The 49,706-nt window shown below is 56.5% G+C and carries 33 protein-coding genes; 9 read left to right on the forward strand and 24 right to left on the reverse strand.

All coding sequences use genetic code 11. The features are described 5' to 3' along the window. Positions 1–654: 654 nt before the first annotated feature. The 3 genes from WCO56_07300 to WCO56_07310 form a co-directional block, all read right to left on the reverse strand. A complete protein-coding gene (locus WCO56_07300; GenBank protein MEI7729361.1) occupies positions 655–1,197 on the reverse strand; it encodes a hypothetical protein in 543 nt (180 codons plus the stop codon). Between the two features lie 156 nt (positions 1,198–1,353). Continuing rightward, positions 1,354–1,983, reverse strand: coding sequence for a hypothetical protein (locus tag WCO56_07305; protein MEI7729362.1), 630 nt, complete (start codon positions 1,981–1,983; stop codon positions 1,354–1,356). Positions 1,984–2,007: 24 nt separating this feature from the next. After that, positions 2,008–2,691: a hypothetical protein gene (locus tag WCO56_07310; protein MEI7729363.1), complete on the reverse strand. Its 684-nt coding sequence runs from the start codon at positions 2,689–2,691 to the stop codon at positions 2,008–2,010. 253 nt (positions 2,692–2,944) lie between these two features. Between WCO56_07310 and WCO56_07315 the strand changes: the two genes are divergently transcribed. From WCO56_07315 to WCO56_07325, 3 genes are read left to right on the forward strand one after another with little or no spacing between them, the layout of a single operon-like run. After that, entirely contained in the window at positions 2,945–3,529 is a 585-nt protein-coding gene (locus WCO56_07315) for a hypothetical protein (GenBank protein ID MEI7729364.1), read from the forward strand. A 36-nt stretch (positions 3,530–3,565) separates the two neighbouring features. Next, a complete protein-coding gene (locus WCO56_07320) occupies positions 3,566–4,891 on the forward strand; it encodes a PEP-utilizing enzyme (protein ID MEI7729365.1) in 1,326 nt (441 codons plus the stop codon). 48 nt (positions 4,892–4,939) lie between these two features. Continuing rightward, positions 4,940–5,800 (forward strand): hypothetical protein, encoded by an 861-nt coding sequence (locus WCO56_07325; GenBank protein MEI7729366.1) that lies wholly within the window; start codon positions 4,940–4,942, stop codon positions 5,798–5,800. A 27-nt stretch (positions 5,801–5,827) separates the two neighbouring features. On the opposite strand, the gene WCO56_07330 is transcribed toward WCO56_07325, so the two are convergent. The 10 genes from WCO56_07330 to WCO56_07375 all read right to left on the reverse strand — a co-directional run bounded on the left by WCO56_07330 (position 5,828) and on the right by WCO56_07375 (position 26,522). Then, positions 5,828–6,370: a hypothetical protein gene (locus WCO56_07330; protein ID MEI7729367.1), complete on the reverse strand. Its 543-nt coding sequence runs from the start codon at positions 6,368–6,370 to the stop codon at positions 5,828–5,830. Positions 6,371–6,375: 5 nt separating this feature from the next. Beyond that, positions 6,376–7,944 (reverse strand): hypothetical protein, encoded by a 1,569-nt coding sequence (locus WCO56_07335; GenBank protein MEI7729368.1) that lies wholly within the window; start codon positions 7,942–7,944, stop codon positions 6,376–6,378. After that, complete coding sequence (locus WCO56_07340; GenBank protein MEI7729369.1) at positions 7,941–9,491, reverse strand: AAA family ATPase; 1,551 nt, start codon at positions 9,489–9,491, stop codon at positions 7,941–7,943. The genes WCO56_07335 and WCO56_07340 overlap by 4 nt, the downstream gene beginning before the upstream one ends. A 103-nt stretch (positions 9,492–9,594) precedes the next feature. After that, entirely contained in the window at positions 9,595–13,032 is a 3,438-nt protein-coding gene (locus tag WCO56_07345; GenBank protein ID MEI7729370.1) for a TM0106 family RecB-like putative nuclease, read from the reverse strand. A gap of 80 nt (positions 13,033–13,112) precedes the next feature. Continuing rightward, positions 13,113–13,298 (reverse strand): hypothetical protein, encoded by a 186-nt coding sequence (locus WCO56_07350; GenBank protein ID MEI7729371.1) that lies wholly within the window; start codon positions 13,296–13,298, stop codon positions 13,113–13,115. Positions 13,299–13,442: 144 nt separating this feature from the next. Further along, positions 13,443–15,824 carry a beta-L-arabinofuranosidase domain-containing protein gene (locus tag WCO56_07355; GenBank protein MEI7729372.1) on the reverse strand — a complete coding sequence of 794 codons (2,382 nt, stop codon included), beginning with the start codon at positions 15,822–15,824 and terminating at the stop codon, positions 13,443–13,445. Between the two features lie 43 nt (positions 15,825–15,867). Continuing rightward, entirely contained in the window at positions 15,868–19,548 is a 3,681-nt protein-coding gene (locus WCO56_07360; GenBank protein MEI7729373.1) for a HEAT repeat domain-containing protein, read from the reverse strand. Between the two features lie 84 nt (positions 19,549–19,632). Then, on the reverse strand, positions 19,633–22,122 hold the full coding sequence (locus tag WCO56_07365; GenBank protein ID MEI7729374.1) for a DUF6288 domain-containing protein: 2,490 nt from the start codon (positions 22,120–22,122) through the stop codon (positions 19,633–19,635). A gap of 64 nt (positions 22,123–22,186) precedes the next feature. After that, a complete protein-coding gene (locus tag WCO56_07370) occupies positions 22,187–25,717 on the reverse strand; it encodes an N-6 DNA methylase (GenBank protein ID MEI7729375.1) in 3,531 nt (1,176 codons plus the stop codon). 85 nt (positions 25,718–25,802) lie between these two features. After that, positions 25,803–26,522, reverse strand: a complete 720-nt coding sequence (locus WCO56_07375; GenBank protein MEI7729376.1) for a class I SAM-dependent methyltransferase — start codon at positions 26,520–26,522, stop codon at positions 25,803–25,805. A gap of 350 nt (positions 26,523–26,872) precedes the next feature. Between WCO56_07375 and WCO56_07380 the strand changes: the two genes are divergently transcribed. Next, complete coding sequence (locus tag WCO56_07380; protein MEI7729377.1) at positions 26,873–32,563, forward strand: immunoglobulin domain-containing protein; 5,691 nt, start codon at positions 26,873–26,875, stop codon at positions 32,561–32,563. 6 nt (positions 32,564–32,569) lie between these two features. Here the strand turns inward: WCO56_07380 and WCO56_07385 are convergent, their stop codons facing one another. From WCO56_07385 to WCO56_07405, 5 genes are all read right to left on the reverse strand, one after another. Beyond that, on the reverse strand, positions 32,570–33,586 hold the full coding sequence (locus tag WCO56_07385) for a VWA domain-containing protein (GenBank protein MEI7729378.1): 1,017 nt from the start codon (positions 33,584–33,586) through the stop codon (positions 32,570–32,572). Positions 33,587–33,588: 2 nt separating this feature from the next. Further along, complete coding sequence (locus WCO56_07390; protein MEI7729379.1) at positions 33,589–34,551, reverse strand: VWA domain-containing protein; 963 nt, start codon at positions 34,549–34,551, stop codon at positions 33,589–33,591. A gap of 160 nt (positions 34,552–34,711) precedes the next feature. Then, a complete protein-coding gene (locus tag WCO56_07395; protein ID MEI7729380.1) occupies positions 34,712–35,275 on the reverse strand; it encodes a DUF4381 family protein in 564 nt (187 codons plus the stop codon). Between the two features lie 26 nt (positions 35,276–35,301). After that, positions 35,302–35,709 carry a DUF721 domain-containing protein gene (locus WCO56_07400; protein ID MEI7729381.1) on the reverse strand — a complete coding sequence of 136 codons (408 nt, stop codon included), beginning with the start codon at positions 35,707–35,709 and terminating at the stop codon, positions 35,302–35,304. A gap of 22 nt (positions 35,710–35,731) precedes the next feature. After that, complete coding sequence (locus WCO56_07405; protein MEI7729382.1) at positions 35,732–37,825, reverse strand: beta-galactosidase; 2,094 nt, start codon at positions 37,823–37,825, stop codon at positions 35,732–35,734. Positions 37,826–38,718: 893 nt separating this feature from the next. Between WCO56_07405 and WCO56_07410 the strand changes: the two genes are divergently transcribed. Then, positions 38,719–39,537 carry a DUF4339 domain-containing protein gene (locus WCO56_07410; GenBank protein ID MEI7729383.1) on the forward strand — a complete coding sequence of 273 codons (819 nt, stop codon included), beginning with the start codon at positions 38,719–38,721 and terminating at the stop codon, positions 39,535–39,537. A gap of 20 nt (positions 39,538–39,557) precedes the next feature. Continuing rightward, on the forward strand, positions 39,558–40,373 hold the full coding sequence (locus WCO56_07415) for an RNA methyltransferase (GenBank protein ID MEI7729384.1): 816 nt from the start codon (positions 39,558–39,560) through the stop codon (positions 40,371–40,373). Between the two features lie 788 nt (positions 40,374–41,161). Here the strand turns inward: WCO56_07415 and WCO56_07420 are convergent. The 5 genes from WCO56_07420 to WCO56_07440 form a co-directional block, all read right to left on the reverse strand. Then, positions 41,162–41,536 (reverse strand): hypothetical protein, encoded by a 375-nt coding sequence (locus tag WCO56_07420; protein MEI7729385.1) that lies wholly within the window; start codon positions 41,534–41,536, stop codon positions 41,162–41,164. A 141-nt stretch (positions 41,537–41,677) separates the two neighbouring features. Beyond that, positions 41,678–42,496: an RHS repeat-associated core domain-containing protein gene (locus WCO56_07425; protein MEI7729386.1), complete on the reverse strand. Its 819-nt coding sequence runs from the start codon at positions 42,494–42,496 to the stop codon at positions 41,678–41,680. A gap of 168 nt (positions 42,497–42,664) precedes the next feature. Next, a complete protein-coding gene (locus tag WCO56_07430) occupies positions 42,665–43,090 on the reverse strand; it encodes a hypothetical protein (GenBank protein MEI7729387.1) in 426 nt (141 codons plus the stop codon). A 46-nt stretch (positions 43,091–43,136) separates the two neighbouring features. After that, on the reverse strand, positions 43,137–44,009 hold the full coding sequence (locus tag WCO56_07435) for an RHS repeat-associated core domain-containing protein (protein ID MEI7729388.1): 873 nt from the start codon (positions 44,007–44,009) through the stop codon (positions 43,137–43,139). 5 nt (positions 44,010–44,014) lie between these two features. Then, positions 44,015–45,889: a transglutaminase family protein gene (locus WCO56_07440; protein MEI7729389.1), complete on the reverse strand. Its 1,875-nt coding sequence runs from the start codon at positions 45,887–45,889 to the stop codon at positions 44,015–44,017. Between the two features lie 56 nt (positions 45,890–45,945). On the opposite strand from WCO56_07440, the gene WCO56_07445 reads away from it, so the two are divergent. The 3 genes from WCO56_07445 to WCO56_07455 all read left to right on the forward strand — a co-directional run bounded on the left by WCO56_07445 (position 45,946) and on the right by WCO56_07455 (position 48,294). Further along, positions 45,946–46,128 carry a hypothetical protein gene (locus tag WCO56_07445; protein MEI7729390.1) on the forward strand — a complete coding sequence of 61 codons (183 nt, stop codon included), beginning with the start codon at positions 45,946–45,948 and terminating at the stop codon, positions 46,126–46,128. 105 nt (positions 46,129–46,233) lie between these two features. Then, positions 46,234–46,521, forward strand: coding sequence for an RNA methyltransferase (locus tag WCO56_07450; GenBank protein ID MEI7729391.1), 288 nt, complete (start codon positions 46,234–46,236; stop codon positions 46,519–46,521). Positions 46,522–46,599: 78 nt separating this feature from the next. Beyond that, positions 46,600–48,294 carry a hypothetical protein gene (locus WCO56_07455; GenBank protein ID MEI7729392.1) on the forward strand — a complete coding sequence of 565 codons (1,695 nt, stop codon included), beginning with the start codon at positions 46,600–46,602 and terminating at the stop codon, positions 48,292–48,294. Between the two features lie 17 nt (positions 48,295–48,311). Here the strand turns inward: WCO56_07455 and WCO56_07460 are convergent, their stop codons facing one another. Beyond that, positions 48,312–48,869 (reverse strand): hemerythrin domain-containing protein, encoded by a 558-nt coding sequence (locus WCO56_07460; protein MEI7729393.1) that lies wholly within the window; start codon positions 48,867–48,869, stop codon positions 48,312–48,314. Positions 48,870–49,706 lie beyond the last annotated feature (837 nt).

Genomic DNA, 49,706 nt, shown 5'->3' on the forward strand with positions numbered 1-49,706 from the left:
CTCCGGGAGGGAAAAAACGAAAGGCAAAAGGCAGAAGGCAAAATGATGAATGAAACAACCCATGAAACCGATTTTGCAGAAATATTGTTGTGGGCAGAAAAATGGGGAGAAACTGCCATCGGGATGGATGCGAAGTGAGTTTTGCACTTTATTTCACCTTTTTTCACTTTTTTTCACTTTTTGTCACCCTGGTTTTGACGCGTGCCAAGTTGGTTGATCGTTGAGAGAACGGAGCAGGGAGTGAACTCTCCCAAAATAAGTTCGCGCATTGAACCCTGGAGCGACTGATATATGCGCCGACTGACGACATTCCGAGCTGACCTGCTCGGGTAGCGTAAGTCCGGGTGTAACTGCTGATGGGCCAAAACCGAAATATGCGCCGACTGACGTCGTCGGCTACTTGGCCGGGGCTGCGGCCTTCCCCAGTTCTGGTTCCAGTCTGACTTTTGGTATTCATGCTATGCATCGTTTTTTGCACCGCTACCTATACACCCGGATTTTATGGCGGCGCTGCCTTTTTGCTCGGGGCACCTATTTATATTGGACAATCAATACACTATTCGCGCCACACGATGACAATACATGACATATTTTTTTGTAAAAAATATTTGACATGGGTTTTGGCAGGATGGAGAGGGCGTTAACCATGGAGTTTTATGCCCGATGCCTTCGTCTGCGTGATTGGACTGGTTGCCGTTCAGGCCTTTCACGGAACATCTCCCGGACCGCGATTTCTTTCTGGACGACCAGTTGCCTGATTATGGCTACAGCTTCGGCGAGTTCTGGATGGAATGGCCTACCTAGCAGGGATTCCGCCTCGGCAAACTGGCCTAGTTCTCGCAAAGCCTCGGCCTTCATAATCCGTTGCTGTTCGTTCTTTTCATCAAACAGAACCGATAAAGCCCGTAGGTTAGTGCGCTCTTCTTCCGTCATGGGCTCGGCATTGGGGTTCAAGCGGCGTTGATCGTTCCCCGCCCACCACGCCCGCATTCTGAGATATTGTTCCTTGTCCCGTTTAAACACACCTTTGGCAAGGAAGGCCAAATAGTCTTGGAGGGAGGGAGTTTCGCAGCCAAGGGAATTCTCAACATCACTTAATTGATACTCACACTCTTCGCCGACTTGTTCCTGCTCATCAACCCAAACGAGTGCCGCGCAATGCGGACATTTGATCAGCCATGGCTGGTCGGGAAGCATGGGCGCCTCCCGTTTTCCGTCACTCCAGAAACGTGCGCCGCACGTGTTTCCGGAAGCGATCGTGTGCCGCTCGATGTATTTCCCGCAAACTGAGCATTTGAGGATGATAGTTGGTCCTGGTGTCATAACGTATTCCTTTCTGGTGCCAGCGTCAGTTTATACGATGGTCTGTGACATTTGTGGACGCATTTGAGGTGCGTCCTGTGCCGACGGAACAGCTTTTAAGGCGGTCCTGAGGCAATCACAGGCGTGACAATAGTCCGGTGCTGGCATTCGGACCAATTCCTCCAACGCGCAACGTTGACGTTGGCGATCCGTGTCCTGCACAAAGGACCTCGGCGGTTCCCCGTCACGGGGAAGGTAAACCTGGATTTTCTGCCCGATGTGGTCAGCAACCATGGCCATGTCTTCCAGCGCCGTCCAGTTGAAGGCGAACCTTGTGAGCACCGTCGCGAGCCGGAAGTTGGTTTTGGCATAAACTTGCCGAAACTGTGCAATAGCGGAGGCGCGGAAGTCCACGACTGGTTTCTGGCCGATGCCATAAAGCTCATCCAACTGCATATCAATATCCCTCGCGTGCAGAACCAGATGACGCAGCGTGCGGAGGTGCAGCTCGCGATATACGTGCTTTTCGGTTTTAATAACTCGCTCAAACTCCTCTGTCGGTGGTTGCGCCAAGAGCTTCTCAGCCAGCAGAATGTGGTCCTTGGCAATAAAACCCATACTGTAGAGGATCCGCCGGACTTCCTCCTTCGGATCGCGAAGTTGTAAAATTTGGTGGTTCATAGTCGGTTGATGCAGGTTCTGATATCAGGGGTTGTGGCGGTTTGGCGAAGGCTGGCTGTTCACTTTCGGTTCTGGGGGACTGGTTTTCTTGGCAGCAGCGACGCCAGTGACTTGGTCGCCAGTCAATTTTCCGGTCGGTTCGTCGCCCAGAAGACAATACTCGCCTAGAATATGGGGCGTCAGCGGCTTGCCAGCCAGGAGTTTAACTGGCAGGTAGTCGTTTATTAGCCGAAGCAACGTGTGGTAGTCTATCTCCCGCAAATCTGGCGTGGTTGTGTCCTCCTGCTGTTGCCACCATTCCCCAGCCTCCCGCCAAGGCGGGCGGTGGCCTCTCTCCCGGTGGCTGCGTGGTCCACGGAAGAAGATCCAGGCGGTGGGGCGAATCCGGCGAACGTCTCCCAACAGCCAGATCAGCACGCCTGGGCCAATAATGGGCGAGCAAGCATCCGTCACGAGCTTCATATCCGGCGGACGATGCTTCAATGTCTCGTGGAGCACCAGCGCCGAATCCAGATTCATCTCGTTGATGCCCAAAAATTTAAGTATTAATAGTTTGGGTTTGGTTTGGAACCGGGCAATCAGTTCGTCGTTGATTTCGGCCAGCTCTGAGGACCGGTCGCAGTCGGTGACCGTGATTACGGTGTTATCCGCACGCTTTTTCTTGCGCGCAGGCTGTATGTCTTCAAACAAGCTATCAATATCATTCATAAATATTGGCCACAATTTAGCACAAGGGGTGTGACAACTTCGGTCATATTCGGGAACCACTTCCGGCCAGCAGAACTTTTTTTGAAAATTAATGATGACAGCGGGTGTCACACCCGGTGTGCTAAGCTTGGCCTATGAGAAATACTCGACACATTGATCCCAGTGGGTTGGTGGACTGCCAATTCCGGCAAAACAGCCTTAAAAAAGGTTGTGCGAGCATGGCAGTCTGGCTGATACTGGAATAAACTCACCCATGAGCACGAAGAAACCAACAGCCCAGAAGGGCTCCACGCCAACCAGTGACCGCCGCGATCTGGCGGTCGAACCGATCTTGGAGATTGTTCAGGAAACGGGAATTCAGTGGGCAATTCCTGGGGTGCTGGCCTATAGTGGGCGACCTGGGTACCCAGACTACAGCGTTTCGACACATGTAGTGGAACGATGGCTGGAGGAATTGGGGCGACAAGGCATTCGATCAGTGATTAACATGCTTTCGGAGGATGAAATGGACGTCTATTATCGCCGCCTGGAAGCACCGCTGGCCCAGTACTATGCTGACGCGGGTTTAGAAGTACGCCAGATCTCCCACTTAGACCAGGGCGTCGTGGTTGCCAAACCGACACTGCAGGCCAGGCTGCTATCAGCCTTTGAAAGTCTGCCCAAACCGGTTCTTATCCATTGCAGTGCGGGAGTTGAGCGATCCAAGGAGGCGGCTGAGGGGATCAGCAACGCGTGCCGAACCGCCACTGGAAAACGGGGCTCAATGCAGCCCCAGCCACGTGGCCGCCGCAGTGCCAAGGCAGTTCGGGAAAAAAACAGGGTAGTCACTGGCCAATGACGGTTTCAGTACTTTGGTTAACAACGTCTTTATTTTATGTCACTCAAATCTCGCTGTCCGTCTGTGTATCGGGATCTCCTTCAAGCTGGTGAAGCCGCCGAGCGCTGGCTAAGGGATTGTGCCGATATTGAATTCACCTTTGACAACGGAGCACTCTACGTAACCTCCGTCAGGAAGGCGCGGCTGTTGCCCTTGGAAAACACTCGGGTGCAACTTCAACTCCTGGTAGAGGGGCTGACCGCACCCGAAGAGTTCCTGGAACGGATCAGGCCAACGGACGTCGCGCAGTTTCTGCGTCCGGAGATCGTTGATAAGGCACGTCTGGAATTACTCGGAAAGGGTTTGCCCGCCGGTGGTGGGGCCGCCTCGGGAAGGATTGCGATTTGGCGATCGGAAGCGGATGACCCCGTGATTCCGGGGTGTCCGCCCCCCTTGATTTTAAGTGATCGGCACGCCCCAAGTCTGCACGCCACCAAAGCCTGCGCTGGCATGTTAACCCGGATGGGGGGAATCAGCTCCCATGCAGCAATGCTTTGCCGGCAGTTGGGAAAACCTTGTATCGTTGGCTTCCAAAAAGGGGAACTGAGCCACGAAGAGCACTTGTTTACCCTGCCGGGACACGCTCCCTTGCACGCGGGAGATTGGCTGACGATTGACGGCATAACCGGTGAGGTTTTTGCCGGGCAGGCCCAGATTGAAACGAGGCCGTGGAAGTCCCACTCCGAACTCCGCAGTTTATGGCTGATCATCGCGTATGCTGTAACTTCGGGACACGTCCCAGCAAACTGCGCGGGGAATGTGTGGCGGATATGGGATTTCATGCGCCATGAATTACCGCTGCCCGGACAACCAAACAGTAACCAGCCGACCAAAAATTCTCCGCGTCGGAGGGCTTTGCCCAACAGGGAAAACCCCGTCAAGGCGCGGACTAACATGGTTCAAATTGAAACTGTGGACCGACAAAACTACAGCGAAATTATTTGTGGTCTCCTTACGGCGATTGAGCGGCGGCTTGGCCTTTCGGCAGGAGGCAAGTCACAATCGCATAGCCGAGTGCTCTGGGAGATCGGGTCCCCCATTTGCCTGCAAGAGCAAAGTCAGTTGGTGGGATTTGAGTTTACGGGCCTTAACCAACATGACCTCAACTTGATCGAAGTCTCCAGTATTCGCTTTGAGCTTGAGTGTGAAGTTCAGTCCCCCGCCGAGGCTTGGACAGCAGAATCCATCCGGGGAGGTGGGAGCCGGATGATTCCAAACTCGAGGATCGTCAAACGGTGCCGGATCATGGTGAACGGGGTGCCTTTGAAGCATGAGGACATTCCGCAGTTCTACACGTGGCTGCGCCGGCGTGAATATTTTTGACAACGTGGCGGTTGACATTGGGCCGCCCCGCCGAGCACTATGAGACACATGAAAAAGAAATCAATTAAACCGAAGGCCATTAACACTAGAGAAATGCTGCGTCGCGTCATTGCGGTCCTGGACCTTATCAAAAGCTTGAACTACCCGTCCATGGATAAACTTGTGGATGAACTGGATAGACGAGAGCTCTCGCATGATCGGCGAACGGTGTTCCGAGACCTTCAGTGCCTTCGGGATTCCCTCAACTGGCCGATCTTTTATGACGCGGAAAAGCGAGGCTATTACGTGGACATGGAAAAAGGCAAAGAGGCAGGTTTTGATCCCCATGTCCTGGACCCCAAAACCCTTGCGGCCATGCTGCCGCAGGAGACAATACGGCCACGCGCATCCACACTTCCCGCCGGTGAATCGCTGGCGGAGATTCAGAAGTGGGCAAAATCCAAGTTGAAGGCCTGGGAGCCACTGACGGCGCAACCCCCAACGCTGCGCATGGGGATCTTTTACCGGGGATGCCAGATTCTGGAGGGATTGCTTGCCCAGTGCGTTTCAATCCTAACCGTTAGCCGCGTAGAAACGGACGATTTGGAGGCGTATGGCCGGTTTGAAGAACAGGTTGCGTTGCTGCGGCAGGCAAACGAGGAAATTTCAACCACCATTAAAGCGCGTCTTCCCGGAAGCCTCAAGGGCATGCTGCTGCTTTCTGCCCCTGACCTGGCTCTGCTTGAAAAACTCGAACACTTTCGCCAACAGCTTTCGAACCCGGCCCGTTCGTCATTCAAGCAACAACTGGAGGACGTACCCAAGCTGCTTGAACAGTTTCTGCCGGCCCTGAAGGACTTCATTGATAGCGATTTTATGAAAACCTGCGCCGTCATTGAACCACAAAAGCAGGCGCTTCGCGGAGACTGACGGCAGAGGCAGTCGGGTTGGGCAATGTCACTGACCGGTGCGTTTCAGGAACGATTTCCAGTCGAAGTCGTTCGCCGGGTTTTCGACCCGTACTTGTTTGCCGTTATCCAGTTCGAGCGTCACCGCCTTAAGCCCTTTGTGGCAATAATACTCATACACCTGCACCCGGCGCTTCCGGTATTCCCCCTTGGGCAGTTCGGCCAGCGACTTCCAGGTGCGCCGGGAGCGCGGATACCCACGAAACCAATCATGCACATGATCCATAAATCCGGGATCGCCCGGCAGCACCTTGATGGCGTCAGCGTTTTCCGTATGCGAATTGAAGCCATTCCGCTTTAAAGCGCGCAGCGCCTTGGCCCGGCTGCGCGGCAACTCGTAACGGGTCTCGAACTTGCTGGCGCTTACTGTCACCTCGAAAACTTGCTTCGCCGTCCTGGCCAGTTTTGCGTCCAGCGACAAATGCGCCCTGTTCCCGTTAAACTCGAGTCGGAGCGCAACCGGACGTGGGACGGGATGGCGTGTCCGAATGCCAGAGGTTTGGGTGCCCGACGGCAGTTTTTTTTGAATCATGGGTTTCATAGCGTTGCAGGTTGGGTTTCGGTAGCGGCTGTTGTGTTCGTTTTTTGGGAATTATCCAGCATGCCCTGAAAGGCCCGCTTGATGGCATTTTCTTCAGGCGTATTCCCATGCTCATCGGTTTTTGAGGCTTCCTCAAAGTGAATCTTCAGGTCCCACACCTTGATGGTGATCGCATGGCCGGAGTTTTCATCCTCATTGTGAGGCCAGGTCTTGAAGGTGCCGATTGGCTTGGCTTCCCCTGTTTTTTCCTCTGTGCCCAAGTCCATCTTCGGATATAGCAGATGTACGTTATTGCAAGATCGGCGGTAGGCATAGGCAATCATCTGATACATGTCGCCTTGGGTGACACCAAGATTGGCCTGATTCCGCTCTGCCTTTCTGGTGCGATGTTTCCATTTCGCGTCCGCAATCACACACTGCTCTTTCACGCACTTATCTTTCTTGTTCTTGAAGAAGAGGTCATGTTTAAGCTGAAACGCATCCTTCGCATCCTTATTACGGATTAGATACGGTTGTGAATTGTCCATTTCCCAGTCGGTATTCGCCAGCGATTCAGTGGCTAAGGCGCGAAGATACGACTCGAACAGCCGGTCCATAGGCAGCAGAAAGCAGAAGCGCCGCCCTGTTTGTCCAGAGGCGTCAGCCTGGGCGACGGCAAGAATCATTCGGCACGCATCCAGAACCTCAAGGTAGCCAGCCTGCATGCGGTTCAGATGAACCCGGTCGCAATCAGCGGCGATTCGCGGCACATCCTCCACTTCGTCCATCTCAAAAATGATGGCATCCAGAAGTTCCTTCACCTCGTCCGCATCCGTACAGGCGCGGGCTACGCGGCAGGCGCGCTTGATGATTTGGTTCAACAGGTTGTCGAAGATGAATGGCTCGTGCTCGTACACCAAGCGATGCCATCGCCCGCGTGCTAGGCAGTCGCGGATGTAGGGGTTGATCAGCAACCGTCCGCGCAGCACCACGCCCTCTTCTTCCTGCAACTGGTACTGCCAGTAGGGCTGGGTGGCCACCAGCTTTCGCGCATGGTTGGCGAATAGCCAAAGATAAGCGTCAAAAAAGGTTTGCAAGGAAGCCGGGGCACTATCTGCCACCCCTGGATTCAGCCCTTCGAAATATCCCGCTCTCGAAGCCCAGTGCAGCAGGTTCCGCGTCATTAGCCCACGCATTCCCTGCACCTGCGGTTCTTGTTTTTCCGGTGTTGAATCCTGCTTATTCTTGATTGTCTCGAATTTAGTTTGGAACACCCGTGGCCAAATGTTAATCGTCCGGCCTTCGTACCAGATGGTCCCAACAAAACGCCCGGCTTCAAAGCGGTCTCCCTTCTTCAGCAGATAAGGCTGCTCTGTTTCACTCTGGATTTCGTCTTCGTCGCTGTCATCGGAATTCCCGTCCGAGTTATTGGTCGCCGCCCAAAATCCTGACTGCGATTGCGGCCGATTCTTCCATGTTTCGAAGAGAAAATCCTCCAGACCAGAACAGTGACGTGAGAACCAATCTACGGCATCACTTCTGCCGAGTGGCAATTCGCGGTAATCAAAAAAGTCAATCGGGTTCAAGATGCGATTTGTGGTTTGTCCTTATTCTCCAACCGGACAGGTCGCTCGATGAATCGATAAGCTTTACCGTCATTATTAGGGATCGTCTGCTCCAAGATTTGGACTCCAGCCGCTTTCAAAACGTCTAGTACTGTTTCCTGATTTCCTCCAAAGTATTCCTCGAGCAACGGAACAATTTTCCGGTCCAGTACGGCCTCAAACGAAGCCTTGTCCTTTACGTTCATTAAGTATGCGTGGCCAATGGCAAAGTCCGTTGATTTCTTTCGGATTGCAATTTTTTTGTTCAAATTGACAAGGATATTCTGAAGGTTGCCGACATTCGGAATCCCATCGCTGAGCACACTTTCTGTTGGATCAAGTCGCACAAACTCAAACCTGCGACGCAGGGCAAGGTCAAGTAGGGCGAGTGACTTATCCGCCGTGTTCATGGTGCCAATGATAATCAGGTTTTTGGGCACGCCGAACATTAATCCTTTCGGATGATTTGGGAGCGACACGATTAACTGCTCCTGGCCACCAAGCCGTTTGTCGTCCTCCAGCAGCGTGATCAACTCCCCAAAAACCCGCGACATATTTGCCCGGTTTATTTCGTCAATGACAAGGACGACTGAAGGGTACGGCTTTCCTTCCTGTTCTTTATAACTATCCAAATTGGCGGTGCTGCAAAAGTTCAAGAACTTGTCAACATCGTCGGCCAATGACTTTTCCTCGGGAGCTTTGGTCTTTTGGGCTTGCTTGAAGGCGGCTGCACAAGCGCGGAGAAAGATGCCGGGCTCCCATTTGAACCGAAGGTTAGCACCGCCGTCTGTGACAGGTCTGAGTCCTCCAATAAAATCCTCATAGCTATAACTTTGGTGGAATGTGATGAAATGGATGCGCGTACCCCGATTAGTAGCAAAGCTTTCCCGACTAGAGTTTCTTGCCTCCTTTTCATCCTCAGAAGCGGTGTCTACAAAATAATTCCAAGTACCATTCTCGTCTGCATCAGGATCGAGTATCTGGGCAGCAACAGAAATGGCAGCATAAGTCTTGCCTGTCCCGGGCGGTCCAAAGAGAATGACATTCGGACAGAGTGTAGATTCTGTTGGGCGCGTAACACTACTTTTTTCTTTTGGATTTTCGATACCGTTGCCTTGTCCAGCGATTGGCGCCTTTTGCACATCTTCATCGAGTACCCAATTCACCTTTTTGGCTTCAGCAATCGTCTTTAAATTACGTAGGCGAAGCGGACAACTCTGGAGGAGCAGCATATAGCGATTGGGTTGAAGGGAGATCAACACTTCGCGCAGCGGTTTGGCTTGAGGTCTTCCGTAGGTCCACTTATGGGGGTATTTTTGTTTTTTTCTCTGTTCAATCGTGTTTTGGATCGTATTTTCGAGAACGTCGTCTTTGTCGTTACCAGTTATTTGCTGAAAGACACACCCGGTATTTTCCAGATCGGTGAGGTTCACACCCTGGATTATGAGTTCATGAACTACTTTGTATAGCAGTTCTTTATCCGAGCTGCAAATTGTTGAGTCGTTGCCTAGTTTTAATGTGTATGTCATAATGTTTAAATGTTTTTCGGATCCTTTTTTCAGCAAGTATCAACACGAGGTCATGCTAGCCTTGGTCTGTCCATGTTTGGAGTGTGAAATAGTTTTCAAGACCTCATTCCAATTTACAAAAAAGGTTCAACTTTTCCATCTGCTCAATATTACTTGCTTCAGTGGTGGCAATCCGTGGGTCGCCAACCACAATCGCAAGCGTCTTCGCCCGTGAAATGGCTACGTTCATCCGGTTCTTATCGAGTAGGAAATCCAAACCACGCGAACCGAACTCCCCGGCACTGGAGCACATCGAGACAATGACCACAGGGGCTTCCTGGCCCTGGAACTTGTCCACGGAACCGACTTGAGCGGCGGGCAATGCCTGTTGGAGTTTGCGCACCTGCAGGTTGTACGGCGCGACGAAGAGAATGTCAACCAAGGCGAGCGGCCTGGTTTGGCCATTCCGGTCAGTCAGCGTTCGTCCCAGCAGTTCCCTGACGATTTCCAGAATCCGCGCCACTTCCTCATTGCTGCCTTGGGTGTTGCCCTCGTGTTCCACGGGGCTGAATACGATGCCGGCTTCCTTGGTCACGTGCTTGCCTCCGGCGGGCGGCAAGGTTAGCCGCTGGTTTTTATTGGCTTCGGCGGCGGTCAGGCGACCTTCATAGGCCATCTTGGAAACGAACTGGCAAATCTCCGGGTGCATGCGGTACGAAACGCCGAGAAAGATGCCAAGGCTTTCGGGGATGGTGGCGTGTTTTTGCAGGTAATAGTTGAGCGGCGACTGGCCGCTCTCGCCGGGATGGGTTCCTTGCACCGGCTGCTCCAACTGCATCTGGTCGCCCATGAGCACGATATTGGCAGCGGAGCGGGAAACGGCCACGAGCTTCGCCAACGAGAGCTGGCCGGCCTCATCCACGAACAGGTAATCCAGCCGACCTTGCATATCGTCACTGGCGAACGGCCAAGCCGTACCGGCAAAGACGCCCGCCGAATAGACCGCTACGGCATCCGACCCGCCCTTGACCACCACCAGCCTTGGGCAATCGGTTTTCAATTCAGCCTTGGCCGACTCGGCAGCCTCTTCATCCCCCTTGCCGGCATAGACGCCGATCAGCGTCCCTTGCGTTTCCCTGCCCGCAGCCCGCAACAGATTTTGAATCGCCTTGTGGCTGTTGGATGTGATGCCGACCTTTTTTCCCGCCTTCAGCAAGCTGGCGATGATCCTGGCAGCCGTAGTCGTCTTGCCTGTACCGGGCGGCCCTTGGATGCAGAGGGTGGAGTTCCGCATGGTTTGAACGACCCTCAGCGCGGCCTCGGCGGCTGGTTCACCGGGCTGCGCCAAGGAATGTCCGGGGGTAACGCCGGGTATCTGCGGCGGTTGGCGGAGCAGAAAACGGTGCAACGCAGCGGGCAGGGTGCCCCGGGTGGCCCAGTTCTGCGCAAGCTCACGAATAGCAGTGTCCAGCGGGCCTGTCTTAATGTCCTCGTGGAGGAAAATCGCGGTGGAGTGCGGCATGTCGCCGTTCAATCGTTTCGTCAATTCCTGCTGGCTGATCTTCAGTTTGACCAGACCGGTTTTGGCATCCATTTCGGCTACCATGGCCGAAGGCAGGTTTATATGATCCAACTTAACTCCGTCCCCAAGCCTGATCTTGGTCTCGCTATCCGGGTCAAACTGGTAGGTATAAATCCACGATCGCTTCTCTTTAACCGGGGCAGCGCCGGAAAGCCAGAGTCCCTCCAAGCTATTCAAGTCGGCTTCCCGTTCTCCAGGGGTCTTGTCTTCCAGCCAATCAAAAAGCCGCCACCAGCCGGGTTTGCTTTCGCGCCGGTGGAACTCGATCAAATCGGCCAACAACGCGGTGATGCCCGCTTCGGGCGAACCGGGGGCGCATCCAGCGAGTTTGGCCTCCAGTTGTTTCCGGAGTTCAGCCAATTCAGCCAGCATTTCCTGTTTCTTCTCGGTGACCTCGGCCTCATCCTTGGTGGGTGTCAGATAGGCTATGCCGTTCTGCTTCTGCACCTGGCGCAACCAATCCACCAGTTGGTGGGTGGACTGGCAGTCGTCCTCGTTGTAGTCGCGAATTTTCTTGAGCAGTTCCGCCTGTCGCCAATCGCGAGGCTGCCTGCTCTCGATCCAGTTGGCATAATACACGACGGATTCCCCGGCGGTTTTGACGTCGCTGGCTCGTTTCTCGCGGTAAAGCAGTTCGATGGATTTGATGGAGTAGCTGGGTTCGCCGACCCGCAAGCCCTGGCGCACGACCTGATAGAGATCCACCAGCACGCGGTTGCGCTGGAGTTCATCTACCTCAAGCTCGCGGGTGGCATGGCGGCAGGCCAGGCGACGGAGAGCGGCGCGCTCGTAATCCGCGTAGTGGTAAATGTGCATCTTCGGGTCCCGGTTCCAGCGCGCACAGACCCAATCTATGAACCCCTCGAAAGCGGCCTTTTCCCCGGCACGATCATGGCCCCACCAGTCGTGGAACTCCAGTTTGCCGCCTTCCCCGATGCGGTCGTGGCAAACCGCCCCGAAGAGGTACTCCAGGCCGTCTTCGTGCAACGGGTAGCCTTCCATATCGAAATACACGTCCAACGGCGAGGGAGGGGGAAGTTGCTCCAATCCACGGCGCGGTGAGTCTGGCTCGGGCTGGATGAGCTTGAAGACTGGCCTTACCAACTCGTCGGCCTTGGCCTTGGCGCGCAGTTCCCGCGTCTGGACCTGCAATTCCGCCTGTTCAACGAGTTTTTTCAGCACGTCCTCGGACATCTTTGGCACCCTTTTCCCCTGGGACCTGGCGAGTGCGGCGACGGTGGTAATACCATTCGCCGCCAGCTTCTTCATCTGGCTGGTGTTGATGCCAGCGACTTGGGCCAGGTGATCCGTTTCGAGCAAAATCCGGTCGGCATGTGACTGCCACCGGCGATGATTGTCGCGGGGTTCGGGAATTGGCGGTTGCCCGCTGGGGTCGAAGACCTCCATCTGCGCCAGAAACGCCTGGCGCAACCGGCGGTAATAATAGAGGAAATCCTCGACCCGGAATGGCTTGTGCTCACCGTTACCAAGCACCACGCTGGTATGCGTTGGCATTTGGCCTTGGATGGCGGCCAGCATTTCCGAGTAACCGCAGAGCTGGACGAGGTAGTACGGTTTGACTGCATGGGCGAGTTTGGTGTCCCAAACTTCATAAAGCGGACGATCCCCCGGCAGCTTCACCAGAAAATCCGTATAACCCTGGAATCCATCCCGGCTTAGAAACGCCTGGTAAATCACCTCGCGACCCGCTTCGATGGCTTGCAAGGTATGGACAGCGGCGGCAGGGCCTTTAGCAATTTCGCAGACATCGCGCCTCTCTTTTTTAAGCTGCTCCAGAAACCGTTGCTCGTGCTGGTTCCCCGTCTTGGCGATCAGTAACTGCTCTTCGGTTGGTTGATCCGGATGCACACGCTCCGGACATTCCAGATGGAGCCGCTCCATCCAACTCGCAAACGGTGATTCCAAGAAGCGAATCAAGTCCGATGGCGAATAAACCATGTACCCGTTAGTTTGGTGCATAATAAAGTGCTTGGTGTGAAGTGTTTGCCGGAGACCCGGCTTTGTCAAACCTTGCTTTCGGTGACTTTTCCGAAGAACCATCAGGGCCGCTCTAATAACCGCATCCGTTGGTCGCCTTTGCCGACGATTTTGCCGCCGCGATCACGGGTATAGTTATCACTTTTGGTGTACTTGCCGAGGATACGCCCTGCGCCGTCTCTGATGAAATCACCATCGAAAAAGCCGATGATTTTGCCGGTCCGATCTCTGATATACTTGTCATTCATATCCACACCTTACCACATCCACTGTGCCAAATGCTGTCACACCAAATCTTGGCGACTTGCAGCGCCGTAAAACCATCCTCTCCCGCAAAGGTGTTATCAATCGAAATGCATGGCTGCATTTCGATTATGCTTTCGTCCCACTCGCTACCGGACTGACCACTCGTACACGCCGGCGGAAAATTCCTTTTGTTGCTGAATCTCAAGCCGCAGGGCAGAGGTGGTCACGGGGGTGAAGTTCACTTCGACCAGAATCCCCTTGTCCACAGGATAGGCGGTCACTCCCTCCACCGGGGCCCACGTGCCGTCCGTTTTTTTGTAGGTTAATCGCCATGAGGCGGGCACGCGGCAGGCACCGCGCCCGGTGTCGTCAAACCACCAGACCGAGGAGGATTTGAGCTGGACTGGTTTCCCGAAATCGTATTGCAGCCACTCGGCGGTGCCCCGGTGCGGCCAGAAATCAAAGTTGTTTAGCGAGCGATCCTTGGCGTCGCGCGGGGTAACGCCGTCGTTGGCTGCTGAGGGATCCATGCCGGGACGGCAGAACGAGACGGTCAGATCCGCCACGCTGGCCAGAGAGGTGATGCCGGCTTTCTCGCGATCCTCAATCAGCCAGACCTGCGATGCACCGCCCCGGTTCAATCGGACATAGTTGGGAACACCCACCAGCCCGCCGCCGGCAACCGTCATGACTCCGCCCAGCAGGTCGCTCCGCCACACGGTCTTGAGTTCCGCGTCCGGCTTGAGAATTGCCGAGCGAACCGGTTTGGCGTGGTCCACATCCTCAAAGCTATAGACAATCGGTCCGCGCTGCACGGCCACGCGTCCTCGATTGGCCACGACCCGTTCATCGCACCGCACCCGTTGCACTTCCAGCGGCAGCGTGAGGGTGACGCGGTCCCCGGCCTTCCAGATGCGATCAATGCGGGCGTAGCCGTCTTTCAGTATGACCGGATGGGCAGTCCCGTTGACCGTTACCGTGAAGTTCGTGCCGTCTTTCGGGGTTGCGGTGTACAGGTCGCTCTCGGTGCGGTCCGGGATGCGGAGCGCCAGCGTGAAGGCCCAGGGCGTCGCCAGGGACATGGTGAAGGTGACCTCGCCATCCCACGGATAACGCGTTGCCTGGCGCAGGCGCAGCGAGGCCGCCTTGCCGACGGCGGGAATCTCGCCGTCGCTATCCACATAATGGTTGACGTACAGAACGGTGCGCCCGGCATTCACCGAATACATCAGGTCCTTGATCGCGATCAGCGTGCGGGGGATGTTGCCGACGCAGCAGGGGCAGCCGTGCCAGGGATAGCGGGCCAGCCGGGAACTCAGCGGGTTCTGGTAATAAAACGTCTCGCCACCCTGTGCCACTGAGCCCAGCACGTTGTTGTACAGCACGCGTTCCTGAACGTCGCAGGCCGGGGCGCTGGCGTGCAGGCGGTGCATCTGCTCGGCCCAGAAGCTGAGCCCGCAACCCGCGCACGCCTCGCAATAGCCGTTGTTGGGAAGCTCGTAATCGCCCGCAAACGCTTCCCCCTGGTGCGATGCCCCTACGCCGCCGGTCAGGTAATGCTTCTTGTGAATGGCGTTGGTCCAGATGCGGTCGGCGGCGGTGCCGAAGGCGGCATTGCCTTGAATCCGGGCGACATCCGCCATGGCGGTGTAGAAATAGGTGGCGCGCACGGCATGGCCGGTTGCCTCAGTCATCGCCACGGCGGGCTTTTCGGATTGGTTATAGGCATTGGGCTCGATCTCGTGCTGGTGCTCCAGAAAGTGCCGGGCCAGCGCGATGTATTTATCCCCCTTGCCTGCACCGTCACTTGCATTTACGGCCTCGCCGAGCCGACACAAGGCGTGCTCCATACCGGGATGTCCGTTCTTCCAGGTGCGTTTGGGTGCCGGACCAAAGGTATCGCACAACAGATTGGCGCACTTGAGCGCCGCGTCGTAGAGCCGGCGATCCTTGCCGCCCGTCATCCGATAGTGCGCAATGCCCATCTCCATCAAATATCCCATGACATAGAATTCATGATCGCTGATGGCGGTGAAGCGCGGGCGCTGCTTGAGCGTGTGGAAGGAGTGGATGTAGCCATCCGGACCCTGCGCGGCCAGGATGATGGGAATCCATTCCTCGACCTTGGCGCGCAGTGCTGCCTGCGCCTTGGCGAGGTCGGCGTCGCCCTCCGGATCCACCTCCAGCGCCAGGCAGATCGCCTCGACGGTGTTGTACACATAGGCGTCACTCCAGGGTGCGCCCCGGTATTTGCCCACCGGTTCGCCGCGCAGCGCCTGGCCGGTGGCGCTCAGGTTTAATAGTTCCTGGCCCTCACCTCCCTGTTCCATCTGCCGGACGCAGTGCGGAATCCATTTCTCGGTTTGCAGTTTGATCTGCTGTTTCCAGAACCCGCCGATTTTCACCTTCTGGAAGCGCACTGTCTCCAGTGGTCCCTCCGGGGCGGGCTCCGCCGCCGCGGCGGAGAGGGTGGTGGCGGCAAGAGAACAACACACGATGGCCGTCGAGATGGCGGATAAAATTCGCATAGTCATATTTATCAAGTATTACATGTTAATAAGTTTTCGCTCTTCACCTCGCCAAGAGATTCACCGCATGCACCGTTCGGGTTCGCTCCTCGATTTCAGCGGGGAGACTGCCTTTGAACCACGCCTTGGCGCGATAGGTGAATTGTCCGGGCTCCGGCATACAACGCACGGGACCACCTTGCAGTGCCTGGGGAAGGCCCACCGGCAACTGCGTGGTTTGTGCGTTCTCGTGACACCCCGCGCACGCCTTGGTTTCGCCGGGGCGGGCATAGATCCAGGTCCTTTGGTTATTGATGACGCGGCGATCGCAATCGAGAACCTGCAAATGGACCAACCGGTCCGCCGGCAGCTCGAGGTAAAAGGACCCATCCGCCGCCAACGGCACCGTGCCCAGCACGCGACCCTGTGTGCCGCCGTGGTTTTTCCACACCGGATCCGGACCGGTATGCGTCGCATGCCGGCTTGGCACGGGCATTCCCTCCACGAGGCGGATCAGCCGGCCACGCCGCCGCACTTCCGGTTCCTGCGTATTAAAGACGCTCGCGCACAGCATGCGTCCGGAAGATTCGGTCGGGGAGTCGGTGGCCAGCGCGGGCGGTGGCCGCCGGGCAATGACGGGGCGGGCCTCGTAATCCGCCGTAGTGGGATCGTTATAGATCAATTGTAAATGCCCTGAACGCGGGTCCAGCCGGTAAATTCCCAGGTCCACCTTTTTCCGATCCGGCGTTTTTAACGTCGTCGCACACAGGATGGTTCCATCGGCTAAAGGCATCGGCGTAGTGTAGGCTCGGGTTTTAAAATCCGGGCAGATGAGCTGCTCGCCATCGCGGGAGCCCACGAGGGCCAGACCGCCCTGGGTCGCGACCACAATTCGGCCATCCGGCATGCCCTGCGGTTGGGTCATGCGTAACACCCGGTGGGTCAGCGGCGCTTCCTGGCCGTCATCGGGTCCCGGTTGACCGTGGTCGAGCGCCCGCCAGAAGGCCCGCCGTTCGGGGCCGTAAATGACGGTATCGCGCGTGCCATCCGGGTGCATGGCATGCAGCACCAGTTCCGTTTTGTTGCGCGAATAAAACACCTCCAGGCGGCTGAAAACAATTCGGCCATCTGGTAGAATCGCCGGTTCGTTATCCCGGCCAATATTCGTGGCAATGGGCTGGAACGATGCGCCATCGGCGGAAAGAATACCCAGGGCTGTGCAGAGATACCCGTGATACTCATCGCGAATTCCCGTATGGCTGGAGGCGCAAAGAATGCGGCCATCCGGCAAAAAGACCGGTCCCACATAATGATACGCTCCATGCGTAAGCTGCCGCAAGCCGGTCCCGTCGATATTCATAATCCAGATATGCCACCAGAGGCTATCCGCTTCCCGTCGCGTGAAGACCACTTGGCGCGCATCCCAGGAAAGTTCCGGCTCGCCAATCCAGCCGTTCGTGAACGGCGTCAGGCGCGTCACCTTGCCATCCGGCTGCGGTGGGCTGAGCAGGTAAAGATTGTCGCCTGGACGATACGATGGTCCTTCATCCGTCACCACATACGTCTGCCGCCAGCGATCTGCCTGCTCCACCGTTTGGGGGGTATTGGGTAGATCGTTGGCTCCTTTGATGAATAGCAGCGCGTTAAAGTTCGTGCCGTAAATTCCCGGTAAATTTCCCGCGCCGGTCACTGCCGATGCCTCCCTATGGACCTCGGTCACCGGCCTGAACGTTTCCTCCGGTCCCGGCCCCCCGTTTGCCCGGAGGGCATCTTGGGCCGCGTTGCGCACCGTGCCATAGGGATGGGTGGCGGCGGCACGGCGCAATAACGCCAGGGTCTCGGGCGTTCCCAAATCAGCCAGCGCCTGCGCGGCGGCCAGCCGCACTTCCAACACCGATTTTTCGTCGTCCATGATTTTGGCCATCAGCGCGGTGTGCGGCGTCGCCTTCAGCAAGCCCAGCGCGCGCAAAAAGGCCTCGCGCCAGCGGGGGCAGGGATCATTGAACTCTTCGTCCTTGAAGGTGCGGCTCCAGCCATAATCCCCCTCGGCTTTGGCTTCGGCTAAAATCCGCGCCAACGGCGCAACGGCCCGGGCATCCCCCAGCCAGCCCAATGCTTTTGCCGCGTTGATGCGCACCCAGCCGTTGGTGTGTTCCAAAAGCGCGGTCAACCGCGGCAGATCAGCGGCATCGGTACACACGCACGGCAGCCACGTAGCCATGCGTTCGGCCGGAAACACCGGCCAGGCCAAATCCGGTCGAGGATTGTCCACCCTCCGGGCCATTCCGAGCTGGGTAAACGCCTGTTCTGCCGCCTCCTGACGAAGCCCGGCCACCATCAGCAAATGACGCGTGAGCCGATGCGCAACCTCCGGCTGATACAGCACAAATGTGTCATGATCTCCCGGCAGGTTGGCCATCAGCCGGGGAGCCAGCGCAGTCAACGTTTCGCGATCCTGCGGATCATCCAACGGCAGGCGGCTCAGCGCATGGATGATCCAGTAAGGCGTCTCCAACATGCGATCATCCGAAGGAAACTTCATGTCATCATCAACCGGGACTTCGGCGGGATTCTTGCCGTTTAACAGCTTGGCAAAACGCGCGTATGCCGCCAACAACGGCCCCACCACCCGACGATCACCCGTGTCCCCCAAAGCCTCTGCTGCCGCCCTGGCCCAGAAAGGATTTCCCAACTGTGTCACCAGATAATCCCGCCCCTTGGCCTCGCCCAACTGGCCCAACGCCCGCAGCCCGGCACGTACCGCCGGACGACTGGCCTGATCGTTGGCGGGCACCGCACCTAAATTTTGCAGCACCAATGCTGTCGCTCCGGCACCGCCCAGCGCACCCAGCGCGCGCAAACCCCGTTCCCGCTGCCAGTCTGTCTCGGGATCTTTGGCTACTGCAGATTGCCCGTTGATCTCAATCTCCCGAAACGTGGTGGGGAACTGCTTGTTCTCAGACCCAAGGCTGGTAATGCGCACAAACCGCGCCGGTCGGGAGGCAAACGGGATATCCCAGGTTACCGGCGTAAGCTTCTGCCCACTCGCGACCGTCATGAATTGGTTGCCATCCAGACTGGTAGCCACGTCGTAGTTGGTCACGCAATAACCCGCGCCATACTGATGCACGGTCACCCGTTCGACCTGTTGGGTGGTTCCCAGATCCAACTGGCACCATTGTGGCACCGGAACATTCTTCGTCTGCCAATAGCCCGGTCCCAACTGGCCGTCGATCAAAACTTCCAGGGGGCCGCGATACGTGCTGGATGCCGTCATCTGCCAGGGCGCAGTCGTGCGCGTCCGGGACTTTTGGAGCAACGCCCGCACCTCATCAGGGATGCCATCCGCCGGAACGCTCCGCCACCAAGTGCGCCATGCTTCCGCCTGTTGTTGCCGCACCGCCGCCGGGGCCAGGGCATCAAACGGGAATTCCAGGCCGGTAAGCGCCGTCAACGCCACCTGCGCACCTTGGCGCGTCAGCCAATCCGAATCGTCGAGATGCTGCAGCAACGGTGCCACGGCACTCCGCTCTCCACACCAGCCAAGCGCCAGCACCGCCTGACGGCGCACTTTGGGAGATGGATCCTCCAGACATGTCACCAAACGGGGCCCGGCTTGGCGGGCGCGCAAAAATCCCAGCGCCTCCGCGGCCCGCACACGCACCGATGAGGAGGCATCGGCCAGCTTTGCCAATTGTTCCTCTATCTGTTGTTCATAAGGGCCGGCCGCAGCCATAGCCGCCATCTTTGGCAGGTTTCCCAATACCAGGAAACCTGCCACCACGATTATAAATTTGTTTTTTTGAGTCACTGCGTGTTCATCTCCAGATTACGGTTTGTTCCCGGATGCGGTCGTGGACGGGCGAATGCTGCGCAACGCGGGTTGAGTAGTCGCGGTTTCGATGGCTTTGATGGCCTCCTGCACGGCTGTGACTCTCCGGTTGTTGAGTTCACCGGCAGGGAATTCCCCCCGCTTGCATTGCTCGTTCAAGGCCACAATCAATTCTTTCAACGCTGGAATCACTGGACGGGCTGCTGTGCCATAACTCACGATTTCCTTCATGATTTCCCCGGTTCGTTTTTCGCTGCCGTGACCGCCCTGGGTTTTTGCAAAAATCACCCCGACGTCGATCCCCTCCTTGAAATGATACTTGGTCAGGGCTTTGAATCCGCCCATGCGGATTTCATTGCCAAACATCGTGTCCGCCGGACACCGCGTTTTCACGGCCTCGAGAATATCCGGTGCTAGTGCCTGCACATCATCCGCCGTCAGTTTGTGTTCAAAAAGGTCCCGCAGCGTGGCGCGCGCCATGCCATCCGCGTTCTTTGAAATTGCGCGTACCGCCGGATAGAGCAGTTCCGGACTGATATCTTTGACGGACGATCGCAACAAGCCCTTGAACAAAGCCGCCGCCAATTCGCCATGCGTGAGCTGAATGGGGTCGGCCCAGGCAATCGGCTGGAGCGGTTCGGCGGTCCGGGCGACCGCCTTGAGCATGTCGGGGATGACTGGTTTGGCGATATCCCCCATGTTCTTCAAAGCATTGGCGGCCTTGACCCGCAGCCAGCGGTCTTCGTGCGTGAGCAGCCGGACCAGGACGGGTAGCGCCTCGGCGCACTTCAGGTAACCAAGCGTCTCGCAAGCACTCTGGCGGACATGCGCGTCGGGGCCTTCCGCCATGGTGATTAACTGGGGGATCATCGTCACCGCCTCGGGCCGTTTGGCCAACTCCTCCGCCGCCCAGCCACGGACGACCGGCGACCAATCGCCGAATGCCGCCACGATTTCCTTCGTGCTTTTCTGCCGGCGCTCCACATCAAAGCGTCCGGAGGCGATGGCCTCAGCGACATCCTTTTTGCTCAGCCAGCTCGACCGCGCCGCGTCCCGACCGGTGATCCAGAGTTTTTTCAGCGGCAGGGAATAGGTGAGCACGTAGCAGGCGTTCGGGCTCAGGCCATAGTAGCCGCTTTTGCCGTAATAGGTATTATCGTCGGTTTTGCCGGGGCCGTATTGTTCACCGCCATCATAGGTGAAGGAACCATCGCAACGCCGCACGAGATCAAGATGCCAGGTGGCTTCCTTGAAAAATGCGGCGGTCGCATCCGGTCCGCCAACATTGGCACCCATCGCCCCCCACAGATAACTGAATCCCTGGCCGGTGTGCCCGTACTCGCGGTTTTCATACGAGGCCGTGACCATCTTCGCAAAGAACTGCGCTTCCTTGGCCCGGTCGCCCTGGACGCCGAACAACACAGCCGTCATGGCGTTCTTGCCGTTATTATCATGATATGGCCATGGCATGTGTTCGCCATAAGGAATCGCGCCTTTGTCCACATAATAGCCGAAGAACTTGGAGGCCCGGTCAATCGCGGGATCAATCTCCGGATCGGACACGCCGCATTTTTTCCCCATGATGATCGCCAGGTTGCCGATCAAGCCAGCGGCATTTACCGGACCATACGGCGGGATGGACCCGTGAAGCTGGCCATCCGAAGTGAGGCTGGCAATGCCGTGCCCAAAGGTGCCATACATGCTCTGCCCCTTCGCGAGCGACACCGTATATTGCCGAATGGCGTGCAACACTTCCTGGTCGCCGGTGAGCAGATAGTACTCGCTGAGGAAGAGGTTGCGGTAACCCCAATCCCAGACCACCATACCGTCTTTCAATTCCAGTTTCAGCGTGGGCGGCCCGATCTTCCGGGCAAGTTCCTGCACGCGCGGCATGCAGTCGCGGTTGCCGGTGGCCATCAAAGCCAGACCGTTGATGGCGCCCCAGATATCCGCTTTCAGCGGCTCCCGCTCCAACGCCTTGCAGGCCTCATCAAAAATACGCTTGGACTTGGGGCAATTGTACGGCGCGGTATCGCTGTAGGTTCCCATGACTCGCAGCTTGAGTTGGACTTCTTCGGTTTTACCCGCCCGCCAGCGTGTCAGTTTCAAGACGCCTTGATTGGCTTCCTGCTCGGCCTCCTGGATGGCAATGGCGATGCTCTTCCGGGCGTCGTTGGTAAACCGTTTGCCACCCGCGCCCAAGATGATGTCATCCACTTTCATCACGCCATCCGCCGGTGACTTGGCACCAACATGCGTAACCAGGATTTGCCGGCTGGCCGTCGTGGTTCGCCCCTGAACGCTCTCAAAAAAATTCGTCGCCTTGGTATAAATCCAGCCGCGCAATCCGGTGGAACCCAGATTATAGGTCAGCGTGCGATCCACGTTATTGCTGCGCGTAAGATCGGGCGGCGGCGGTACCGGTGCCGCCGCGCAAACACGGAGGATGCTCATGGCCAAGACGAACACTCCAAGAATACGCTTCATGTGCTGATTCATGCTTGTGGTTATTTTAGCGCAGCCAAGCTACGACCTTTCACGTAAATACCGGTTACCGTCGCGTCTTATAGGCTTTCTCGTAGCGATCCGACTCAGCCAATGCTTTACGCAGACCGACGAGACGGCGATCCGTAAAGGGCAGGTTCGGGCGGACGCGGCGGAGCATGGGGTCGGTCTGGAATTCCGACTTGATAAATGCGACTTCGTCGGTGGGAAGCTTGAAGGCTTTGGCTACGATTTTGTCAAGCGCGTCCAAAGTCCCGGCGAGGGATTTCTCGTAGTTCGTGTGATCGAAGTCGGCGACCGTCTGCTGCCAGGTTTTGAGCGTGGCGGGCGTCGGGATGGGGATTTCCACCATGACGTTCCGCGAAAGGGAGGCCCCAGTTTGCAAGGCCAGCCCTTCGGCGAAGCAGCGGGCAATGGTTTCATCATTCATGGCAATCCAGTGGAGAAGGTCATCGCCGGGCTGGACGATCCAGAGTCCATCGCGCTCAAACACAGTTGGCTCGCCGATTTTAACAGACTTGCCGGTCTGGAGTTCCTCGGCCCATGCCACTTTTCCCTGGGCGGCTTCGGTGACGATGACTTTAAGGGTGGTGGGCGCGCTTTGGGCGAGCTTTCCCAGCAACACTTCTTCGCGGCGGTGCAGGTTCTCGCAGGCAGCCAGGAACTCCCCACGCAATTGCACGAGCCGGGCCTGTTGCGCGGCCAGTTTATCGGACCACGGCAGGCGCCGAACGGTGGTTGGATAAACGTTGCACCGGGCACGAAACAAAATGGCTTCACGCTGCGAAAAAGCGAAGAAGTACTGGTAAAGCCGGGACAGCACCAAAAAATCGAACGGAAACCCGGCCAAGGCAGCTTTCGGAAAAAATAAGGTTGCCGTATTGAGAATGACACACTTATCCGGCTCAAACGGCGCGAAAGTCAACGCCGTGGAAATTCGGTGAATCGCAAAACCCGCCTTTGGCAAGATGTCTTCAAACCGCCATAGGCTCGCGTCATCCATTCGGTTTACGTCAATATTTCTATTGACTGGGTCGCCTTCCATTCGGCAGGCAACGATGTTCTCGCCTTTGAACACATCTTTCCCCCCCTTCTCCACTTCGTGGACCGAACCGCGAAACGCTGCTCCCATGCGGATCATATCCGTCTGTTCCCATCGCAGCTCACGTTCATCGGCCGGCTTGGTCAGCGCCCAGTCCTCAATCGTGTTTTTCGCCTTGCCGACCCAGAAAGTTTGCACGATGTCCTCGAAGGTCGGTCCGACGAAACGATCCAGGATGGCTTTTCGTTCCGGCGTAATCTTGGTGAGGATACGGCCATCGGCGGTGAACACATCCGCGTAGGGCATCTCAACGAGGGTGGTTTTATGCAAGTCGAACTCGACGTGTTTCTGGTCAAAGCCGGTGAACTTGGCGCAGCGCTCGTCGGCGACACGCAAGCGAATCTTGTCTTCGGGCGTCGGCGGGCGCTTCTCCGCGATCAGGATGATCGGCACGACGTCGGCACTGAAGATCATCGGCCCGATGAGTTCGAGGTCCACGATTTCACGGAGGGTCCATCGGCCGCCAAGCGAAAAGAGCTTGCGGAGGGCCCGGTTGTCGTCGTTATCGCAGAAAGAAATAGGCACCACGAAACCGACCTTGCCGGGACGGTTGTTGCCATTGGCGGCGCGGCACCAACCTTCCATCGCTTTGTACAGAAACAGCGAATATAGATCTATGTTGGCGGATACTTCCTTGAAAAAGAGGGCGTCCTCCGGGTTGAGGCTGGCTTCCTGGCGCTCGGGCCGGACGTAAGGCGGATTCCCAACGACGGCGGCGTATTCGGGCAGATCAACGAGGGAGAAATCGGTGAGATGTGCGTCGAACAACCCTTCGGCAAGCGCTTGGTGGCGAAGTGAATTGTGGCCGCCGGTGATGGCGGTTTCGGGAAAGCCGCGTTGTTTGATTTCATCGCGAAAGATGAACAAATGCCAGAGCATCTGGATTTGGGCAACCATCGCGGAGAAGGCGTTGAGGTCGTTGCCGCGCACGTTGGCAAGGGCTTCCAATACATCGTCGAAGGAGGCCACACCCTTGGCCGCCGCATCCCCGGCAACCGCTTTAAACGCTTCGATCAAGAATGTGCCGAGGCCGCAGGCGGGATCGAGAACCTTATCGCCTTTCTGGAGGCCCAACTGGCGAACGATGTAGCGGGCGATGTCGGGCGGCGTGTAATGCTCGCCAAGGCGCTTGCGCTGGCTGGTCTCGAGAAACTGGCCGTAAATATTGCTGAGCACGTCTTGCTCGATGGTCGCGAAGTCAAAGTGCGACAGGTAGAACAGGGCGCGCTCGATGGCGACGGAGAGGTGGGGGTCGCTGTTTGCCAGCACCCAGTCGAGTTCGTTTTCACCGAAGATGATGGCGTTCAGCTTGGAACCCTCGAGGTACGTTTCGCGCACGAGGCGTCCATAGCTGGTGCCGAAATAGTGGTGCATCTGCTGGAAGGCCGCGATGCCGCCGTTGCAGAGGTATTTCTTCTCGCGGAAAAAACCATGATCCTCGAAGAAACGGAGCACCATGCAGCGGGAAAGCAGGAGGCTGGCGGTTTCGGCGGCGAGCAGATCAAGGGCCTTATCCTGGTCCCCTTTGGTCCGTTCAAGATATTGCGGCAGCGTGAAACAGCCAAGGCGGGCGATGGGGACATCGCGCTTCACCGCCGTGTAGATCGCGAGCACGTCCTTCCGGTGTTGCTTGAACGCCTCCCGGCTGTTCAGTTCCTGACCGGCCAGACGAAACGGATCAAAGTGGAACTCCCGAACGCCGTACTTTGAGCGAAAATCATCGAGGAGTTGTTGCACCGCCATAGCCGGACCAACCGCGCCTTCGAGCGCGCGACGGCAGGCGGTTTGCAGCAGTTGTGCCGAGGTGCGCATCGCGAGATAAAATTCGTTGCGGGCGCGCTCGAGCGCTTCCTCTTGGGCGAGGGTGAGCAGCTTGCCAAAGGCACTCAGTTTGACCCCGGCAATGGGATGGCCCTTATCCTCGCGGAACGCTTGCAGACGGCGGTTGACCCCGGCATGAGCGGCGGAGATTTCAATACACCGTTCTTTGAACGTCGCCTCAGTCAACCCCGCCCATTGGATAACGATATCGAAGCTGGCGTCGTAGTTTGCGGAGCGCGTGGTGACGGCGCGCAGAATGAAGCAGGAAGGGTCGGTCATCGCAAACCACACGGTATCGAGATCAATGTATTTCGATTTTTCCGCAAAGGTGATGCGCCGACTGGCCTCGTTCAGGAAAATCTCCGGCTCATCCTTCGCTTCCAAGACCAGCCACCGCGACTTGACTTCCCGGCCTTTGGCGTCGAGCACCCCAGTGGGCGCCATTACCGCAACGTCGGGAATTCCGCCCTGTTCTGTGGCGGTATCGGTGAAGACATCCTCGGCGTTGAAACCCAGGAAGTACACGAACAAGTCCCGGATGAAGGGATACATGTTGCGCTCCTGACCACGCTGGCAGGAGATGATGCCACGAATGCATTCCTGAAAATCAATCGTCGGCCTCGTGCGTTTTGTTTCTGTTCGTTTCGGTGCCATCGCTGATGGCAAAGCGTCGCAAAAGGCCAAGCGGCTAGCAAGACTCAAAAACGCGGACAAATGGAGAGCCGGAACATGGCAAAAATTATAAGAAGCAGATGGAGGATGGGTGGCCGAAGGTAGAATCCGTCTTGGCCTCTTTTCTCCCCCACACCATGACATGGCGATCGCTCACCACGCGGACCTGAAAATGGCCGAAGCCGGCAGCGGTGAGTTGTTCGCGAATTTCGTCCGGTGAGAAGGCCGCCAGGAGAGAATTGTAAAAGTCGCGCCGCAAGATTTCCGGTTCCCCGCCACCATATAGCTCCATCAGTTTTCGTGCGTCTTCGGCGCAATCAGGTCGCCTGAGATCCACCACGAAGACCCGCGCGCCAGGGCGGGCGAAATTCCGGACGGTTTGCCACATCACTCGTGGATCGTGCAAATGATGCAGGAGGGAATTGCAAATGATGGTGTCAAATTTTTGGCCGTGCAATTCAGGGGCGGGCAGCAGTCCTTGCACCAGCGAAATTCGATTACGCAGTTCTGGCGGTTGCCGGAGCAGGATTTCGCGGCCGTGCCGCAACATTTCTGCGGAGCCATCCACGCCCACAACATGACATTGGGGAAAAGCGCGCGCGAACCGCAGCGCAATATCGCCGGGACCGCACCCGGCATCGAGCGCCTCGCCGGTAATCGCCGCGTCTGGAAACGCTTCACGAAACAATTCGATGAAGCGGGCGTGAGGAGCGGCGAAATCCGCATTCGCGTACGCCGCCGCCTGCTCGGCGGTTTCCATCAATTCCGGCTCTGGGATTCGTTGCATGCAGGGAAACAATATAAAACGCGACGGTGAAAAACAAGCCTGGCGCACACATGAAAGCGAACATGGCAAAAAATGAAGACCCAGACCGAAGACACCCCTTCCTGGATGCCCCACTGAAGGGTCAGCACTGGCGGAAAATTTAACCTGATAATGCGACTTGATAAGTTTGCGTTGCATCCATTATTGAATGAGGTAGGGTTTTGACCATGCTTTATACAACATTAACGGCGCAAGACGCCAGCCAGTAAAACTGCCTAGACCAGTTTTATCGCAATTTGTTCCCGACATCATGGGTAACCATCATGCCGCGAGAGCAGCTTAAGATTAAAAAACCATATCCTTTAAAAAGTATGAAAAAATTGACATTAACACTGGGGTTAATCGCCCTCATGACCGCTTCGGTGAAGGCCAACCCCGGTTATTTCGTTTTCCAAAATAATACCACCGATAAAATATTCAATACCAACGAAATAGCGTCTGGCACGGGTACCTCTTTACTAAAATCGAATGTCGTCCAATTCCAAAACTTGCGAATCGCCATTTATTATAACACCAATGGCATTACCACCAATCTAACGGATCGGCGTGCTTATCGGTGGCCCGACAACGCCAGTAGCGGCATCACCGGTACCGATTTATACACGAACACCAGTGGCATCATTGGGTTCGGCTCCTTGTCGGGAGGGAATTTTTCCGGTGGAACCGGCTCGAACAACGCCTACAAGGTGGATGCCGCCATTACGAATCAGTTTCAAGTTCGTGTCTGGGACAAAACGTATGGGCTCACATGGGAGTCATTCAAAACCAACATGGATGCCGGCAATGTGCCAATATACACCTTGTACGGGTTATCCCCCGTTTTTAGTTTTTTGCCGCCAGATATCTATGCCAACCCTACCCCGACATTCCTCTATAATTTAGGCTTGCCCTTCTGGAACTTGACCAACGTGGTCGCCGCCGCTCTACCACCGGGCATCACCGGCCAACCGCAGAGCGTGACCAACGTACAGGGGACCACCGCCAGTTTCAACGTGACGGCTGGTGGCACCGCCCCGTTGACTTATCAATGGCAGTTCAGTGGCACCAATCTGAGTTTGGCCACCAACAGCACACTGACGCTCACGAACGTGCAAGGGGTCAACGCTGGCAGCTACACTGTGGTGGTGAGTAACACCTACGGCATGGCAACCAGTTTGGTGGCATCCCTCACCATCGTGTATGTGCCAGCCATTACCACCCAACCGCAAAGCGTGACCAATGCAGTGGGAACCACCGCCAATTTCAATGTGACGGCCACTGGCACGGCCCTGCTGTCATACCAGTGGCAGTTCAATGGTGCCAACCTAAGCCTGGCCACCAATAATACGCTGACCCTCACCAATGTGCAGGGGATCCATGACGGCAATTACACTGTGGTAGTGAGTAATGCCTACGGTATGGCGACCAGCACGGTAGCCACCCTGACCGTGCTGAGTGCGGCGGCCATTATCACCCAGCCACAAAGCGTGACGAACGTGGCAGGGACCACCGCCAGTTTCAACGTGACGGTTACTGGTACGGATCCGCTGTCCTATCAGTGGCAGTTCAATGGTGCCAACCTGAGTTTGGGCACCAACGACACGCTGACGCTCACCAATGTGCAGGGCGTCAACGTCGGCAGCTACAAGGTGGTGGTGAGTAATATCTTCGGCATGGTAACCAGTACGGTGGCCACGCTGACCGTGGTGTATCCGGCGGCCATCACCACCCAGCCACAAAGCGTGACCAACCTGCAGGGAACCACCGCCAGTTTCAATGTGACGGCTGATGGCACGGCCCCGCTGTTATACCAGTGGCAGTTCAACGGGACAAACCTGAGTTTGGCCACCAATAACAGCCTGACCCTCAATAATGTGCAGGGGGCCAACGCCGGCAGCTACACTGTGTTGGTGGGCAATGCTTACGGCATGGCAACCAGTTCGGTGGCCACCCTGACCGTGACGTATCCGGCAGGCATTACCAGCCAGCCACAAAGCGTGACGAACGTGCAGGGGACCACGGCCAGTTTTGATGTGACGGCTAGCGGCACGGCTCCGCTGTCATACCAATGGCAGTTCAATGGCACCGCCTTGAGTTTGGCCACCAACAGCACCCTGACCCTCAATAATGTGCAGGGCACCAACGCCGGCAGCTACCATGTGGTGGTGAGTAATGCCTACGGCATGGCAACCAGTACGGTAGCCACTCTGACCGTGGTGTATCCGTCGGTCATTACTGCCCAGCCGCAAAGCCTGACAAACGTTCAGGGGACCACCGCCAGTTTCAATGTGACAGCCACCGGCTCGGCCCCGTTGACATACCAGTGGCAGTTCAGTGGCACCAACCTGAGTTTAGCCACCAACAACACGCTGACCCTCACCAATGTGCAGGGCGTCAACGGCGGCAGCTACAACGTAGTGGTGAGTAATGCCTATGGCATGGCGACCAGCGCCGTGGCGACACTGACCGTGGTGTATCCGGCGGTCATTACTGCCCAACCACAAAGCGTGACGAATGTGCAGGGGACCACCGCCAGTTTTGATGTGACGGCCAGCGGCACCGCCCCGCTGACATACCAATGGCAGTTCAATGGCGCCGACCTGAGTTTGGCCACCAACCACACGCTGACCCTCACCAATGTGCAGGGCGTCAACGGCGGCAGCTACGATGTGGTGGTGAGCAATGCCTATGGCATGGCGACCAGCACCGTGGCGACCTTGACCTTGCTGTTCCCCTCCGCGATTACCGCCCAGCCACAAAGTGTGACGAACATCGCCGGGACCACCGCCAATTTCAACGTGACGGCTTCTGGTACCGCCCCGTTGACATACCAGTGGCAGTTTAATGGTGCCGACCTGAGTTTGGCCACCAACAGCGCGCTGACCCTCACCAACGTGCAGGGGATCCATGACGGCAGTTACACTGTGGTGGTAAGTAATGCCTACGGCATGGCGACCAGCACGGTAGCGAGCCTCACCGTGGTGTACCTGCCAGCCATTTCCACCCAGCCAGTAAGTCTGACGAACCTGCAGGGGACCACCGCCAGTTTCAACGTGACGGCCAGTGGCACGGCCCCGCTGACTTATCAATGGCAGTTCAATGGTGCTGATCTGAGTTTGGCCACGAACAGCACGCTGACCCTCACTAATGTACAGGGAGTTCACGGCGGCAGCTACAATGTGGTGGTGAGTAACGCGTATGGCATGGCGACCAGCACCGTGGCAACCTTGACCTTGCTGTTCCCGTCTGCCATTACTGCCCAACCACAAAGTTTGCTAAGCGTGGCCGGGACCACCGCCAACTTCAACGTGACGGCCTTCGGTACAGCCCCGTTGTCATACCAGTGGCGGTTTAATGGTGCCAATATTAGTTTGGCCAACAACAACACACTGAGCCTCACCAATGTGCAAGGTGTCAACGGAGGCGGCTATAGTGTAGTGGTGAGTAATGCCTATGGCATGGCGACCAGCGCCGTGGCGATCTTGACAGTGGTGTACCCGGCGGCCATTACCGTCCAACCGCAAAGTCTGACGAACCTGCAAGGCACCACCGCCAGTTTCAACGTGGGGACTACCGGCACGGCCCCGCTGTCATACCAGTGGCAGTTCAATGGTACCGATCTGAATTTGGCCACGAATAGCACACTGACCCTCGCCAATGTGCAGGGCGTGAATGGCGGCAGCTACAAGGTGGTGGTGAGCAATGCCTACGGCATGGCGACCAGTACCGTAGCGACCTTGACCTTGCTGTTCCCGGCAGCCATTACCGCCCAGCCCCAAAACCAAACGAACGTGCTGGGAACCACGGCCATTTTCAATGTGACCGCCTTCGGCACGCCGTCGTTGGCGTATCAATGGTACAAGTCAGTGGCCAGTAATCAGTCACTCATCATCGGTGGCGCCAAGAATAGCCGGTTTACCATCCCCGATAGCCAAACGAGTGATGCCGGCTACAAATATTACTGCGTGGTGAGCAATGCCTACGGCATGGCGACCAGCACGGTGGCGACGCTGACAATCCTTTATCCGCCGGCCATTACCACCCAACCGCAAAGCCAGGTGAACCTGCAGGGGGCGACCGCCAGTTTCAACGTGGCAGCGACGGGTGACGCGCCGCTGTCCTATCAGTGGTGGTTTAACGGTACCGAACTTGGTTTGGAAACCCGTGCCACCTTAACACTCTCGGATGTGCAGAGCAGCGACGTCGGCAACTACAGCGTGGTGGTGAGCAATGCCTATGGCATGGCGACCAGCACGGTGGTAACCCTGGCTTTGGTGTACCCGCCAGCCATTACCGCCCAGCCACAAAGCCAAACGAACGTACTGGGAGGTACGGCGCGTTTCAACGTCACGGCCACCGGTACCGCGCCCCTGACGTATCAATGGTACAAATCAGGCGTCAGTAATCAGTTCTCTGCCATCACTGGTTGGATACTAGGTCGTGGAGCCGATGGGACCAATTTCATATTTCAAATCGCAAATCTGAAATTGACGGATGCGGGCAATTACCAGGTGGTGATCCTCAATAGCTTTGGCTCGGTGACGAGCGCGGTGGCCACCCTGACGGTGTCAGACAATCAAGGGCCAGCCATCACCGTCAACGGCAGCTTCGGGCAGACGGTCAACCAACGCCGCTACACGCTCACCGGGATGGTGACCGATGCCGGACGGGGGAACAATGGGGTACAAAATGTTTGGGTGAACGGCACCTTACTTACCAATGTAAGTGGCAGCGGCGAGGCCAGTGTGCCCTGGAGTCAGGTCATCACCTTGCGGCAAGGCACGAACTCAGTGTTCATCCTGGCGGAAGATACCTTGGGTAATTTCACTACCAACCTGTTCCAACTCAATTTCGTTCCCAACGAGCCAGGGATTCCCACCTTGACGATCACCGCGCCGCGCAGTCCCACCTATTCCAATGTGGTGGTGGTTACTGGCACGGCGGCGGATGCCAAAGGCGTGGTGGAAGTCTGGTGTCAGCATAACTCTGGTGCCTGGGTACTGGCCAGTGGCACCAACAAATGGAGCATCCAACTTATTCCCACGATCAGTACAAACCTCCTCTCGGCATATGCCGTGGATACCTCGGGGAACTACTCGAAAACCAACAGTGTCAAGTTTGTGAAACTGGCGACCGATACCTTGAATGTGGTACGGGTTGGCAATGGCACGTTGAGCCCGGATTTGAGCGGCAAGATGCTGATCCTCAGCAATAAATACACCATGAAAGCCTTGCCGGGAAAAGGTTTCATCTTTTCCAACTGGGTGGGGAATGGTTCGGTGCTGACGAACCAGGCCAACCTAGTCTTCACCATGCGCTCCAACCTGACCTTGACCGCCAACTTCGTCACCAATATCTTCCTGGCGCGCAAGGGAAGTTACGTGGGGCTTTTCGCTCCGGAAAATGACGTGTTCCAGGCCGACTGGACGAATAGTGGCAGCATTAAGCTGACAGTGACGGACCAAGGCGCTTTTTCCGGTCAGTTGACCCATCAAGGCAAAGGATATGCGCTGGCCGGAGCATTTGATGCCGGTGGCGCCTCCACAGTGAGAATTGCCCGGGGTAAAGATCCGGTGTTGCAGGTGTTGATGAATCTGGATCTGGGCACGGATAATGGCGTAACGGGAACCGTCAAAGAAGGCACCAACGCCATGGCCTCACTGTGGGCAGATGCGGTATTGAAAGAATCCCAAGTGAAGGCGAGCTACACCGTCACCGTAGAATCAGGGCCAACCGGCACCAATGGTGGCACCATCACGCTTACCGTGCAGCCCTCGGGAATTGTAACTGTGATGGGCTCATTGGTGGATAAAACCATCCTGACCGGCTCACTGCCGTTGACCTCCCGGCCAGAAGTGGTCTTATACCAGACCTTGTATGGCGGCAAAGGAATGTGGCTGGGATATCTGGACCTGCACACCACGAACCAAGCCGGTGTGGCGCATTGGCAGAAGCTGGCGAATGCGGCGGATAAAGTGTCCCCGCAAGGATTCTCGGTGAATACCCGATTGTTGCTGCCGTAACGGCGGCTACGAATTGCCCAGCGGCTGGCGTTTGCGTTCGCTAATCAGCATTTCTCCCAGCAACAGGAGAAGGCCCAGCGCGAGCGGCCATTGAAACAGTTCCTGCTGATCCTGGGATTTGCGGACGTGGCTGCCCTTGGGCAACACCTTGGGATGCTGCTCATACAGTTCGAGCAGGGAATTCGCATCGTTCTCGAGGTGGGCGTAAGCGCCGTGTCCGGCGGCGGCGACTTGTTGCAAAACGCGCTCGTTCATGCGCGAGACCACGTCGTGACCAAATTCGTTCCGGCCATATTTTAATTGTCCCCAAGTGCGTTCCGGCAGCCGGGCTCCCGCGCTACTGCCCACCCCCACCGTACATACCGAAATTTTCTGCGCCGCCGCGTCCCGGGCGGCCAGGATGGCATCGCCTTGTAATTCCTCGCCATCCGTCACCAGCAAGATCGCCTTGCCCGCCTCCTGTTTTGATTCAAATGATTCCGCAGCCAATTTGATGGCGGCGGCCAGGTCGGTGCCGGGTTTGGAAACCGAGGTGGTAGTCAGCGCCGCGAGGGACCGATCAATGGCACCATGGTCCTGCGAGATCGGGGAGATCAGGAAGGCGTCACCCGCAAAGGCAATAAGGCCCACGCGGTCGCCCGAGGGACGATCCAGCAAATTGGCCAGAGCACGTTTGGCAGCGGTGAGGCGGTTGGTGCCGCCGGCATCCTCGGCCAGCATGCTTTTGGAGACATCCAACGCGATGAAATAGTCTATGCCGGGCAATTCCACGCGCACCTCGAGATTGCCGGACATCGGACGCGCCAGGGCAGTGAGAACCAGAATCAACGCGAGCAGCATCAGGAACTGTTTGCGGCGGCGCCGGACAAAATCCACCGAGGCAAGCAACTGTTCATGGAGGCGCGGTGCGACCACGCGGGCCAGGCTTTCACGCCGTTTGCGCGCACCCCAATGCAGAAAGGCGATGACGCCTGGCGCCAGCACCAAAAGCAGCAACAGCCAGAGGGGTTGGTCAAAATTCATGGTCACGGCAATTTCCTCCACACCGTCTGGCTTAAGAGTAATTCCAGCAACAACAACAGCAAGGCCGCGCCGACAAACCACGGCATCAATTCGCGGTAGATGCGCTGCCGGCCCTCTTTGAAGCTGGCTTTTTCCAACAGATCAATTTGCTGATAGACACTGCGCAACCCGACAAAATCCGCCACCTGGAACAACTGGCCTCCCGTCAGCTTTGGCACCTCGGCCATTTCGTTATCCGCCAGATTGAAGGCAGCCATATCCTTGAAATCAATGACCTGAATGACATGCACCCGGATGCCCAACGGAGCGAGGACGCGCCCCACCTCCATGGGCGCGGGGCCGTGGTTCACATTATCGGCATCGGTCACCACAATGATCACTTTGGTCTGGTTGGTGGCCGGCAACAGGTGTTCGGCGGCAATCACCATGCCCGAGCCGGGGGCGGTGCCGTGAAAGGTTTTCTCCTCGCGAATCCGGCCGATCAGCCAATCATGATCCAGGGTCAGCGGGCTGACGAGAAAGGCATTGGCGTCAAACCGCACCAGCCCGATCCGGTCCTTGGGCCGGGCACGCATGAATTCGCTGATGACTTTAATCAGCGCCTCGGCGCGGGTCACGCGCTTGCCATCCATGGTGAAGTCGCGTTTTTTCATCGTGCCCGAAAAGTCCAGCGCGAGCATGATGTTAATGCCTTTGGCTTCGACATCGGACATGCCTTTCTCGACTTGAGGGCGGGCCAGGCCCAGCAGCAGCAATGCCAACGCCAGGTACCGAAAGGATGCCAGCCAATGCTGATGGTTGAACCGTGTCAGGCGGCTGGCGGCGCGCAGCAGGTTGCCGGAGGAAAACTGCACCGCCGCCACTGGCGCGCGCCGTCCGCGCAGCCACGCCCATAAAGGAATTAACAGCAATCCCGGCAGGAACCACCACGCGGCAAACCGAAAGGTGTCGAGGAGGGAAGTCATCTGGGGTGCGGTGCTGTTTTCAGTGAAATGCCCGCCAAAATCCGAATACCGAAGTCCGAAATCCGAAAGAAATCCGAAGCCCGAAACTCGAAACCGGAAGACGGAACGCGGGCGAGCCGGAGGGGGCAGCAAAACTGGGAGGGACTGGAAGGTGGTTTCATCATTTGTGATTTCTTCCAGCGGGGGCATTCTGGACTGAAGCTGGTTGCTCCGGCAGCGGCAACCAGGTTTCCGTGACGAAAATGACCGCTGCCTGGTGCAAGAGTTCCAGTTCGTCCACCCCGGCGGTGCCTTTGGCAAACTTGAGGAAATCGCAACACCCGAGGAAATGCCCTAGTTTCTGCTGATACTTCTCCACCAGCAGCGGGGATTGTCGGGCTTCCATCAGAAACTCCTCGGTCGAACGCCGGGGCGCGCGAATGCCAAAACGCCGTTCGATGTAACGGCGAACCACACCCGACACCTCGATGGCGTAGGTCCGCGAGGGTTCGTTGGCGATCCGTTCATGGATTTTCTTCAATGCCTCCAACGCGTTTTCGCCGGCGGCCTGCGACTCGGCGGGCGATCGTGCGGACGCCAAGTGGCGGCGCTTGCGCCCCCAAATCACGTAATACACGAGTAGCGCGATGGCGACGATGAGCAACACCCAAGCCCAAACCGGCAGCCAGCCCGGTGCCTCCAATAAACGGAGGTCATCAATGATGTTGGTGTAGCTTTGATTCATGATGGCGCTTGAATACCCGCTGCTCCTTATCCCAGCCGGAAAGAAATCTTCTGGATCAACTTGCTGCCAAAACAGTGTTGCAACCGTTGGAGCATCTCGCGCCGGCGAAAGCGGATGATTTCCGCCATCCACACGTTGCTATCCACTTTGACGAACAGCGTGCCCTTGTTGAGTCCCACCGGTTGGGCGTGTGCCGTTACGGTGGGATCGAGCAGTTCATTCCAGGCGCGCAACACCTCGGTTTCCGCCTGGCGTTGTTCCAAGCGCAGCGTTTTGAAAATGCCGGGCATGACCTGGCCGATCGGCAGGGCCGTTTTGGCCCGCGCTTTTTCCTCCCGTTCCAAGTGCTGGCCGCGCCATTCCGCGAGCACTTGCTCGCGCGGCGAGGACTTGGGCGGTCCCAAGGCAGGGATGAAACGTGGGGGGAAATTCATTCAAGTTTCAGCGTCGCCGGGTTCAGACCAAAACGCCTGAGCCAATCATCGGCGACCCCTCGGTCTCGACCACGCCCTCATCCAGCACCAATACCCCATGCGGCGGCAAATCATAATTGCCCGTGAAGGTGCGGCCGCTTAAAAAATCATGCATCGGTTTGAAGAAACTGATGCGCACCGAGGCGTTTTGATGGTTGAGCAGGAAATACAGTTTTTGATCGCCCTTTTGGCGCAGGCTTACCTCGACGGTGTCCGGCACCTTGAGCAAGGGCGATAGCGCACATAGCCCACGCAGCCAGGAAACCAGGTCATAATAGAATGGCTGCCCGCTCACCGTGCCAAAGTACACGGCCCGGCCAAGGCCGAACTCGTTCATGGTCAACGCCGGTTTGCCCGCGTAAAAATCCTTGGCGTAGGTGGCCATCACCTGGCAGCCCATGGGCTCCAGGAGATCGCACCAGAGCCGCGCCGGATGCAGGTGGGTGGACGGAAACCCGCTCCGAAAGGACAGGTGGTTTTCCTCGTTGGGCGCGAGCGTGTCAAATTCCTGTATTTCCACGCCGAACACATCCTGGAGCCCATGCGGGTAGCAATTGTCGGGAGCGATGTGGTTCTCGTCCAACAAGGCGGTGTTGCACGTGGCCACCAGCGTGCCGCCGTTCTGCACATACTCGCGCAAGCGTTGCGCCTCCTGGCTGCTCAACAACGCCAGGGAGGGCGCAATCACCAGCCGATACTGGGATAAATCATCCTCCGGTCGCGCAAAATCCACCGCGATGTTACGGTCGTGCAGCGCGGAGTAAAACAACAGCAGATGTTCGCGCAGGTTGAAAAATTTATTGGGCTGGCGCGGTTGTTTCAGCGCCCATTCATTCGTATGGCTGTACAGGATGCAGGCGTTGGCGACCACCTTGGTCCCGGCGAGCACAGGCCCCAACCGCTTCATCTCCGCGCCGATCTGGCTGATTTCCTTATAGACCCGGTTGGTGCCGCGCCCGTCATGCGTCAGGACTCCGCCATAAAACTGTTCCGAACCAATCCGCGGCTGTCGCCAATAAAAGTACAACACCCCGTCCGCGCCGCGCGAGACCACCTGATACGTGAACAGCCGCACCACGCTGGGGCGGATCAGGGAATTGACATCCTGCCAGTTCACCTGGCCGGCCTTCTGCTCAATCGCCCAGAATCCCGAGTTGCCTCCCGGGATGCGGATGTCGCTCTTTTTGAGCGACCGGATCATATCAATATCGCAGGCATTCTCCGCCGCGCGGCTTTTGATGGTCGCATAGCTGTCCATCGCCACAAAATCGAGCGCCTCGGCCATGTAAAAATGGTCAAAGTGGCGGGTCATCGCGCGGATATTTGTGGTGACGGGCAGGTTGGGCGTCAATTCACGCAGCAACTCCGCTTGCACCCGGACGAACGCCACCATGGTATCGCTGGAGAACCTCATCCAATCCAACATCAGCGCCGGATTATGCGTGGTGGGGGCCGCCATGGGCATGGGCATCTGATCCCAATCCGTGACCGTTTGCCCCCAAAAACTCAACCCCTGGCAGAGGTTAAGATTCTCGATGGTCTCGTATTTGGCCTTCAACCAGGCATGCCAATCCGTGCGGGTTTCCGGGTTGAAAGAAAATTCAGTGAAATGGCCGCCGATGCCGTTATCAATTTGCCAGGCAATCAAGGCGGGATGATTGCCCAAGGCCTTGGCCAGCTCGGTGACCATGCGCTTGGAATACGTCCAGAATACATCGCTGTTGAGGCAGGCGGCGTGGCGGGTGCCAGCGTGCAGGGTGAGCCCGCGTTCATCTATGGGCAGGATTTCCGGGTGTTTCTGGCTGAGCCAAAGGGGCGGGACGGCCGTGGGGGTTCCCAGCACTACTTGGATGCCGTAGCGGTGCATCACCTCCATGACGCGCCGCAACCAGGCGAAATCAAACTTGCCATCCTCCGGCTCGGATAACCCCCAGGAAAACTCGCCCATGCGCACCACGTTAATCCCGGCGGCAACCATCAGCTCCGCATCGCGTTCCCACCGCGATTCCGGCTGTTCTTTAGTGCCCGCATACGGGTACACCCAATGTTCCGGATGATAATCAGCGCCAAAATACATACAGTTCGTCGCCCCTACAGGGCAATCACAGGTTAACTTCTTTTTGCTCCGAGTTCAAACCTTAATTTGACCTTCGTTGGTAAGCGGCAGGGCTGCCTCAAGCTCGGTTTGGTTCAAGCTGGAAGCGGCGGCTCGGGTGTCCCATGGCCGCCCAACCGCAAACGTAGGTGACGAGTCTCAAATATGGTGGCTCGGGAAATTTTGGAGTGCGGTGGCAACAGCCGGGGGAGAAAGGGGGGGATGGCGACACCGCTTTGGATTTGCGCCGTCCACTGAAGAGAACGCGGGTGTGCCTGTGGAGAAGCAAAGATGCCGGTGCGGAGGATTTTGACAGTGGGGAAATTCCCAGAGTTTCATACCCCCTCACCTCTTTCCTCTCCCTCGGGGAGAGGAGGTCTGTTCTGCGGCTGAGAGAGCAGATTGCGGGCTATTTGCAGGTCTTCGGCGTCCGGCGCAGAATCCGGAAACGGCGAGAGCGCACGAATGCCCCTTGGAATACCAACGCGCCGCGAGCGGCTTTCCCTCTCCCCAGCAACGGTGTTAGGGTGAGGGGGTACGGAACTCTCGAATTCGGAATGCGGATTGCGGAATGCGGAATGGAGGTCCGACGACTATTAGGGCGGTAAATCATGGTTGGCGGGTTGAAATCCAAAACGGCGTCGCGGCCCCTTTGCCCCACCTTGCCGCCGTACTCCAAAAAATGCGGCTCCCGTGCTTCCTTGGGCACGGGCCAAAGTGAGGCTTCCCCGAACCAACGAATTTCGCTCTTTGCGAGTCGGGAGACTCGCGCTCCTATCCGTTGTGCCCGGCTCGATCAAGCTGCGTTGCGCACCGCTTTCATTTGTTTCACGCTTCAAGCTTGCACTGGAGCGAAATTTCCCAAAACTAGCGACATGCAATGGTATTATTCCAGGAACGACACGCCGGTCGGGCCAGTGCCGGAAGATGAATTCCAAACCTTGGTGCGGAATGGCACCATCACGCCGGATACACTGGTCTGGCGCGAGGATATGACGAGTTGGCAGCCGTTGCGCGCGACGCAGGCAACGCCGCCGGGCGAAACGATCAGCACCGCCAGCGCCACCACCGTCAAGTGCGTGGAGTGCGGCAACCAGGTCGCCCCGGAGGATGCGCTGCAATACCAGGGCTCCAGGGTGTGCGCCCGCTGCAAGCCGGTGTTTTTCCAGAAAATCAAGGAGGGCGCGGAAAACATCGGGGGGGCCGCCCTGTGGCGGTCGGGCAAGTACCTGGTGATGAAGAAAGGCGGCACCCTGCCGGATCGCTGCATCAAATGCAACGCCCCCGCCGAGGGCTATCAGCTCCGGCGCAAACTATCATGGCACAACCCGCTGTTATACGTGCTGATTTTTGTTTGCAACCCGCTGATTTATATTCTGGTAGCGGCGGTGGTCAGCAAGCGTGCCGTGGTGGGCGTTGGATTGTGTCCGGCACACCGGGAACGCCGCCGGAAACAGATCACCATTAACCTCGGCCTTTGCGCCGCCGGCTTCTTTATGATTGGCGCGGGCATTGCCTTCAACAGTGTCGCGGTGGGCGTGCTCGGCGGGGTGGTGCTGCTTGGTTGCCTGATTTTCGCGGTCATCATTACCAACGTGGTGGCCGCCGGCAAAATTGACGACCAGTATGCGCGTATGCGCGGGGTATGCCCGGCCTATTTGGAGTCGTTGGACAAGTGGATGGGTGGCGATTAACCCCTGCCAATACGTTTGCTATGCTCCGCCTCCAGGTTGCCGATTCCTTCGAGCATCCCACGCTCGCGCCCTACCAGACGATGCGCGCCCAACGGGATCATCACCAACAGCGCATTTTTGTCGCCGAAGGGGAGAAGATTGTCCGCCGCCTGTTGGAAACGGACATTGTGGTGCGCTCCGTGCTGTTGCCGCAGAAATGGCTGCCAGATATGCGTCCGCTGATTGAGGCCCGGCCCGAGGAAGTGGAAGTGTTCGTGATGGAAAAGGAAATTCTGGAAAAGCTGACCGGTTTTTCCATGTATCAGGGGTTGCTGGCGGTGGGGCGCATCCCCAACCCGGCGGACCTGGGCGAAATCCTGCGCACCGCCCCGCGCCCGCTCTTCCTGGTGGCGGTGGATGGCCTGAGCAATTCGGAAAACATGGGGGCGCTGGTGCGCAACTGCACCGCCTTTGGCGCCCATGCGCTGCTTCTGGGGGAAACCTCCAGCCATCCCTATATGCGCCGCGCCGTGCGCAGTTCCATGGGTACCATTTTCCAGTTACCCGTGGTGGAGTGTTGCCGCCTGGAGCAAACCTTGCGCCAGTTACATGCCCAAGGAATCCGTATCGTCGCGGCGCATCCGCACACGGATCAGCGCACGCTTAGTCAGGCGAGTCTGGCCGGGGATGTTTGTGTGGTCTTCGGCAGCGAGGGCGACGGCATCTCACCAGAGGTGTTGGCAGTCTGCGATGAGACGGCGGTGGTACCCATGAGCAAGGGGGTGGATTCCTTGAACGTTGGCAGTGCCGCAGCGGTATTCTGCTACGAAGTCGCCCGGCAACGGGGTAAAGCGTGATTTTCACCTCTGTGGAACGTGGTTCTGCTAGCGAGGAATGATGCCTGCGAAGTTAGGATACTTCCCTTGCTTTGTTTCCGTCCGTGGAGGAGGCTATGGTTTCACTTGGCTTCTTCCCGTTAAGAGGGCTGCGGTATTTGTGAGTTTCCTCTCCCGCGCCCGGTCATACGGAGTGCGACCTTGGCAGTCAGCAACCTCTGGACGCGCCCCATTGCTCAACAGTAGCCCGATCATTCCATCGAAACCGCGCGACGCGGCATTTGCTAAAGGGGTCCGTCCTCCCCGATTTGTGGTATTGACATCCGCTCCGCGCCGCAGGAGGTCTTCAGCAATAGCTATGCGCCCCCCGATCGCCGCTTGCAACAACGCAGTATTCCCATCCAAGTCCTGGCGGTCGAGGTGTGCACCACGTGCCAGAAGAAAATCATAAACCTCCTTATGCCCCCAGAAGGCAGCCAGCATAAGAGCTGTTTGCCCGTGTTCGGTGCCTGCCTCCAAGTCCGCCCCGGCCAGCACAATTGCATGCGTTGACTCGAGGTCGCCACGCGCTGCGGCTATTACGACAAGCGGAACCCCGTTGGTATCCCGAACGTCGCAGTTGCGGCGAGAAACGAGTCTGCTGACAGAAGCGTGGTCCCCTGCCCACGCGGCAGCGACAAGGTTCCGCTCAGTTTGAATGTTCCACCACAAAACTCCAAGCGTGCCCAAGCTCACTGCTACCACAATTATCAGAAGGATTTTTCGATACACCATTGTGCTTCTCCTTGCTCACCGCAGCCTATGGAATGTCAAAATAGAACACCATTGCCCGGCGTTTGTTCGAAACTGACAGGCATTGGCAATCCATTCAGGCGTTTGCTAAGTCCAGGGAATAATTTCGACACATTTGTGGCTTCGATCAGAGTTACTCGATAAACTTTCCCGTCACGAACATCAATCGCCACCTCCAATTTACCGCCATCGTCCGACCGGTATTCACAAACGAAACCGTGTTGATATGGAATACCTACTCCACCCAACTTAACACCATGGTTGCGAATGGTTTCTGCAAGCCCACGCATTCGCAAAAGTAGTGGTGGGGAAGTGTGTGTCAAGTCGTTGCGGGTTTGACGGACAAACTGGCAATCCTTCGTGATAAAAAAATCTTGTACCGCCTTTAACACTTGGTCCGACGCGGGGTACCGTTGAATTGATCGGTATTCCTGAGTGAAGAAACATACTACCCAACTGATCACTAAGGCACACCCCACAAGCGCTAATTTGAAGAAGGTACTCCTCCGTTTCATACCCGATTAGTTATTGGCTTATTTGAAAACCTCTATTGGTTTCTGGAGAATAGACCCCTTTCCGGTTCCACCGCTTTCGGAATAAATAAGAGTAATGCGATGTTTACCTTCAAATGCGTTATCTGCATCTTCAGCCCTGACCGCCCATGCAACAGACAACCGGTATTCCCATTTATCGCCTTCATCGACCAAATCTCTAATCATGTCGCCTGCAACGATTTTTAAATTCGTGATTTTCTCCACTTGAGAAGGGCCATCAACTGTACCAGGGGCTTTCCATGCAAGCTGTTCGTTTAACATCCAAACACCACCTTTTTTTCTCTTATACCATGAGAAATCAGTTATTGTTTGAGATATTTTGAACTTATCCATGGTGTCCATAGCTACGCACTCCCGATTCACCACGTATTCAAACTTGTAGCCGACAGCCGTACGGGCTGGCCGTGTGACTTTTACTTGTTGAAAACTACCCCACCCAGAATTGGCAGTGTACACATAGTGCTCCGGGACCAATTGGTGCTTAAATCCCAAATCCCCAGGAAGAATGACATCATAATAGTCATCCCAAGTGTTGACCCTGCTAAGGTAGGTGCTGTCTGAAATTTCAGCCGTGCCTGAGTGCCTGATCTCTAAGGACAGAATCCGCTCCCCAAAAGCATCAATCTCATTTACTGGTGAGTTCTGCGTGAATGCGTACAGGTTTAAACCGCCAGATTCTTCAATGGTATCCCTAGACAACCATCGCCCCGTGCTGGGGCTGTACCACCGCATGGCTTGGGCTTCGGTAACGATGGTGCAAACAATCACAGTAAGCACGAACTTCAACGTGGCATTCATAGGCTCTATTTCTTTATCATTAGGGCCTTTATCTCAAATCCGTCGGGCACGGTCAATGGCATTCGCGGAGAAACTGAAGAGTTGGCGGCTGGCGCTTCTAGTGGGCTTTGGCTTGGCACGGCAGGGATTATGTCAATAAGTGGTAGCGACTTATCAAGGGCCGTCAACCTATTTCCTATTTTCTTTTGTTAAATAGACGTCATCTCCGAACCCGTTTTCATTAACTCCATTTGAACCGTTCGACCAGACAACCACATCAAAACCCGCCTCCGTAAGCGCAGTCGGCCCGAATTTGGAAAGTAAGTTCGTCTTAAACTCAACATTGAAGCGACGCCCATATCCATCCGACAAAATTTTCTTGTCAATGATTTTAGGATCAAACCCAAGCGTTTGCGAATTATTTGACAATAAAACCAACAAACCTTTTTGAAGATTGGTTTCTGTGGAATTTTGAAGCAACCGACCAATATTGGTATGGTTTTCGGACTCCAAAATACGCAGGGCGTGATAAATATTCTTGAGCCTGTTCTGCGTTTGTGCTTTCGGCGCCACAGTTGTTGGTGGTGAGCATGAAACAAGCCCAACAAACAACATAGAAACGAGGAATGACCGAAATCTCCACATATAATTCCAAAAGGAATCATCGGTTCCCCAATGAATACGGGTAGTTGTTCTTTCCAGGCGCAGAGGTCCAAAGAAAAACGTCGTTTATTGTATTGACTGAACCCTCGTAGCCGATAAAACGCCCCTTTGTTGAAACGTTTGACTCCCACGAGTTATATCGGTATTTAGCTCTTGGCACAGGAACCAAGTCCGCGCTATAGCAAGCTTTAAGAACCAAGAAAGCAATACCATGAGGAGTGTAGCGATCAGGCCCCAACCCGCTCATATCTTCGCCAAGATGAGAATATGTGTTAATAATGGCACCAGGGCCCCCATGGCCTATGAACATGTATCCGTAAATATTCGCATCGCCAAGGTGGGTTGTGATATCATTATCAGTTACTCCAACATCGCTTACGACACGATATCCGTTGTTTTCCCAGTCAATTTTGGATTGGTTGGCAGCGGACATCCAGATACTGATAATAGACCAAGGAACCTGATCCATAACTTTTTGATTTCCAGAGTCGATAAAAATTGTGTTAGGAATAGAATATCGTTTGCAAGGTTCGGGCCTTGCGTCTGCTGGCTGCAACCACTTGTCATAATCTGAATAATCGAAGCGAATTAAATTGGCTAAATCCTGAAATGTGTCGGATGTGCTTGTTGCATAGGCAACCGTCCTTGGGTTTCCTTTTCTTGTGACAACCCATTTTAGCCCAAGAAAGTCTGTTTTGTTTACAGGATCATTTTGAAGTATTGCATAAATATTTGGTCCGTCCATTTCCCCAATCGGATCCCTGGATAACCATCGCCCCGTGCTGGGACTGTACCACCGCATGGCTTGGGCTTCAGTAACAAAGGCAGAGGCAGCAATTACTGCAAGCATGAATTTCAAAACGGCATTCATAGGCTTCATCTTTTTATCATTGGAAGTTTTGTCTCAAATCCGACGGGCACGGTCAATGGCATTCTCGGAGAAACTGACGGAATGATGGCTGGTGCTCCTGGTGGGCTTTGGCTTGGCGCGGCAGGGATGATGTCAATATGTAGTGGCGGTTGCATCAGCGGTATTTGGTCCAGGGTGTGTCGTCTGGCTTGAATCACTTGAAGCGCGGACTCTTTTTGGCGTTCATCCGACTCAAACCGCCGGACTTCATCCATTACCGCAGTTTCTTTTCCAAAGGTTATAGATCTCGTTCGTGATACAATCCGTTTCTGTAATTCAGGGGAAAGTTCCCGGTTGCGGTAACTCCATGGGATACTGTTCGCGGGAATGCCACTCTCTCGGGCAAAATCCGCCAATTTCAGGTGGTCCTTTGGCTGCCATTCCGGCGGCAAAAAGGGGTGATGGCCGGAATTGAACAACGATTCGCTGGCTTGCATATTCCGCAGGTGGAGTTCTTCCGCATAATATAGGTGCATTTCTTCAACCATTTCCTGCTCGTTATCCAACTTGCGCAGCCGTTGCTGGAGTTCGAGCGGAAAACCATTCCAAAAATACTCGGCCGGAATTCGTTCCTGCTGGATCGCCATGCGCCTGGCCTGGGTTGGCCCAGAGGCAACCGCAGACTGGTTACCCGCCTGAGAGTCCTTCTGCCGGGCCAACATGCTGGTTTCGTAATGCTTCCACAGTTCAGTCAAGATGGACTGCTCGTTATCCAGCTTGGCAGCGCCAATACGAGCCCATGATGAGGACGGAATCTGCCTGTTTTCAAACGGGGGCAGGAATTCCTCCGGGATGACCAACTCTTTTCCCGAAGGCAAGGTGACGCGCAAAACAAGGATTGGTGTTGGCGATGGTGGCGGCAGCATCACAATATTCGTCCGTGGAGCATCCGTAGGCTCGATCATTCGCCTATGGTAGTCTGCCAAGTCACGCCGTAAATCGCCGACAGCCTGTTCCATGGCGGGCAAGTCCGTGCCCTGACTCATGCGCATGTGGACCTGCACTTTACGATTTTGGAATTGGGCAAATTCCGGGCCGGGCGGCACATACATTCCATCCACTTCCGTCCAAAGTTGGTCCCATTTGCCAGCGTTCTTCGAGTTTTGCGCCCGTTCGAGGCAGGCTTGAATAGTTCGCCGGGAAAGCGGTGTATCGGGCAAATACCGTCCGGCGTTCGCAATGGCCTCGGCCTCTTCCGCATACCGTTCCATGTTGCGCAAACACCCGGCGCGCGCAAAAAGAAACGCCCCCAACATTTCCCGCCCAGTCATGGGCCGCAGCCAGCCCAGGTCCCGGATTTGTTCCTCGGTGCTTGGGAAAGGTCCTTTCCGATATTCTTCATCGGTTGGGGTGGTGAATCCCCGATTCTCGGTGGCCTCAACATTGAGGTGACCGCCATCCTCTTGCTCATAGCGGACATATAGGTGGTACTTGGTGGCGGCAAGGTTCACGGGATACCCTAAACGCCGGGCGATGGCCGTGTAGAGCACGGGCATGGAGGCGCAAGTCCCGAACCGCTCGCCCGCCAGCAGCCCGTGAATGAAAACATTCTTGGAATTGGCGTAATTGGCCTGCTGGTCAGTCCGCTTTCCATGCACCCACGGTATTTCAAGTTTAGGATTGTAACGCATACCGTAATCCTCTGCGAGCACGGTGCCCAGCATTCCCATCCGGTAATAAGCCAGGGAATTTTTATGCTCTTCCGGGTGTTCTGTAAAACGATGCTCGTTGCGTTTGGTTTCCCATTCCACCTGCCTGGCAAGGGAGTTCAGCCGTTCGATATATTTACTAACGTCCAAGTCCTCCGAACCGCGCAGCCCCTCCGCGCAAAGCAAGTTCATGACCGCGATATCCACGCCGTCAAGTTGTTCGGGAGGAATTTGCAGTAACTCTCGTAATGATTGTGGTTGATGGCTGGCCAATGATGGTGGCTTCGGCACGGTGTTTGCAGCTAGCTGAATTCTATCCCACGGGCCAAGCAGCAACACAACGGCAGCGATCAGTAGAAAAAACAGCACAGCCGGAAGAAGCATTGATCGGTGCTTTGACTGCCGTTTTTGGCCTGATCGTCCGAGGTTAGCCACCGGGCGATTATTGTTGTGACTCTTTTCCATTGAAAACTAGCAGATTTTGATATGACGATTTCATAACCGCAAGAAATATTTATTGGTCTTGGTGCTTTGGGGTGGAGTGTTGCCGCCTGGAGCAAACCTTGCGCCAATTGCGTGCCCAAGGAATCCGTATCGTCGCAGCGCATCCGCACACGGATCAGCGCACGCTTAGTCAGGCGAGTCTGGCCGGGGATGTTTGTGTGGTCTTCGGCAGCGAGGGCGACGGCATCTCACCAGAGGTGTTGGCAGTCTGCGATGAGACGGCGGTGGTACCCATGAGCAAGGGGGTGGATTCCTTGAACGTTGGCAGTGCCGCCGCGGTATTCTGCTACGAAGTCGCCCGGCAACGGGGACGCGCCTGACTCCATTCTGATTTTCCGCCGGGCCGGGCGCAGCTTGCATTTCTTCCCCGCCCCCAGTAAGGTGACCGGAACGCAACCATGAACTCAAAACCTCAAGGATCGCATCCGGAAAAAACGTCGATGATCAGGCGGCGAGAATTTCTGGCCGGCGGCACGAGTGCCATCGCCTTGTGTGGATTGCCTTCGTTTTCGGCGACGGCGATCGCCGAGGAATCCCGCCCAGCGCGGGGTAAGGCCCCCTTTCGCGCACTCTACAGCAACGACACGACCAACATCACCTCCTGCATCAGCCCCTTTCACAAAGCGCGCGAGCCGTTCCGCCCGGAGATGCTCGAGGCCACGGTGGATGAATTACAGGATACCGGGATCGAAGTCCACCTGTTGCAGCCTGGTTTGGGGATGGTGCCGATGTGGCCAAGCAAGGTGCTGTCGCTGGAAGAACACTACCGCTGGGTAAAGGAACGCTACGGCGTGGATCCCGATACCTTTGGCCGGTACGTCATGGCGGGCGGCGATGTCGTCAAAGTGTTCATTGAACGCTGCCGCTTGCGCGGCCAGGCGCCCTTCATTTCCTTCCGCCTGAACGACGCCCACAACAAGGAATTTGCGGAGGCCAAAAAGAGCGACAAGATTGGCGGGGGCGCGGCGATGAGCCTCACCCGATTTTTTGTCGAACATCCGGAGTATCGCATTGGCCCCGACCTGAAAAGCTCCATGCAGCGCCTCCAGAATTGGGCCATCCCGGAAGTGCGCGCGCACAAGTTTGCGTTCCTCAAGGAGCTTTGCGAAAATAACGATCTCGATGGGCTGGAGTTGGATTACCTGCGTTTTCACAGCTATTTTCCGCAAGATCGGACGACCGTCGAACAGCGGTGCGCCATCATGTGCGGTTTTGTGCGCGAGGTGCGGGAATTGCTGGATCGCACCGCGCGCGGTGGTCGTACCCGCTGGCTGTGCGCCCGCGTGCCGTGCTACGTGAAAGCCTTCGACCCCATGGGCCTGGACCTGCCCGGCATGGTCGAGGCGGGGCTGGACATGGTGAACGTGTCTGCCAGCTATTTCACCGTTCAGCAAAACGACCTGGCTACGATTCGCCAGATGGTGCCGTCCGCCGCCTTGTATCTGGAATTGTGTCACTCCATTTGGAATGGCGACAAACTCACTCCGGGCTACGACACCTTTACCTTTCGCCGCACCACGCCGGAGCAGTTTTACACCGCCGCCCATCTGGCCTACGCGCGTGGCGCGGACGGGGTTAGCGCGTTCAACTTTGCCTATTACCGCGAGCATGGCGGTCCCGGACGTGGCCCGTTTACGGAGCCGCCTTTTGAAATTTTCCAGCATCTGCGGGATCAGAAGTGGCTGGCGCTTCAGCCGCAGCACTATTTCCTCGCGCCGGGTTGGAATAACCCGTTTATCCGGCCACCACTGTTGCCGCGCAAACTGGTTCCGACCGAACCGCTTTCTTTCAGTCTCGACCTGGCGCCACCAACCGGCGGCTGGCAACCGGGTGGACGGTTGCGCATCCAATGCGAAGCTCCCCTGGCACAGGCAAGTTTCCAGGTCCAATTCAACGGTCAATCGCTGGAGCCATCCCCGGATGTCTCGGAACCGTATCCGGCGGTGTCTCCCTCGCTACTTGGCAAACCGGAAGCAATGCGCGCCTGGCACGTACCCGCCAAGCGATTGCGTGACGGCCAGAATCAGCTTGGGTTGACCATGCTAACCGGCATGCCAAACCGCCTTGATTTTATGGACTTGGCGGTACGGTAAATGCCGCGCTCCGGGCGCTATTGGGTGGCGGTTTTTTCGGCTGTCAGATTGGTAGAAAATTCGACACAACGCGCCACCACCTCCATTCCCACGGCGCGATCCGCCCAGGCAAATTTGGTTTCCAACTCATGTTTATCCGCGTCGGTCAGCACTTGCTCGGCCATGGGAATCAGGGTCGCCTTGTCTTTCACGAGATGGCGCTCAAAGGTGGCGCAAACATCATCCAGCGCATGGGCCAGGGCATCGCCCGACCCCGGTTGATCCCGGACGAACCGGTCCAGGCTGTCATCCAGGACGCGCACCAGGGCGCGTTCCTGCTCGTGGTCGTGCCGGAAACTATCAATCGGGTTGGCCTGGTCAGGGATGCCGCGATGCGCCAATCTCGGAAACAACAACGTCTCCTCTTTGAGGTGGTGCAGCCGGTCGCCGTAGATGCGCAGAAATTCCACGGCGGCGCGCAGCAGCTCCGTGTCCGGGCGCTGGCCCTGCAACATGGCGTCAGCCGTTTGGCGCAGCGCCAGCAGCACGGTTTCAATATGGTGATGTTCGCGTTCCATGATTTCGGAAGGAGCCATAATAGGGATCAGTTTTTGAGGTTGTTGGTTGGATGGAGGATGACAACCAGACCGAAGCGGTTCCGCGCGCGCGGCAAGCGACGTTGCCGGGGCGGACAGCATTCCATTGCATGAACGGGTGTTGTCATGTGTCGCCGGCAAACTGGCATAAATCTGCCCAAAAGCAATACTTAACTTTAACATTAATAAGATTTATGCTTGGAGAATGAATGCATTAGCGCCGGCAACCCTTGGGACCAACCGCAAACGTAGGTAACGAGCAAATCAATCTCAAATATGGTGGCGCGGGGGATTTTGGAGTGCGGTGGCAGAATCCGGGGGTAACAGGGGCGGATGACGACACCGCTTTGGATTTGCGCCGTCCACGGGAGCGCGCGCGGGTGTACCTGAGGAGACCTAAATGGAGTGGCGCGGGAGATTTTGACAGCGGGGGAATTCCCAGAGTTTCGTACCCCCTCACCTCTTTCCTCTCCCTTGGGGAGAGGAGGTCTGTTCTGCGGCTGAGGGAGTGGATGATGGGCTGTTTGCAGGTCTTTGGCGTCCAACGCAGAATCCGGAAGCGGCGAGAGCGCACGAATGCCCCTTGGAATACCAACGCGCCGCGAGCGGCTTTCCCTCTCCCCAGCAACGGGTGAGGGGGTGAGACTTCCCCGAACAACCGACTTTCGCTCTTTGAACCCATGAACCTGGAAGTGAAGGTTCGTGGGGAGGGAAACGGCGGCAATTCCGCATTCCGCATTCCGCATTCCGCATTCCAAAGCGGCGTCGCGGCCCCTTCACCTCACCTTGCCGCCGTACTCCAAAAATGTCGGCGCGTGCATTTGCTCTGCGCCGCAG

It is taken from the genome of Verrucomicrobiota bacterium (assembly GCA_037139415.1).
Lineage (GTDB): Bacteria > Verrucomicrobiota > Verrucomicrobiia > Limisphaerales > Fontisphaeraceae > JBAXGN01.

Coding starts and splice junctions, on each gene's coding strand:
- WCO56_07360 (MEI7729373.1), bottom strand. CDS start 19,548: ATGGCGGCTATGGCTGCGGCCGGCCCTTATGAACAACAGATAGAGGAA.
- WCO56_07440 (MEI7729389.1), bottom strand. CDS start 45,889: ATGAACTTGCTTTGCGCGGAGGGGCTGCGCGGTTCGGAGGACTTGGAC.
- WCO56_07345 (MEI7729370.1), bottom strand. CDS start 13,032: ATGCACCAAACTAACGGGTACATGGTTTATTCGCCATCGGACTTGATT.
- WCO56_07320 (MEI7729365.1), top strand. CDS start 3,566: ATGTCACTCAAATCTCGCTGTCCGTCTGTGTATCGGGATCTCCTTCAA.
- WCO56_07300 (MEI7729361.1), bottom strand. CDS start 1,197: ATGCTTCCCGACCAGCCATGGCTGATCAAATGTCCGCATTGCGCGGCA.
- WCO56_07365 (MEI7729374.1), bottom strand. CDS start 22,122: ATGAAGCGTATTCTTGGAGTGTTCGTCTTGGCCATGAGCATCCTCCGT.
- WCO56_07330 (MEI7729367.1), bottom strand. CDS start 6,370: ATGATTCAAAAAAAACTGCCGTCGGGCACCCAAACCTCTGGCATTCGG.
- WCO56_07390 (MEI7729379.1), bottom strand. CDS start 34,551: ATGACTTCCCTCCTCGACACCTTTCGGTTTGCCGCGTGGTGGTTCCTG.
- WCO56_07405 (MEI7729382.1), bottom strand. CDS start 37,825: ATGTATTTTGGCGCTGATTATCATCCGGAACATTGGGTGTACCCGTAT.
- WCO56_07445 (MEI7729390.1), top strand. CDS start 45,946: ATGATTGTGGTTGATGGCTGGCCAATGATGGTGGCTTCGGCACGGTGT.
- WCO56_07395 (MEI7729380.1), bottom strand. CDS start 35,275: ATGAATCAAAGCTACACCAACATCATTGATGACCTCCGTTTATTGGAG.
- WCO56_07400 (MEI7729381.1), bottom strand. CDS start 35,709: ATGAATTTCCCCCCACGTTTCATCCCTGCCTTGGGACCGCCCAAGTCC.
- WCO56_07355 (MEI7729372.1), bottom strand. CDS start 15,824: ATGCGAATTTTATCCGCCATCTCGACGGCCATCGTGTGTTGTTCTCTT.
- WCO56_07380 (MEI7729377.1), top strand. CDS start 26,873: ATGAAAAAATTGACATTAACACTGGGGTTAATCGCCCTCATGACCGCT.
- WCO56_07350 (MEI7729371.1), bottom strand. CDS start 13,298: ATGAATGACAAGTATATCAGAGATCGGACCGGCAAAATCATCGGCTTT.
- WCO56_07415 (MEI7729384.1), top strand. CDS start 39,558: ATGCTCCGCCTCCAGGTTGCCGATTCCTTCGAGCATCCCACGCTCGCG.
- WCO56_07315 (MEI7729364.1), top strand. CDS start 2,945: ATGAGCACGAAGAAACCAACAGCCCAGAAGGGCTCCACGCCAACCAGT.
- WCO56_07430 (MEI7729387.1), bottom strand. CDS start 43,090: ATGTTGTTTGTTGGGCTTGTTTCATGCTCACCACCAACAACTGTGGCG.
- WCO56_07410 (MEI7729383.1), top strand. CDS start 38,719: ATGCAATGGTATTATTCCAGGAACGACACGCCGGTCGGGCCAGTGCCG.
- WCO56_07325 (MEI7729366.1), top strand. CDS start 4,940: ATGAAAAAGAAATCAATTAAACCGAAGGCCATTAACACTAGAGAAATG.
- WCO56_07375 (MEI7729376.1), bottom strand. CDS start 26,522: ATGCAACGAATCCCAGAGCCGGAATTGATGGAAACCGCCGAGCAGGCG.
- WCO56_07460 (MEI7729393.1), bottom strand. CDS start 48,869: ATGGCTCCTTCCGAAATCATGGAACGCGAACATCACCATATTGAAACC.
- WCO56_07435 (MEI7729388.1), bottom strand. CDS start 44,009: ATGAATGCCGTTTTGAAATTCATGCTTGCAGTAATTGCTGCCTCTGCC.
- WCO56_07425 (MEI7729386.1), bottom strand. CDS start 42,496: ATGAATGCCACGTTGAAGTTCGTGCTTACTGTGATTGTTTGCACCATC.
- WCO56_07340 (MEI7729369.1), bottom strand. CDS start 9,491: ATGACATACACATTAAAACTAGGCAACGACTCAACAATTTGCAGCTCG.
- WCO56_07310 (MEI7729363.1), bottom strand. CDS start 2,691: ATGAATGATATTGATAGCTTGTTTGAAGACATACAGCCTGCGCGCAAG.
- WCO56_07385 (MEI7729378.1), bottom strand. CDS start 33,586: ATGAATTTTGACCAACCCCTCTGGCTGTTGCTGCTTTTGGTGCTGGCG.
- WCO56_07370 (MEI7729375.1), bottom strand. CDS start 25,717: ATGGCACCGAAACGAACAGAAACAAAACGCACGAGGCCGACGATTGAT.
- WCO56_07455 (MEI7729392.1), top strand. CDS start 46,600: ATGAACTCAAAACCTCAAGGATCGCATCCGGAAAAAACGTCGATGATC.
- WCO56_07305 (MEI7729362.1), bottom strand. CDS start 1,983: ATGAACCACCAAATTTTACAACTTCGCGATCCGAAGGAGGAAGTCCGG.